General features: G+C 73.5%; 47 protein-coding genes (2 of these 47 running past the window's edge). 34 read left to right on the top strand and 13 right to left on the bottom strand.

Features of this window, described 5'->3' with window-relative positions; genetic code table 11:
* A protein-coding gene (locus F7Q99_RS11025) for a hypothetical protein (protein WP_153461076.1) crosses the window boundary here: on the bottom strand, positions 1–445 show its 5' portion. 86 nt of this gene lie to the left of the window's left edge; only the first 445 of its 531 coding nucleotides appear in the window; the start codon lies at positions 443–445; its stop codon lies off the left edge, out of view.
* 72 nt (positions 446–517) lie between these two features.
* Positions 518–1,828 carry an MFS transporter gene (locus tag F7Q99_RS11020; protein WP_153466055.1) on the bottom strand — a complete coding sequence of 437 codons (1,311 nt, stop codon included), beginning with the start codon at positions 1,826–1,828 and terminating at the stop codon, positions 518–520.
* Between the two features lie 587 nt (positions 1,829–2,415).
* Between F7Q99_RS11020 and F7Q99_RS11015 the strand changes: the two genes are divergently transcribed.
* Positions 2,416–3,297, top strand: a complete 882-nt coding sequence (locus tag F7Q99_RS11015; protein ID WP_153466054.1) for a DUF3027 domain-containing protein — start codon at positions 2,416–2,418, stop codon at positions 3,295–3,297.
* Between the two features lie 222 nt (positions 3,298–3,519).
* Positions 3,520–6,816 (top strand): sacsin N-terminal ATP-binding-like domain-containing protein, encoded by a 3,297-nt coding sequence (locus F7Q99_RS11010; RefSeq protein ID WP_326846526.1) that lies wholly within the window; start codon positions 3,520–3,522, stop codon positions 6,814–6,816.
* A gap of 43 nt (positions 6,817–6,859) precedes the next feature.
* Here F7Q99_RS11010 and F7Q99_RS11005 read toward each other — a convergent pair whose 3' ends face one another.
* Positions 6,860–9,310: an HAD-IC family P-type ATPase gene (locus F7Q99_RS11005; protein ID WP_153461075.1), complete on the bottom strand. Its 2,451-nt coding sequence runs from the start codon at positions 9,308–9,310 to the stop codon at positions 6,860–6,862.
* Positions 9,311–9,374: 64 nt separating this feature from the next.
* The gene (locus tag F7Q99_RS11000) at positions 9,375–9,677 is read right to left on the bottom strand and encodes a DUF2530 domain-containing protein (RefSeq protein ID WP_153461074.1); all 303 of its coding nucleotides are present in this window, start codon (positions 9,675–9,677) and stop codon (positions 9,375–9,377) included.
* Between the two features lie 198 nt (positions 9,678–9,875).
* Between F7Q99_RS11000 and F7Q99_RS10995 the strand changes: the two genes are divergently transcribed.
* The 3 genes from F7Q99_RS10995 (at position 9,876) to F7Q99_RS10985 (ending at position 14,447) form a co-directional block, all read left to right on the top strand.
* Complete coding sequence (locus F7Q99_RS10995) at positions 9,876–11,336, top strand: NCS2 family permease (protein WP_153461073.1); 1,461 nt, start codon at positions 9,876–9,878, stop codon at positions 11,334–11,336.
* Between the two features lie 244 nt (positions 11,337–11,580).
* Entirely contained in the window at positions 11,581–12,504 is a 924-nt protein-coding gene (locus F7Q99_RS10990) for a DUF4231 domain-containing protein (protein ID WP_195911034.1), read from the top strand.
* Positions 12,505–12,734: 230 nt separating this feature from the next.
* Complete coding sequence (locus F7Q99_RS10985; RefSeq protein ID WP_153461071.1) at positions 12,735–14,447, top strand: hydrogenase maturation protein; 1,713 nt, start codon at positions 12,735–12,737, stop codon at positions 14,445–14,447.
* Between the two features lie 51 nt (positions 14,448–14,498).
* Here F7Q99_RS10985 and F7Q99_RS10980 read toward each other — a convergent pair whose 3' ends face one another.
* Together F7Q99_RS10980 and F7Q99_RS10975 are read right to left on the bottom strand one after the other, a co-directional pair.
* The gene (locus F7Q99_RS10980) at positions 14,499–15,302 is read right to left on the bottom strand and encodes an MHYT domain-containing protein (RefSeq protein WP_153461070.1); all 804 of its coding nucleotides are present in this window, start codon (positions 15,300–15,302) and stop codon (positions 14,499–14,501) included.
* Positions 15,303–15,619: 317 nt separating this feature from the next.
* The gene (locus F7Q99_RS10975; RefSeq protein ID WP_153461069.1) at positions 15,620–16,015 is read right to left on the bottom strand and encodes a VOC family protein; all 396 of its coding nucleotides are present in this window, start codon (positions 16,013–16,015) and stop codon (positions 15,620–15,622) included.
* Between the two features lie 138 nt (positions 16,016–16,153).
* Here F7Q99_RS10975 and F7Q99_RS10970 point away from each other — a divergent pair, with 138 nt between their 5' ends.
* Positions 16,154–16,588 carry a MarR family winged helix-turn-helix transcriptional regulator gene (locus F7Q99_RS10970; protein WP_153461068.1) on the top strand — a complete coding sequence of 145 codons (435 nt, stop codon included), beginning with the start codon at positions 16,154–16,156 and terminating at the stop codon, positions 16,586–16,588.
* 387 nt (positions 16,589–16,975) lie between these two features.
* The gene (locus F7Q99_RS10965; protein WP_153466052.1) at positions 16,976–18,310 is read left to right on the top strand and encodes an MFS transporter; all 1,335 of its coding nucleotides are present in this window, start codon (positions 16,976–16,978) and stop codon (positions 18,308–18,310) included.
* Between the two features lie 52 nt (positions 18,311–18,362).
* Here the strand turns inward: F7Q99_RS10965 and F7Q99_RS10960 are convergent, their stop codons facing one another.
* Complete coding sequence (locus F7Q99_RS10960) at positions 18,363–18,899, bottom strand: GNAT family N-acetyltransferase (RefSeq protein WP_230210186.1); 537 nt, start codon at positions 18,897–18,899, stop codon at positions 18,363–18,365.
* A gap of 44 nt (positions 18,900–18,943) precedes the next feature.
* Here F7Q99_RS10960 and thpR point away from each other — a divergent pair, with 44 nt between their 5' ends.
* Entirely contained in the window at positions 18,944–19,540 is a 597-nt protein-coding gene (thpR, locus tag F7Q99_RS10955; RefSeq protein ID WP_153461067.1) for an RNA 2',3'-cyclic phosphodiesterase, read from the top strand.
* Between the two features lie 244 nt (positions 19,541–19,784).
* Here thpR and serC read toward each other — a convergent pair whose 3' ends face one another.
* The gene (gene serC / locus F7Q99_RS10950; RefSeq protein WP_326846525.1) at positions 19,785–20,903 is read right to left on the bottom strand and encodes a phosphoserine transaminase; all 1,119 of its coding nucleotides are present in this window, start codon (positions 20,901–20,903) and stop codon (positions 19,785–19,787) included.
* Positions 20,904–21,058: 155 nt separating this feature from the next.
* The gene (locus F7Q99_RS10945) at positions 21,059–22,159 is read right to left on the bottom strand and encodes a citrate synthase 2 (protein ID WP_153461066.1); all 1,101 of its coding nucleotides are present in this window, start codon (positions 22,157–22,159) and stop codon (positions 21,059–21,061) included.
* Positions 22,160–22,576: 417 nt separating this feature from the next.
* On the opposite strand from F7Q99_RS10945, the gene pdxH reads away from it, so the two are divergent.
* The 9 genes from pdxH (at position 22,577) to F7Q99_RS10900 (ending at position 35,151) form a co-directional block, all read left to right on the top strand.
* Positions 22,577–23,209 carry a pyridoxamine 5'-phosphate oxidase gene (gene pdxH / locus F7Q99_RS10940; RefSeq protein ID WP_153466050.1) on the top strand — a complete coding sequence of 211 codons (633 nt, stop codon included), beginning with the start codon at positions 22,577–22,579 and terminating at the stop codon, positions 23,207–23,209.
* A gap of 143 nt (positions 23,210–23,352) precedes the next feature.
* Entirely contained in the window at positions 23,353–23,556 is a 204-nt protein-coding gene (fxsA, locus tag F7Q99_RS10935) for an FxSxx-COOH cyclophane-containing RiPP peptide (RefSeq protein ID WP_153461065.1), read from the top strand.
* A 128-nt stretch (positions 23,557–23,684) separates the two neighbouring features.
* Positions 23,685–25,076 carry a TIR-like protein FxsC gene (locus F7Q99_RS10930; RefSeq protein ID WP_326847192.1) on the top strand — a complete coding sequence of 464 codons (1,392 nt, stop codon included), beginning with the start codon at positions 23,685–23,687 and terminating at the stop codon, positions 25,074–25,076.
* Positions 25,066–29,079, top strand: a complete 4,014-nt coding sequence (gene fxsT / locus F7Q99_RS10925; RefSeq protein WP_153461063.1) for an FxSxx-COOH system tetratricopeptide repeat protein — start codon at positions 25,066–25,068, stop codon at positions 29,077–29,079. The genes F7Q99_RS10930 and fxsT overlap by 11 nt, the downstream gene beginning before the upstream one ends.
* Positions 29,080–29,123: 44 nt before the next feature.
* Complete coding sequence (locus F7Q99_RS10920) at positions 29,124–30,305, top strand: FxsB family cyclophane-forming radical SAM/SPASM peptide maturase (protein WP_153461062.1); 1,182 nt, start codon at positions 29,124–29,126, stop codon at positions 30,303–30,305.
* 4 nt (positions 30,306–30,309) lie between these two features.
* A complete protein-coding gene (locus F7Q99_RS43110; protein ID WP_153461061.1) occupies positions 30,310–31,392 on the top strand; it encodes an aKG-HExxH-type peptide beta-hydroxylase in 1,083 nt (360 codons plus the stop codon).
* Between the two features lie 282 nt (positions 31,393–31,674).
* Complete coding sequence (locus F7Q99_RS10910) at positions 31,675–31,860, top strand: hypothetical protein (RefSeq protein WP_153461060.1); 186 nt, start codon at positions 31,675–31,677, stop codon at positions 31,858–31,860.
* A 44-nt stretch (positions 31,861–31,904) separates the two neighbouring features.
* Complete coding sequence (locus F7Q99_RS10905; RefSeq protein ID WP_153461059.1) at positions 31,905–34,295, top strand: FxsB family cyclophane-forming radical SAM/SPASM peptide maturase; 2,391 nt, start codon at positions 31,905–31,907, stop codon at positions 34,293–34,295.
* Between the two features lie 142 nt (positions 34,296–34,437).
* Positions 34,438–35,151 (top strand): aminoglycoside N(3)-acetyltransferase, encoded by a 714-nt coding sequence (locus tag F7Q99_RS10900; RefSeq protein WP_326846524.1) that lies wholly within the window; start codon positions 34,438–34,440, stop codon positions 35,149–35,151.
* A gap of 54 nt (positions 35,152–35,205) precedes the next feature.
* On the opposite strand, the gene F7Q99_RS10895 is transcribed toward F7Q99_RS10900, so the two are convergent.
* Positions 35,206–35,949, bottom strand: a complete 744-nt coding sequence (locus F7Q99_RS10895) for a cyclase family protein (RefSeq protein WP_153461057.1) — start codon at positions 35,947–35,949, stop codon at positions 35,206–35,208.
* Positions 35,950–36,002: 53 nt separating this feature from the next.
* On the opposite strand from F7Q99_RS10895, the gene F7Q99_RS10890 reads away from it, so the two are divergent.
* The 6 genes from F7Q99_RS10890 to F7Q99_RS10865 all read left to right on the top strand — a co-directional run bounded on the left by F7Q99_RS10890 (position 36,003) and on the right by F7Q99_RS10865 (position 41,854).
* On the top strand, positions 36,003–36,677 hold the full coding sequence (locus tag F7Q99_RS10890; RefSeq protein WP_153461056.1) for a UbiX family flavin prenyltransferase: 675 nt from the start codon (positions 36,003–36,005) through the stop codon (positions 36,675–36,677).
* A gap of 119 nt (positions 36,678–36,796) precedes the next feature.
* Positions 36,797–37,255: an Lrp/AsnC family transcriptional regulator gene (locus F7Q99_RS10885; RefSeq protein WP_153461055.1), complete on the top strand. Its 459-nt coding sequence runs from the start codon at positions 36,797–36,799 to the stop codon at positions 37,253–37,255.
* 4 nt (positions 37,256–37,259) lie between these two features.
* Positions 37,260–38,222 (top strand): threonine ammonia-lyase, encoded by a 963-nt coding sequence (locus F7Q99_RS10880; protein WP_153461054.1) that lies wholly within the window; start codon positions 37,260–37,262, stop codon positions 38,220–38,222.
* Between the two features lie 51 nt (positions 38,223–38,273).
* Positions 38,274–39,437 (top strand): aminofutalosine synthase MqnE, encoded by a 1,164-nt coding sequence (mqnE, locus tag F7Q99_RS10875; protein ID WP_153461053.1) that lies wholly within the window; start codon positions 38,274–38,276, stop codon positions 39,435–39,437.
* Positions 39,438–39,563: 126 nt separating this feature from the next.
* A complete protein-coding gene (locus tag F7Q99_RS10870) occupies positions 39,564–40,778 on the top strand; it encodes a L,D-transpeptidase family protein (RefSeq protein WP_326846523.1) in 1,215 nt (404 codons plus the stop codon).
* 131 nt (positions 40,779–40,909) lie between these two features.
* A complete protein-coding gene (locus tag F7Q99_RS10865; protein WP_153461052.1) occupies positions 40,910–41,854 on the top strand; it encodes a beta-ketoacyl-ACP synthase III in 945 nt (314 codons plus the stop codon).
* A gap of 189 nt (positions 41,855–42,043) precedes the next feature.
* Here F7Q99_RS10865 and F7Q99_RS10860 read toward each other — a convergent pair whose 3' ends face one another.
* Positions 42,044–42,691 (bottom strand): TetR family transcriptional regulator, encoded by a 648-nt coding sequence (locus tag F7Q99_RS10860; RefSeq protein ID WP_153461051.1) that lies wholly within the window; start codon positions 42,689–42,691, stop codon positions 42,044–42,046.
* Between the two features lie 448 nt (positions 42,692–43,139).
* Between F7Q99_RS10860 and F7Q99_RS10855 the strand changes: the two genes are divergently transcribed.
* Positions 43,140–45,527: an outer membrane protein assembly factor BamB family protein gene (locus tag F7Q99_RS10855; RefSeq protein WP_326846522.1), complete on the top strand. Its 2,388-nt coding sequence runs from the start codon at positions 43,140–43,142 to the stop codon at positions 45,525–45,527.
* A gap of 6 nt (positions 45,528–45,533) precedes the next feature.
* On the opposite strand, the gene galE is transcribed toward F7Q99_RS10855, so the two are convergent.
* Positions 45,534–46,520, bottom strand: coding sequence for a UDP-glucose 4-epimerase GalE (gene galE, locus F7Q99_RS10850; protein WP_153461050.1), 987 nt, complete (start codon positions 46,518–46,520; stop codon positions 45,534–45,536).
* A gap of 210 nt (positions 46,521–46,730) precedes the next feature.
* Here galE and F7Q99_RS10845 point away from each other — a divergent pair, with 210 nt between their 5' ends.
* Entirely contained in the window at positions 46,731–47,843 is a 1,113-nt protein-coding gene (locus F7Q99_RS10845; protein WP_195911216.1) for a S1C family serine protease, read from the top strand.
* A gap of 171 nt (positions 47,844–48,014) precedes the next feature.
* Here the strand turns inward: F7Q99_RS10845 and F7Q99_RS10840 are convergent, their stop codons facing one another.
* Entirely contained in the window at positions 48,015–49,238 is a 1,224-nt protein-coding gene (locus tag F7Q99_RS10840) for a sensor histidine kinase (protein ID WP_153461049.1), read from the bottom strand.
* A 299-nt stretch (positions 49,239–49,537) separates the two neighbouring features.
* Here F7Q99_RS10840 and F7Q99_RS10835 point away from each other — a divergent pair, with 299 nt between their 5' ends.
* The 9 genes in view from F7Q99_RS10835 to F7Q99_RS10795 are tightly spaced (at most 56 nt apart) and all read left to right on the top strand, a layout consistent with a single transcriptional unit that may run on beyond the window.
* Positions 49,538–49,954, top strand: a complete 417-nt coding sequence (locus F7Q99_RS10835; RefSeq protein ID WP_153461048.1) for an NADH-quinone oxidoreductase subunit A — start codon at positions 49,538–49,540, stop codon at positions 49,952–49,954.
* Positions 49,945–50,583 (top strand): NADH-quinone oxidoreductase subunit B, encoded by a 639-nt coding sequence (locus F7Q99_RS10830; protein WP_153461047.1) that lies wholly within the window; start codon positions 49,945–49,947, stop codon positions 50,581–50,583. The genes F7Q99_RS10835 and F7Q99_RS10830 overlap by 10 nt, the downstream gene beginning before the upstream one ends.
* Positions 50,580–51,650, top strand: coding sequence for an NADH-quinone oxidoreductase subunit C (locus F7Q99_RS10825; RefSeq protein WP_326846521.1), 1,071 nt, complete (start codon positions 50,580–50,582; stop codon positions 51,648–51,650). Before F7Q99_RS10830 ends, F7Q99_RS10825 begins: the two co-directional genes overlap by 4 nt.
* Positions 51,647–52,606, top strand: a complete 960-nt coding sequence (nuoH, locus tag F7Q99_RS10820; protein WP_407697765.1) for an NADH-quinone oxidoreductase subunit NuoH — start codon at positions 51,647–51,649, stop codon at positions 52,604–52,606. The genes F7Q99_RS10825 and nuoH overlap by 4 nt, the downstream gene beginning before the upstream one ends.
* Positions 52,603–53,160, top strand: coding sequence for a NuoI/complex I 23 kDa subunit family protein (locus F7Q99_RS10815; RefSeq protein WP_153461046.1), 558 nt, complete (start codon positions 52,603–52,605; stop codon positions 53,158–53,160). Before nuoH ends, F7Q99_RS10815 begins: the two co-directional genes overlap by 4 nt.
* Complete coding sequence (locus tag F7Q99_RS10810) at positions 53,157–53,855, top strand: NADH-quinone oxidoreductase subunit J family protein (RefSeq protein ID WP_153461045.1); 699 nt, start codon at positions 53,157–53,159, stop codon at positions 53,853–53,855. The genes F7Q99_RS10815 and F7Q99_RS10810 overlap by 4 nt, the downstream gene beginning before the upstream one ends.
* Complete coding sequence (gene nuoK, locus F7Q99_RS10805; RefSeq protein ID WP_153461044.1) at positions 53,855–54,226, top strand: NADH-quinone oxidoreductase subunit NuoK; 372 nt, start codon at positions 53,855–53,857, stop codon at positions 54,224–54,226. Before F7Q99_RS10810 ends, nuoK begins: the two co-directional genes overlap by 1 nt.
* Positions 54,223–56,292 carry an NADH-quinone oxidoreductase subunit 5 family protein gene (locus tag F7Q99_RS10800; RefSeq protein ID WP_153461043.1) on the top strand — a complete coding sequence of 690 codons (2,070 nt, stop codon included), beginning with the start codon at positions 54,223–54,225 and terminating at the stop codon, positions 56,290–56,292. Before nuoK ends, F7Q99_RS10800 begins: the two co-directional genes overlap by 4 nt.
* A gap of 56 nt (positions 56,293–56,348) precedes the next feature.
* On the top strand, positions 56,349–57,047 hold the start of the coding sequence (locus tag F7Q99_RS10795) for a complex I subunit 4 family protein (RefSeq protein WP_153461042.1). Its footprint extends 858 nt past the window's final position; 699 of the gene's 1,557 nt are visible here — the first part of the coding sequence; it begins with the start codon at positions 56,349–56,351; the stop codon falls past the right edge of the window.

Genomic DNA, 57,047 nt, shown 5'->3' with positions numbered 1-57,047 from the left:
TCTTGCCGGAGGCGTTCAGCAGCTTGGCGGCCGCCTGGGAGCCAGAGTAGGTCGCGCCCTTGGCGTAGGCGGACAGGCTGTAGCGCCCGCCCTGAGCCTGCGGACCGCCGTTGGTGAAGGCCAGCCAGCCCGTGTCGCCCACGCCCGGGGTGACGCCGACGCCGACGCGGTCGCTCACCACGACGTCGGAGCTCGGCAGCGTGCCGTCCTTGAGGGCCTGGGCGGCCGAGTCCTGGCACTTCTGCTGGTCCTCCTCGGACAGCGGGTTGCCGTCGTTGAAGCAGAACGGGTCCGCCACGATCGAGGAGTTGCCCACCGTGAGGGTGGCGCGGTGGGTGTTGTGCTGGGTCTGGCCCGACGCGAAGGCGACGGACCCGCCGACCGTGGCGGCGCCGACCACGACCACGGCGCCGAGGGCGGCGATGACACGGGTATCGAGGCTCATGCGTCAGAATCTACCGGGCTTCGCCGATCACGCTACGCGGGGGTCGGCCACCGCGTGTTGCCGCACGGCGACTCACGCGACGCGGGGTGCCGTCGGGTGACGGCGCAGGCCCACCCGGAACAGCGAGCGGATCGTCCACAGCAGCGCGAGGCCCACCACCGCGGCGGCCACCGACAGCCCCAGCACGCCGTTCAGCGGCAGCAGGATGCCGACCGCGCCGCCGGCCACCCAGGACAGCTGCATCAGCGTCTCCGAACGGGCGAACGCCGAGGTCCTCACGGCCTCCGGCACGTCCCGCTGGATCAGCGCGTCCAGCGCCAGCTTGCCCAGCGAGGCGGCCAGCCCGGACACCCCGGCGACCACGACGACCGTCACCACGCCGTACCAGAGCGCCGCCGCCGCCGTCGCGCAGGTCGCCAGCAGGAGCATCGCCGTGACCGTCGCCTCCGGGCCGCGGGTGCGCAGCCAGGAGCCGAGAACCGACCCCAGCGCGTTGCCCGTCCCCGCCGCCAGCGCCACCAGACCCAGTGCCAGGGTCGGCCGCAGCCCGCCGATCGGCTCGCTGCGCAGCAGGAAGGCCAGGAACATCACCAGGAAGCCGACCAGCCACTTCATCGCCGACATCGCCCGCAGCGCGAGGATCACCGACGGGCCGACGGTGCGCAGCGAGGCCTTGACGGGCGGCGGCCTGTGGTGGATCAGGTGGGAGCCCTCGCCGTGCACCTCGGCGTGCAGGACGGCCCGCTGCTCGCCCTTCGCCGAGTCCACCGCGTGCGGCAGGTGGAAGGCCATCAGGGTGCCGATCACGAAGACCAGGAACGCTCCGCGCAGCGGCCAGCCCGGCCCGATCAGGTGCAGCAGCCCGCCCACCGCGGCCGCCACACCGGTGGCCAGCAGGCCGGCCAGGGTGACCCGGGAGTTCGCCTTCACCAGCGACAGACGGCTCGGCAGCAGCCGCGGCACCACCACGCTGCGCACCACGCCGTACGCCTTGGACGCCACCAGCACGCCCAGCGCCTCCGGGTAGAGCGCGAGGCCGCCGCCCGAGATCACCCCGGCCATCGTCCAGGCCAGCACCGCGCGGGCCAGCATCGACATCGCCATGGCGGCCCGGCGGCCGTGTGGCAGGCGGTCCAGCAGCGGGCCGATCACGGGCGCCAGGACGGCGAACGGGGCCATCGTGATCAGCAGGTAGAGCGCCACCCGGCCGCGGGCCTCGCCGGTGGGGACGGAGAAGAAGATGGTGGAGGCCAGCGCGATGGTGATCAGCATGTCGCCGAAGGAGTTCAGCGCGTGCAGCTCGATCAGCTTGGCCAGACCGGACTCGCCCGCGCCCTCGGCGGAGGTGGCCTTGCGGATCCGGCGGCCGGTGCCGTGCACCATCCGGCCGGTGCGGGCACCGGCGCGGGAGGCGGTGCGGACCAGGAGGTGACGGCGGGTCTCCGGGAACTCCTCCTCCAGGTCCTCGTCGAGGGCGACGAGGTGGCGGGTGTGGACGTCCTCCGGGTCCGTCGTGGTCGGATCGAAGGCGGCGTGCGCTTCGGAACCGTCCGCCGGCTGCGGTTCGCCCGCAGGGGGGACCGGAGGCTGCTGCCGCGGCACGGCGTCCGCCTCGTCGGGGCTGCCGGCCTGCGAGGCGCGCAGTGCGTGCTGCGACGGGTTCTTGTCCGCCACAAGCCCATCCTGCCCCAGATTCGCTTCCACGACGCGGGATTCACCTCCGCTCGGCGCGGCCGTGGCAGGTCCGCCGAAGCCCCGGACTGTGCCGGGGCGCCGACCGGCGGGTAGCCTGCGCAGGGTCCGCCCGCCGGGCCCCCGGGCGCCGGCAGGCCCGGACGAGCGGCGCGGTCGGTACCCGCGGCGGCCTCCGGTCGCGCAGAATGGACGAGGGACACCGAGCCGCGACGGAACAGGCAACACGCCGTGGGCGACAGAAGAACTGGGAGAGAATCGACGCCGTGAGTGCTGCGATGCGAAGCCGTACCCCCGACCGGCTCTGTGCCGAGGCCGTCGAACTCGCCCGCCAGGCAGTCGAGGAGGCGGTCGGAGCACCGGCCGTCGGGACACACCTGGGCGTCCAGGCGGACGCCGACCGCGTCGTCACCCACAGGTTCGAGTGCCTGGACGCGGCCTACCGCGGCTGGCGCTGGGCGGTCACCGTCGCGCGCGCCCCGCGGGCCAAGAACGTCACGCTCGACGAGATCGTCCTGCTGCCCGGCCCGGACGCCGTCCTCGCCCCGCAGTGGGTGCCGTGGAGCGAGCGGCTGCGCCCCGGCGACATGGGCCCCGGCGACCTGCTGCCCACCGACGCCGACGACCTGCGCCTGGAGCCCGGCTGGAGCGGCGAGGACGAGCCCGCGCCGAACTCCGCGGTGGCGCTGGCCGCCGAGGAGGACGTGGTCGTCAGCGACCCGCACATCCAGCCCGCCCCGGCCCGCGCGCAGATCAACGCCGTCGCCGAGGAGCTGGGCATGGGCCGCAGCCGGGTCCTCTCCCGGCTCGGCCTGCACGCCGCCGCCGAGCGCTGGGAGAAGGCACGCGGCCCGCAGACCCCGATGGCGCAGTCCGCGCCCGCCTCGTGCCTCACCTGCGGCTTCCTGATCCCGATCGGCGGCTCGCTCGGGCAGGCCTTCGGCGTGTGCGGCAACGAGTTCGGCCCGGCCGACGGGCAGATCGTCTCCTTCGCGTACGGCTGCGGCGGGCACTCCGAGGCGGCCGTGATCCCGGCGCCGCCGGCGCCGTCCGAGCTGATCCTGGACGAGCTGGTCGTCGAGCCGCTGCAGCTGCATCCGGACCGCGCCTCCGGCTCGGTCGAGCCGGACGCCCCGGCCGAGGAGCTCGGCCACTCCTGATGCGCCCGTTGCGCCCTGCGCACGGCCCGTCCCGCCGAACCGGTGGGGCGGGCCGCGGCGTTTCCGGGGCCGGGCCGCGGTGGGGCCGGGATGGGCCGGGCCGCGGTGGGGCCGGGCTGCGATGGGTTCGGGGCCGGGGGCCGGGGTCGTGGTCGGGAGCAGTCGGTGGGGCAAGGAAGAATGCCCCGTAGAAGAACAGGGCGGCGGAAGGCGGCAGGTCCAGTGGAACCTCGGATCATCGGCAGCGGCACGGACGAGCACCTCACGGACCCCTTCGGGAGCGCCGCTCTGCGCCGGCGGGTGCTGGACGCCTGGGCCGCCTCCCCGGCCCGGTTCCGGGAGGACGCCAACGCCGAGGAGGAGCTGGCGCTCGGCGGCTACCGCGACCGGCTCGTGGTCGAGTTGGCGCAGAACGCCGCCGACGCCGCCGTCCGCGCCGGCCACGGACCGGGCCGGCTGCGGCTGACCCTCGCCGACGGCGTGCTCGCCGCCGCCAACACCGGCGCCCCGCTCGACGCCGCCGCCGTCGAGTCGCTGTCCACCCTGCGCGCCTCCTCCAAGCGCGGCGAGGCGCCGACCGTCGGCCGGTTCGGGGTCGGCTTCGCCGCCGTTCTCGCCGTCACCGACGAACCCGCCGTGCTCGGCGCGGCCGGCGGGGTGCGCTGGTCGCTCGGCGAGGCCCGCTCGCTCGCCGAGGCGCAGCCCGCGCTGGCCGACGAGCTGCGCCGCCGGGACGGCCATGTGCCGCTGCTGCGGCTGCCGTTCGCGGCCGAGGGCCCGGCCCCCGAGGGCTACGACACGGTGGTCGTGCTGCCGCTGCGGGACGCCGCCGCCGAGGACCTGACCCGCCGCCTGCTGGCCGGCATCGACGACGCACTGCTGCTCACCCTCCCCGGCCTCGCCGAGGTCGTCGTGGAGACCCCGGAGGGCACCCGGACGCTCACCCGCAGCGCCGCCGAGCCGCGCCCCGACGGTGTCACCGAGGTGACCGTCACCGACGACGCCCGCGGCCGGCTGCGGCAGACTGTCTGGCAGACCGCCGGCACCTCCGGCACCCTCGACGCCCAGCTGCTCGCCGACCGGCCCACCGAGGAGCGCGTCCGCCCGTACTGGACGGTGACCTGGGCCGTGCCCGTCGCCGCCGACGGCACCCCGCAGGCGCCCGGCATCGACCCCGTCCTGCACGCGCCCACCCCCAGCGACGAGCCGCTCGGCCTGCCCGCGCTGCTCATCGCCTCCTACCCGCTCGACTCCACGCGCCGGCACGTCGCCCCCGGCCCGCTCGCCGACTTCCTCACCGAGCGCGCCGCCGACAGCTACACCGACCTGCTGCGCGCCCGCGGGGCCGACCTCGGCTCGCTCGGGCTCGTCCCCGGGCCGCTCGGCCAGGGCGCGCTCGACAACGCGCTGCGGGCGGCGATCCTCGGCCGGCTGCCCGGCACGCCGTTCCTGCCGCACCCGGTGTCGGTCGAGGAGGGCACGCCCGCGCTGCGGCCCCGCGACGCGACCCTGCTGGAAGGCGCGGACGGCTCGGTCGTCGAGGCGCTCGCGCCGATCTTCCCCGGGCTGCTGCCGGCCGGGCTGGAGCGCCGCACCGAACTGCGGGTGCTGAACGTGCGCCGGGTGCCGCTCGCCGAGGTGGTCGACCAGCTCGGCGGCCTCGACCGCGAGCCCGCCTGGTGGCGCAACCTCTACGCGGCGCTCGGCGCCGCCGACCCGGAGGCGCTCGGCGCGCTGCCCGTCCCGCTCGCCGACGGCCGGACCGTCACCGGGCCGCGGCGCGTCCTGCTGCCCTCCGACGACGCCGACTGGGCGGCCTTCCCCGGCTACCCCGAGTCGCTGGCGGGCGCGCTCGCCGCGCTCGACCTGCGGCTCGCCCACCCCGAGGCGGCGCACCCTCTGCTGGCCAAGCTCGGCGCCGGCACCGCCACGCCGGCCGGTGTGCTGGACACCCCGGAGGTGCGGGCCGCCGTCGCCCGCTCCTTCGAGCTGGCCGAGGACGACCTGGACGCCGCGCTCGAACTGTCCGACTCCGTCCTGGCGTTGGTCAGGGCCGCCGCCCCGGCCGCCGGCGAGCACCCCTGGCTGGCCCGGCTGGCGCTCGCCGACGACGAGGGCGAGCCCGCCCGCGCCGGTGAACTCGTGCTCCCCGGCAGCCCGTTCGCGGCGATCGCCCGCGAGGAGGACGCCGGCTGGGTCGACGACGAGCTGCTGGAGCGCTGGGGCCCCGAGGTGCTCACCGCGGTCGGCGTGCTGGCCGACTTCGTGCTCGTCCGGGCCGAGGACGTGGTGCTCGACCCGGACGACCTGGAGCGGCTCGACCCCACCGCGCCCGCCGACCGCGCGGCCGGCGGCCACCCCACCGGGCTGCTCGACGAGGCGCCCGACGGCCTCGCCGACTGGGCCGAGGACGCGCTCGAAGCCCTGCACGCCGACGACGTCGCCGGTGTCCCGCCGGTGGCCGCCGAGCTGCTCGCCGTCCGCGACCTCGACCTCGTCGACGACGACGCCTGGCCCGAGGCGCTCGCCGCGCTCGCCCGCCCGCCGTACCGGGACGCCGTGGTCAACCCCGTCCGCACCCTGCTGCCGGACGGCTCCTACGCCGACCTGCCGCCGTACACCGCGTGGTGGCTGCGCGACCACCCGGTGCTGGACGGCCGCGAGCCCGCCGGCCTGCGCGCCGCCGGGGCCGACCCGCTGCTGCGCGGCCTCTACGACGAGGCCCGCACCACGCTGGACGAGCAGTTCCTGCACGCCCTCGGGGTCCGGACGACGCTGGCCGCCCTGCTCGCCGAGCCGCACGGCCCCGACGAGCTGCTGGACCGGCTCGCCGACCCGGAGTCGGAGATCGGCCACCGGCAGCTGCACGGCATCCACAGCGCGCTGGCCCGGATCGACGCCGAGCGGATCGAACCGCTCGACGTGGTACGGGCGCTGCCGCCGCTGGACCCGGCCACCGGGCGCCGCCCGGCGCACACGGTGATCGTCGACGCCACCGAGGCGGTCGTCGCCGACGCCCCCGACCTGGTCCAGCTGCTGCACCCGTACCCGCTGCTGCCGGTCGCCCCGGCGCTCGCCGCGGACCTCGCGGAGCGGCTGCACGTCTCGCTGGCCAGCGAGGTGGCCGGCGGCCGGGTGCTGTCCGAGGGCGTGCTGCACCGGGTCCCGGCCGTGGTGCGGGAGTTGCTGCCCGGCTGCCCGGTGGCCTACGAGGAGCACGAGGAGCTGCTGGTGGTCGGCCCGGACGGCAACGAGGCCGCCGTGGACTGGCGTTGGGACACCGCGGCGGACACGCCGGAGGCGCCGTACGACCCGGACACGGCCGAAGCCGCCGACGAGGACGACGAGTTCGAGGTGCCCCCGGTGCCCGGGCTGCTGCACGCCGCCACCCCGGAAGGGCTGGCGGCCGGGCTGGCCTGGTCGGTCGGCCAGTGGCACCGCCGCTTCGAGGTCCTGGCCGCCCTCAGCGAACCGGACCGCGCCTACGAACTCTCCGCCGCCCGGGACTTCGAGGGCTGAGCGGAACGGGGCCCGTTCCCGGAGCGGGCCCCTGAGGGGGGCGTTACTCGTACCCGCGGCGCTTCATGAAACGCCACGCGATCTCCAGGAGCGCACCGCAGATCAGCGCGATGGCGACGCCCAGCCAGGGGTCGCGCGTGCCGACCAGACGGAGCTGGAAGAAGTCGGACACCGGGGGGATCAGCAGGACCAGCGCGAAGGCGCCGCCCATGGTGCCGATCAGCAGCAGGCGCCACCAGTTGTACGGGCGGGCGACGATCGCGAGCACCCAGAGGGCGATCAGGAACAGCGTCAGGGTGGCCACGCTGGTGTCGGCCTCGAGGTCGGTGGCGTGGTTCGCCCGGGCCAGCGCGTAGGCGGTGAACGTGCCGGCGCCCGCGATGATGCCGCCCGGAATGGCGAGCCGCAGCACGCGCTTCACGAAGCCGGGGCGGGCCCGCTCGTTGTTGGGGGCGAGGGCGAGGAAGAAGGCCGGCACGCCGATGGTGAGCGTGGACAGCACGGTGGAGTGCCGGGGCAGGAACGGGTACGGCGAGTGCGTGAAGATCACCAGCAGCGCCAGGAGGACCGAGTAGACCGTCTTGACCAGGAACAACCCCGCGACGCGCTCGATGTTGCCGATCACCCGGCGGCCCTCGGCGACCACCGAGGGCAGGGTCGCGAACGAGTCGTTCAGCAGCACGATCTGGGCGACCGCCTTGGTCGCGTCGCTGCCGGTGCCCATCGCCACGCCGATGTCCGCGTCCTTGAGCGCGAGCACGTCGTTGACGCCGTCGCCGGTCATCGCCACGGTGTGGCCGCGGGACTGCAGGGCGCCGACCAGCTCGCGCTTCTGCTGCGGGGTGACCCGGCCGAACACGCTGGTCCGCTCCGCGGCCTCGGCGAACGCGTCCGGCTCGGCGGGCAGCGTGCGGGCGTCCATCGGGTGGTCGGCGCCGGGCAGGCCGAGGTGGCCGGCGACCGCTCCGACCGCGACCGCGGCGTCGCCCGAGATGACCTTGGCCCGGACCTGCTGCCCCTCGAAGTACCGCAGGGTGGCCGCGGCGTCCCCGCGCAGCCGCTGCCGGAGCACCACGAGGGCGAGTGGGGTGAGCCCGGCGGCCGGGTCGGGGGAGTCCAGCGGGTCGGGGGTGCGGCCGAGCAGCAGCACCCGCAGGCCCTTGGCGCCCAGCTCGTCCACCTCGGCGAGCGCCGGGTGCCCGGAAGGCAGCAGGACATCGGGCGCGCCGAGCAGCCAGCTGGCCTCGCCGCCCTGCGGCTCCAGCAACTGCACGCCGCTCCACTTGCGGGCCGACGAGAACGGCATCGCCTCGATCACCCGCCAGCCGTTGCCGCCGTCCGTACGGCCGTCCCCGTACGCGGCGATGACGGCCCGCATGGACGGGTTGGGCCGGGCGTCGGCGCCGGCCATCACGCCGAGCGCGTGCTCGATCGTGTCCGGGCCGATCGCGCCGGGCTCGCCGTCGGAGAGGACGCGCAGGTCGACGACGTCCATGCCGCCCTCGGTGAGGGTGCCGGTCTTGTCCAGGCAGACGGTGTCGACGCGGGCCAGCCCCTCGATCGCCGGGAGCTCCTGCACCAGGCACTGCCTGCGGCCGAGCCGGATCACGCCGATCGCGAAGGCCACCGAGGTGAGCAGGACCAGCCCCTCCGGGACCATCGGCACGATGCCGGCCACCATGCGGCGCACGGCCTCGCGCCAGTCCCGGCCCTCGACCGCCAGCTGGCTGATGATCAGGCCGATGGCGGTGGGGATCAGCAGGTAGGTGATGAACCTCAGGATGCTGTTGATGCCGCTGCGCAGCTCGGACCTCACCAGGGTGAACCGGCTGGCCTCCTCGGCCAGCTGCGCCGCGTACGCCTCGCGGCCGACCCTGGTGGCGGTGAACGCGCCGACGCCGGCCACCACGAAGCTGCCGGACATCACCTGGTCGCCGGGCTGCTTGAGGACGGAGTCGGGCTCACCGGTGAGCAGCGACTCGTCGATCTCCAGGCCGTCCGCCTCGGTGACCTCGCCGTCGACGATCACCTTGTCGCCGATGCCGAGCAGCACGGTGTCGTCGAGCACGATCTCGGCGACGGCGATCTGCTGGACGGTGCCGTCCCGGCGGACCTGCGGGCGGGCCTCGCCGATCAGGGCGAGGCTGTCCAGGGTCTTCTTGGCGCGCAGCTCCTGGACGATGCCGATCGCCGTGTTGGCGACGATGACCAGGCCGAACAGGCCGTCCTGGATCGGGCCGACGATCAGGATGATTCCGAACATCACGCCGATGATCGCGTTGAACCGGGTGAAGACGTTGGCCCGGACGATCTCCTTGGCGGATCGGCTGGACCGCACCGGGACGTCGTTGACCTCACCGCGGGAGACCCGCTCGGCCACTTCGGCGCCGGTCAGCCCGCCGCGCCGGCCGGGCAGCAGCCCGAGGGGGTGCGCACCGTCGGGCAGGTCGCCGTCACCGGGCTGCTCTTCCGAGGGGTGGGCAGGCTGCGTCATGGCACCGACTCTACGGGTGCCATATGTCCGATGCTTGCTACAAAAGGACTATTTAGTCCGATATTCAGTCCGACCGGGTGGCCGGGTCCTGGCCGTTGCCGTCCGTAACCCTGTCCGCCGCCTCGGCGGCGCGGCCGCGGGCGATCGCGTCCCGGCGCGCGCGGCAGTACCAGAGGCCGATCAGGCCGAGCAGGCCGCCGGCCAGGCAGATCCACGGCCAGGTGCCGTGGCCGTGGTCGGACAGGGTGCCCTGGAAGGGGAGCAGGACCAGGAAGGCGACGAACCACAGCACCGTGCCGCCCCCGACGATCGCGACGTCGTTGGCCTCCAGCGGAGGGGGCGAGGGGTGCAGCGGGGTCTTGGGCATGGGGCCTAGCGTACGGTGCGGCGGGCGTTCCGCAGGTGCGGCCGGGCGCCCTGGGCCTCAGCGACTCTATGGGGCCCTACGGGGCTCTACGCGCGAAGAGTGCGTGTGTGCGATCGGGAAACCATACTTAAGGATCCGTGCCCGGCCGCCGTCGCCCTGGGTGCTCCCCCTCCTCCGCCCCCCACAGAGGACACACGCATGCCTGTGGTCCAGTCGACCACCGAGTCGCCCGAGCCCGTCGTCACCGCGCCCAAGCCCCCGTCCGGCGCCCTGGACCGCTACTTCCGGATCAGCGAGCGCGGCTCCACCCTGCCGCGCGAGATCCGCGGCGGTGTGGCCACCTTCTTCACCATGGCCTACATCCTGGTGCTCAACCCGATCATCCTGGCCAGCGCCACGGACGTGAGCGGCACCCACCTGGACAGCGCCCAGCTGGTCACCGCCACCGCCCTCACCGCGGGCCTGACCACTCTGCTGATGGGCGTCATCGGCAACGTCCCGATCGGCCTGGCCGCCGGTCTCGGCGTCAACACCATCGTGGCGCTCCAGCTCGCGCCGAGGATGACCTGGCCGGACGCCATGGGCATGGTCGTGCTGGCCGGCTTCGCGATCATGCTGCTGGTCGCCACCGGTCTGCGCGAGCGGGTCATGAACGCCGTCCCGCTGGGCCTGCGCAAGGCCATCGCGATCGGCATCGGCCTGTTCATCAGCCTGGTCGGCCTGGTCGACTCCGGTTTCGTCAGCCGCATCCCGGACGCCGCCCACACCACCGTCCCGGTGCAACTCGGCGGCAGCGGCCACCTGCTCGGCTGGCCGGTGCTGGTCTTCGTGATCGGCCTGCTGCTCACCCTGGTCCTGGTCATCCGCAAGGTGCCCGGCGCGATCCTGATCGGCATCGCGGTCAGCACCGCTGTCGCCGTGGTGATCGACAAGGTGGCCGACGTCCCGGCCCTCAAGTGGGGCCTCACCGTCCCCACGTGGCCCGGCAACCCGGTCGCCGCCCCGGACTTCGGCCTGGTCGGCAAGGTCAGCCTGTTCGGCGGCTTCGAGAAGGTCGGCCTGCTGACCGGTGCGCTGTTCGTCTTCACCGTGCTGATGTCGTGCTTCTTCGACGCGATGGGCACCATTCTCGGCGTCGCGGACGAGGCCCACCTGCTCGACGCGAAGGGCGACCTGCCGGGCATCAACCGGATCCTGATGGTCGACGGCATCGCCACCGCGGCCGGCGGCGCCACCTCCTCGTCCGCCAACACCTGCTTCGTCGAGTCCACCGCCGGCGTCGGCGAGGGCGCCCGCACCGGCTTCGCCTCGATCGTCACCGGCCTGCTCTTCGTGGTGGCGCTCTTCCTCACCCCGCTCGCCACCATGGTCCCCGCCCAGGCCGCCACCCCGGCGCTGGTCACCGTCGGCTTCCTGATCCTGGCCAACTCGATCAAGGAGATCGACTGGGCCGACCACACCATCGCGATCCCGGCCTTCCTGACCATCGTGATGATGCCGTTCACCTACTCGATCACCAACGGCATCGGCTTCGGCTTCATCACCTTCTGCGTCCTGCGCCTGGCCGCCGGCCGCGGCCGCACCGTCCCGGTCCCGCTGTACGCGGTGGCGGCGGTGTTCGCCTTCTACTACCTGATGCCGCCCCTCGGCCTGCTCTGACGCCCGCCCGGCTGCCCCGCGGCCCCGCCCTTCACGCCGTGAAGGGCGGGGCCGTGGCGCATTCCGGGGGTGTCACTGGACGCAGAACTCGTGCCCTCGGGTCGGCCATGATGTGGTCGGCGTCGGGCTCCGTTACGCAAGGGGTGAGGCAGCGGGCCTGTGGAGGATGTCAAAAAGGCGACGGTGTAGGGCAGTTGACGGTGGGCATACTGCCTGGACGGGAGACGGGGAGGGGACTCGACCGATGGTGCAACAGGATCCGCCCGGGGGAGACGAGGCGAAGCTGCTGCCGGATCTGTTCTGGACGGCGGACAAGGCCTCGCTGGACGGGCAGCGCGAGACGCTGCGCTGGTACCGCGGACTGATCGCGATGCTGGTGCTCGCCGCCGTGGTCGGCTCGTTCCCCGGCCCGGACCACCGCGGCGACAGCGACATCACGCCACTCTTCTCGGTGGTGGCGTTCCTGATCGCCGGCTACTTCTGGTCGCGGCTGCGCCGCGGCAACCCGCAGGGCCGCTGGTACGAGGCCCGGGCCGCGGCCGAGTCGGTGAAGACGCTCGCCTGGAAGTACTCCGTTCGCGCCCGGCCCTTCGACGGCGAGGCGGAGTCGGCAGACGTGGACCGCGGCTACCTGCTCCAGGTCGAGGACGTGCTGCGGGCCTTCGAGGACCCGGAGATCGTGCCGCCCGGCACCGTCCCCGAGATCACCCCGGAGATGCGGCGGGTCCGGGCCGACACGATCACCGCCCGCCGGACGCTCTACCTCCGCACCCGGGTCGAGGGCCAGCGCACCTGGTACCGCTCCCGGGCCGACGCCTGCGAGTCGCAGGCGGTGTCCTGGGGGCTCGGCATCGCGGCGCTGATCATCATCGGTGCGGCGGCCGCCATCGCGCAGGCCACCGGCGCACTCCAGGTGCACGTCTTCGGCGCCAGCTCCGCCGCGGCCGCCGCCATCATCGCCTGGACCCAGCTCAAGCAGCTCCGCCCGCTGGCGGCCGCCTACCAGCTGGCCGCGCGCGAGCTGGAGAACGTCGGCAACCAGCTGTCCGACCTCGACCTCCGGACGCCGGACGCGGAGGCCCGCTGGGCCCGGCTGGCCGCCGAGGCCGAGGACGCGGTCTCGCGCGAGCACACCACCTGGCGGGCCCGGCGGGCGTTCCCGCGGTGATGCCGTGAAAGTCCCGGCGGTAGATCGGTAGAGCCGCAATGCGGCAAGGCGGTAAAGGGCTGAACGGGGAGGGCCTGGGGAGATCCGGCGAAGCGCGTGCCATGCCGAGGGCACAGGTGTGCGGGGTGCGTGAGAGTGGAGCGGGGACGCGCCGACCGTAACCGTTACGTGTCCATGTCCTGGTTTCATCGCCTCCGCGCGCGACTCCCCGTCCCTGCCCGGAGGCCCCCTTGCGCATTCTCCTCATCGCCAGTGCGTTCAACAGCCTGACCCAGCGCGTCCACACCGAGCTGCGCGGACGCGGCCACCAGGTGGCCGTCCAACTCGCGCTCGGGGACGAGCAGATGCGGGCCGCCGTGGACCGCACCGATCCCGAGCTGATCGTCTGCCCGATGCTCACCAGGGCCGTGCCGGAGGACATCTGGTCCACCCGGACCGTCCTGATCGTGCACCCCGGCCCGAAGGGCGACCGCGGCCCGTCCTCGCTGGACTGGGCGATCACCGAGGGCGCCGAGCGCTGGGGCGTCACCGTCCTCCAGGCCGTCGCGGAGATGGACGCCGGCGACATCTGGGCGTCCGTCGAGTTCCCGCTGACCGGCTGCGGCAAGAGCGAGCTGTACCGCAACGAGGTCGCCGACGCCGCCGTCGAGGCCGTCCTGCTGGCCGTCCAGCGCTTCGAGGGCGGGCTGTTCACCCCCGAACCGCTCGACTACGACCGGTCCGACGTCCGCGGCCGGCTGCGGACGTTCCTCGGGCAGGACGCCCGCCGGATCGACTGGGCCGCCGACGACACCGCCACCGTGCTGCGCAAGCTTCGCGCCGCCGACTCCCAGCCCGGCGTCCTCGACGAGCTGTACGGGCGCGAGTACTTCCTGCACGGCGGCCACCCCGAGGACGAACTGCGCGGTCCCGTCCCCGGCGCCGTGATCGCCACCCGCGACGGCGCGATCTGCCGGGCCACCGTGGACGGCGCGGTCTGGATCCCGCAGCTGCGCCGGCGCCGCACCCCCGGCGGGCCGGCCACCTTCAAGCTGCCGGCCGCGACGGTCCTCGTCGACGAGCTGTACCGGGTCCGCGAGGTGCCGGTGACGCCGTCCGAGGCCGCCCGCCGCGACACCTGGTCGGAGCTGCGCTACCACGAGGACGGCGACGTCGGCTTCCTCGAATTCGCCTACGCCGGCGGGGCGATGAGCACCGAGCAGTGCCGCCGTCTGCTCGCCGCCTACCGCGAGGCCGCGGACCGGCCGACCTCGGTGCTGGTGCTCGGCGCCGCCCGTGACTTCTTCTCCAACGGCATCCACCTCAACGTCATCGAGGGCGCCGGCTTCCCGGCGCTGGAGTCCTGGGAGAACATCAACGCGATGGACGACGTGGTGGAGGCGATCCTCACCACCACCGACAAGCTGACCGTCTCCGCCCTCGCCGGGAACGCCGCCGCCGGCGGGCTGATGCTGGCGCTCGCCGCCGACGAGGTGTGGTGTCGCGAGTCGGCGGTGCTCAACCCGCACTACCGGCTGATGGGCCTGTACGGCTCCGAGTACTGGACGTACACCCTGCCGCGCCGGGTCGGCGCCGGGCAGGCCGAGCGGCTCACCGCCGAGGCCCTGCCGCTCGGGGCCGAACAGGCGCGCCGGATCGGCCTGGTGGACCACACGTCGAGCGGGAACGCGGCCGAGTTCCGCCGCTGGGTGGCCCGGGAGGCGGCCCGGCGCGCCCGCTCGCCCGAGCTCACCGCGCGGCTGGTGGAGAAGAAGCGCCGCCGGGCCGCCGACGAGGAGGAGCGGCCGCTGGCCGACCACCGGGCGGAGGAACTGCGGCGGATGCACGCCAACTTCTACCGGGCGGGCGAGCCGTACCACGCGCTGCGGCGGGACTTCGTGCACAAGGTCTGCCCGGTGGCCACGCCGGAGCACCTGACCGGGCTGCTCGGCCGGCCCGAGTAGCGGTGCCGGCCGGGCCCCGCGGGTCGGGGCCCGGCCGTACGGCTCCCGGGTTCAGCGCCGGCGCGACCGCGCGCCCATCGGCCCGCGCGGGGCAGCGAGCGGCGCCGCCGGACCGACCATGACGGGCCGGGCGACGCTCCGGCTCGGCGACACCGCGAAGGCGAGCGCGCCGAAGAACACGTAGCAGCCGAGCCCGACCCCGAGCGGGAAGATGAACTCCAGCGCCATCACGCCGCCCGCGGTGCTGTGCGAGAAGTCGAGGTGGACGGAGATCGCCGCCATGCCCGTGTAGTGCATCGCGCAGACGGCCACGCCCATCACCGGCGCCGCCGCCAGGACGGCTAGCGTGCCCTGGATGTTCAGCGCGGCCCAGAGCGCGGCCGTCGCCGCGAACACCGCGATGCCGACCGACAGCGCCACCGTGGTGTGGTCGTAGCCGACGTGGCCGGGCAGGACCATCGCGGCCATGCCGAGGTAGTGCATCGCCGCGACTCCGAGGCCGGTGGTCAGCCCGCCGGCGAGCAGCGACAGGACCGGGCGGCGGCTGTACCCGACGGTGAACAGCCCGACGCCGACCACCACGATCGCGACGACCAGGCTGAGCACGGTCAGTCCCGGCCGGTAGGTGATGTCGGCGCCGCTGACGGAGAACCCGAGCATCGCGATGAAGTGCATCGACCAGATTCCGGCGCCGAGTGAAGTCGCGGCGAAGAGCAGCCAGTTGAACCGGGTCCGGCCCTGTGAGACGAGCGCCCAGCGGGCGCTGCGCAGGGCGACGAAGGCGCCGAGGCAGGCGACGAAGTACGAGACCGCCGGTGTCACCCAGCCGTGGTCGGCATGATGGATCTCACCCAATTGAGCTCCCTGGACGAGGGGATGAGGGCGCCAGGGCTCGGGCGGATGCGGGTGGCCGGAACGGGGCGGCCGGGGGAACGCGCACAGGTGGACCCGGAAAGGGGGCTCCGCCGAGGGGGGACCTGGCGTGCGGCGCCCCTGACAACGGGGACAGTAGCCACTGCCCGGCGGTCGCACAATGTTCGGCGTTTCCGTGAAGTCCCAGGTCAGCGTGGTCCTTTACGCGGCCTGCAAGATGTTGGCACCAACCCCTGACACCGCCTGCGCACGGCCGCCGGGCCCGTTCGTCCGTCAGGCCGGTTCGTCCGTCGGTCCAGTCAGTCCAGGGGAGCGAGTCCGAACGGGTGGCCGGCCGGGTCGATCAGCACCTTGAGCGTTCGCCCGTGCTGGAACGTCGGCTCCGTCGCCCCCAGCGCCAGCGCCTTCGCGGTGGCCTCGTCGAGGTCGTCCACGTAGAAGTCCAGGTGGAAGTGTTTGCTGCCGTCCGGCTCCGTCCACGGCTCCGGCTTGTACCCCGACACCCGCCCGAAGCCCAGCGGGCTGCCACCCTCCGGGTTGTCCAGGATCGCGAAGTGATCGTCAGCGTGCCGCGTCTCCCACCCCAGCAGCTCGCCGTAGAACGCGGCCAGCGCGACCGGGTCGGCGCAGTCGATGGTGACCATGGCCAGCCGGGCGAAGCCGGTGCCGTTCTGGTCGTCGGCGAGGTCGGACATGTCTGGTCGGCCCTTCTGGGAGCTGGTCGGCTCTCTACGACCAGCATCGCACCGGGGCGATCTTCTGGCGCGGCGGTGGCGGGAGGGGCGGACGGAAACCAATTTTCGTTAGCGAGAGTAATGACGTAGGCTAAAGACATGCCCGAGATGTCCGAGCAGGACCTCGCAGCGATCAGTCAGCTGCGGTCGTCCACGATGCGCCTCTCCCGTCGGCTCAAGCACCAACGGGTGGAGGAGTCGCTGAGTCCCACCGAGATGGGGGTGCTGGGCACCCTCGCCCGGTGCGGGAAGGCGACGCCGGGTGAGCTCGCCCGGAAGGAGCACGTGCAGCCGCCTTCGATGACCAGGATCGTCGCGATGCTGGAGGAGAAGGGGCTGGTGCGGCGGGAGCCGCATCCCGAGGACCGCCGGCAGGTGGTCGTCAGCAGCACCGAGCAGGCCGAGGTGATCCTGGCGGAGAGCCGCCGGCGTCGCAACGCCTGGCTCGCCGAACTCGCTCAGGGACTCGACGATGAGGAGTGGGCCGTCCTCCGGGAGGCCGCGCCCGTGCTCTACAAGCTCGCACACCTCTAGGCACACCCGGTCCGGCCGGCCGGAATAAGACCGGAATGAAGAACCGGCCGGAAGAAGAAGGAGTACCGCATCACCGCAGGACCGACCACCGACACCAGAAGCGCGACGGCCGTCGTACGGGCCGTCGCGCCGCGAGGGGAGAACACCGTGACACCGCCGGCCGCAGCCAGCGCCGCCGCCATCCGTACCGACGAACCGACTTCCGACCCCGCCGCGGCGAGCGCCGCGACCGCCGACGCCCAGGCACCCGCCCCGACGGGGCTGCCCGGCAGCGGCGACGACGACCCCGACGAACGCACCGCGGCGGACGACCCCGCCGCTCCCGGCCGAGCCCACCCGTCGCCCGCCACCACCCTTTCGGCGGCGCGCTCCGCGCGGCCCCCCTTGATGGCCGCCTCCCCGACCGGCGCCCGATTCACGCGGCCCGGGGGGATGTTCTCCTCCCTGCGCGTTCGCAACTACCGCTACTACTTCGCCGGCCAGGTGGTGTCCAACACGGGCACCTGGATGCAGCGGATCGCCCAGGACTGGCTGGTCCTCAGCCTCACCGGCAGCCCGCTCGCCGTCGGCATCACCACCGCGATGCAGTTCCTGCCGATGCTGCTGCTGGGCCTGTTCGGCGGGGTGCTCGCCGACCGGATGCCCAAGCGCCGGCTGCTGATCCACACCCAGGGCGCCATGGGCCTGCTCGCCGCGGGCCTGGCCGTGCTGACCATCGGCGGCGTGGTGACGCCGTACTACGTGTACGGGTTCGCTCTGCTGCTCGGTCTCGTCACCGTGGTGGACAACCCGACCCGGCAGGCCTTCGTGTCCGAGATGGTCGGGCCCAAGGACCTCGCCAACGCGGTCAGCCTGAACGCCGCCAACTTCCAGACCGCGCGCCTGGTCGGCCCCGCCGTCGCGGGCCTGCTGATCGCCGCGGTCGGCAGCGGCTGGGCGTTCGCCGTCAACGCGCTGTCCTTCGTCGCCGTGATCGGCGGGTTGCTCGCGATGCGCGAGTCCGAACTGCGCCCGACCGAGCCGATCGCCCGTGAGAAGGGCCAGTTGCGCGAGGGCCTGCGGTACGTGAAGGAGCGGCCCGAACTGCTCTGGCCGATGGTGCTGGCCGGGTTCATCGGCACCTTCGGCTTCAACTTCCCGACCCTGCTCTCCGGTTTCGCCTATGAGACGTTCCGGGTGGGCGCCGGGCAGTACGGCCTGCTGAACACCGCGATGGCGGTCGGTTCGCTGGCCGGCGCGCTGGTCGCGGCCCGCCGGGGCGCGCCCCGGCTGCGCCGGCTGGTGGGGGCGGCGCTCGGCTTCGGCGTGCTGGAGGTGGTGGCCGCGTTCGCGCCCGGCTACTGGACCTTCGCGGTGCTGCTGACGCTGACCGGCGTGTTCGGGCTGAGCTTCAACACCTCGGTCAACTCCGCGCTGCAGCTGGCCACCGACCCCGAGATGCGGGGCCGGGTGATGGGCCTGCTGGTGCTGGTCTTCACCGGCGGCACGCCGATCGGCGCGCCGATCGTGGGCTGGGTGACGGCCTCGTACGGGCCCCGGCTCGGGCTGCTGGCCTGCGGGCTGGTGTCCGCGCTGGCGGCCGGCACGGTCGGCCTGGTGCTGGCCCGCAGCGCGGACCTGCGGGTGCGGTTCGACCTGCACCCGGGGCGCGGCGGCCGGGTGGTGGCCTTTGTGCCGCGCACCGGTGTGACCACCAAGTCCGCTCTGGCCCCAGCCTGCTGACGATGCATCATGTCCCGGGGGTGGTCCGGACGGCCACCCCCGGCGCAGTACCTCAGAGGCGGATCTCCAGGACCTGGCCGGGCCAGACCCCGTTCGGCTGCTCGACCTCGAAGGACACGCTCTCGGTGAACCCGAGCGCGCGGTACTGGCCGACCAGCTTGCGGTCGGCGCCCGCGTAGCAGTCGACCCGCACCAGGGAGATGCCGCGCCGGCGGGCCTCGTCGAGCACGTCGGCGATCAGCGCGGCGCCGATGCCCGAGCCCTTGCGGGACCGGTCGGTGACCAGGTTGCGGACGTACAGCTCGCGCTCGTCCACGGCGGGGATGTGCGGGCCCGGTTCCTCGGCCACGACGCACGAGCCGACGGTGCGGCCCTCGTCGTCCACCGCGAGGCGGATCAGGAACGGATCGCGGCCGTACTTCGCGACGTGGTCGGCCCTGGCCGGGGTGGAGGTGAAGGGCTGGTCGCCCCACTGGCCGGTGCGGCCCTGGCCGGCCAGCCAGGCCACGGCGCCGTCGAGCAGGGCGAGGATGTCGGGGATGTCGTCCGGTCCCCCGGTGCGGATCTTCATGCCGCCTGAATCGATCATGGAGCCGTTCTAGCCCAAACGGCCTCGCGCGGGAAGATAGCCACATGAGGCTCTTTGTGGCGGTGCTCCCGCCGGTCGAGGCGTTGCAGGGGCTCTCCGACGCGGTGGCGCCGGTGCGCGGGCTGCCGGGGGCGGACCGGCTGCGATGGACGACCGTCGAGGGCTGGCACCTCACGCTGGCCTTCCTCGGCCAGGTGCCGGAGGACCGGCTGCCCGAGCTGGAGGCCGGCCTGGCCGACGTAGCGGACGTCCACCCGGCGCACCGGCTGCGGATCGCGGGGGCCGGCCGCTTCGGTGACCGGGTGCTCTGGGCCGGGGTGGAGGGGCAGACCTGGGCCCTGCGCCGGCTCGCCGAGGCGGTGTACGAGGCCACCGCGGACGTCGCCGGCGAGGCGGACCCGTTCCGGTTCCACCCGCACCTGACCCTGGCCCGGGCCGGCTCCTCGCGCGGCCACCGGCGGGCCGTCCAGCGGGTCGCGGCGGGGGAGCTGGAGGGGCTGGCGCTGGCGCTGGCCGAGTACCGGGGGCAGGAGTGGGAGGCCGCCGAGCTGCACCTCATGAAGAGCGAGCTGGACGGCGGCTTCACGCACTACGAGACCGTCCGCGCCTGGCCGCTGGCCCGCTGGGCGTCGTACCCGTAGCGGCCGGCCCGGCCCGGTCCGCCGCGGGCGGGGGCCAACCTCGCCGTCCGGTCGTGGGTGGGCCGGAGGTACGCTCGTTGACCGTGGATCCCAAGACTCGTATGCGTGTCGTGACCGGCGCCCTGGTGCTGCTGCTGGTCGTCGTGCTGATCAGCTCGCTGGTCAACCGGTAGCGAAAGGCCGGAGGGCCACCGCCTGCAGGCGGTGGCCCTCCGTCATGCTCGCAGTCGGTGCGCGCCGTCGCTCAGAGCTTTTCGACGACGTAGTCGATGCAGTGCGTGAGCGCCTCGACGTCCGCCGGGTCGATCGCCGGGAACATCGCGATGCGCAACTGGTTGCGGCCCAGCTTGCGGTACGGCTCGGTGTCCACGATGCCGTTGGCACGCAGTGCCTTGGCGACCGCCGCGGCGTCCACCGCGTCGTCGAAGTCGATCGTGCCGACGACCTGCGAGCGCTCGGCCGGGTTCGCGACGAACGGGGTGGCGAAGGAGGACTTCTCGGCCCACGCGTACAGGTGGCCCGAGGAGGCGGCGGTGCGGGCGACGGCCCAGTCGAGCCCGCCGTTGCCGTTCAGCCACTCCAACTGGTCGGCCAGCAGGAAGAGGGTGGCGATCGAGGGGGTGTTGTACGTCTGGTCCTTCGACGAGTTGTCGATGGCCGTCGGCAGGTCGAAGAACGGCGGGATGTAGCGGCCGGAGCCGGCGATCTCGGCGGCGCGCTCCAGGGCGGCCGGGGAGAACGTGGCGAGCCACAGGCCGCCCTCGGAGGCGAAGGACTTCTGCGGGGCGAAGTAGTAGACGTCGGTCTCGGTGATGTCGACCGGCAGGCCGCCGGCGCCCGAGGTGGCGTCCACCAGCACCAGCGAGCCCTCGTCCGTGCCGGCCGGGCGCCGGATCGGCATCGCGACACCGGTGGAGGTCTCGTTGTGGGTGAGCGCGTAGACGTCCACGCCCGCCTCGGCGACCGGCAGCGGGTGGGTGCCCGGGGCGGTCTTGATCACGCTCGGCTCGGCGAGCCACGGCGCGGCCTTGACCGAGGAGGCGAACTTCGAGGAGAACTCGCCGAAGTCCAGGTGCTGGGACTTCTCCCGCACCAGGCCGAAGGCGGCGATGTCCCAGAAGGCGGTGGAGCCGCCGTTGCCGAGGACCACCTGGTAGCCCTCGGGGAGCGAGAAGAGGCTGCTCACGCCCTCGCGCACGCGCCGGACCACGTTCTTGACCGGGGCCTGGCGGTGCGAGGTGCCGAGCAGGGAGGTCTGGGTGGCGGCGAGGGCACTCAGGGCCTCGGGGCGCACCTTGGACGGTCCGCAGCCGAAACGGCCGTCTGCGGGCTTGATGTCAGCGGGGATCTGGATCTGAGCCACGCGCGCAGCCTACCGGCCGGGGCCCGCCCCGGGGGATGTTCGTCCGCTCGCTGAGATGTGATCTTCGTGGCCCTCGGCAGCCGTTGACCGGGCCCCAACTGCGCGGACAGCGGGCCCGGTCGAGACCGGACCCGCTGCTCAGCGGTGGTGCGGGGTCAGTGGGAGATGGCGTCCCAGCCCTCGATCTCCTCGGGCCGGCGCGGGCCCGGGCCGATGTAGCGCGCGGCGGGGCGCACGAGCCGGCCCGTGCGCTTCTGCTCCAGGATGTGCGCCGACCATCCGGCCGTACGCGCGCAGGTGAACATCGAGGTGAACATGTGCGCCGGCACCTCGGCGAAGTCCAGCATGATGGCGGCCCAGAACTCGACGTTGGTGGCCAGCACGCGGTCCGGGCGGCGGTTGTGCAGCTCCTCCAGCGCGGCCTTCTCCAGCGCCTCGGCGACCTCGTAGCGCGGCGCGCCGAGCTCCTTGGCGGTGCGGCGCAGCACGCGGGCGCGCGGGTCCTCGGCGCGGTAGACGCGATGGCCGAAGCCCATCAGGCGCTCGCCCTTGTCCAGCGCGTTCTTGACCCACTTGGTGGCGTCGCCGGTGCGCTCGATCTCCTCGATCATGCCGAGCACGCGGGACGGCGCGCCGCCGTGCAGCGGGCCGGACATCGCGCCGACCGCGCCGGACAGCGCCGCCGCGACGTCCGCGCCGGTGGAGGCGATGACGCGGGCGGTGAAGGTGGAGGCGTTCATGCCGTGCTCGGCGGCCGAGGTCCAGTAGGCGTCGATGGCCTTGACGTGCTTCGGGTCCGGCTCGCCGCGCCAGCGGATCATGAACCGCTCGACGACCGTCTCGGCCTTGTCGATCTCGCTCTGCGGGACCATCGGCAGGCCCTGGCCGCGGGCCGACTGGGCGACGTAGGAGAGTGCCATCACGGCGGCGCGGGCGAGGTCGTCGCGGGCCTGCTCGGCGTCGATGTCCAGCAGCGGCTTCAGGCCCCAGACGGGGGCGAGCATGGCGAGCGCGGACTGGACGTCGACCCGGATGTCGCCGGAGTGCACCGGAATCGGGAACGGCTCGGCGGCCGGCAGGCCGGGGTTGAACTTGCCGTCCACCAGCAGGCCCCAGACGTGCCCGAAGGAGACGTGGCCGACCAGGTCGTCGATGTCGACACCGCGGTAGCGCAGGGCGCCGCCCTCCCGGTCGGGCTCGGCGATCTCGCTTTCGAACGCGACGACTCCCTCAAGCCCGGGTACGAAGTCGGACATACGACGGCTCCTTCAGTTCTGCGATCGGCGCTCCGCCGTGGTGGGGCGGCACGCCAGTGACCGATGGTGTTTGGCACTCGGTGCCAGAGTGTCAGGCACGGGGTGCATTGCGCCATACACCACCGTGGTGATGTTTCCCGCGGGCCCGCTTGACTTTTCCGCCGAGGGTCGGTCGCGCCCGGAAAATCTCCGGAACCGAACGCCCGGTTCCGGACAATTCACCGTACGACGGGCGGCCGAGCGGTGGCGAGTCACCCTATCTCCCACCGAAGGTTTGTCCGGAGGTAGCGGTGCCTGTTGCTTGTCGTACGGGATGATGTTGGGGTGCAGACCCCGGAACGCGCCCAGTCGACGCCCCTGACCCCCGCCACCCGGATCCTGGCCGACGAGGCCCGGCCGGGCCCGGACCTCACCGTGATGCGCAAGCACTACACCCACGAGGGCCTGGTCGAGGAGCAGCTCGCGCCCGAGCCGATCGGCCAGTTCACCCGCTGGTTCCACGAGGCGGACGACGCCGGCGTGGTCGAGCCCAACGCCATGGTGCTCTCCACCGCCGACGCCGAGGGGCGGCCCAGCTCGCGCACCGTCCTGCTCAAGGGCTACGACGCCCGCGGCTTCGTGTTCTTCACCAACTACGGCTCCCGCAAGGGCTCCGAGCTCGCCGCCAACCCGCACGCCGCGCTGCTCTTCCCATGGATCGCGCTGGCGCGCCAGGTCATCGTCCAGGGCCCGGTCGAGAAGGTCGGCCGGGACGAGACCGCCGCCTACTTCCGCACCCGCCCGCACGGCTCCCAGCTCGGCGCCTGGGCCAGCGAGCAGTCCAGCCCGGTCAGCGGCCGGGAGGTCCTCGAACAGCGCTACGCCGAGCTCGAACGCCGCTACCCCGAGGGCGAGGGCGTGCCCGTCCCGCCGTTCTGGGGCGGCTACCGGGTGGTGCCGGAGAGCGTCGAGTTCTGGCAGGGCCGGGAGAACCGCCTGCACGACCGCCTGCGCTACCTCGCCGACCCCGCCGCCCCCGCCGGCTGGCGGGTCGAACGGCTCTGCCCGTGAGCCGCCCGGCCCAGTCGTGGCGCGGCGCCCACGCCGAACTGACGGCCCGTCACGGTCATGTAGTACGCTGCCGGTCGCGGAGACCTGGGTCGACTCTTTCCGGCCAGCAACCCGCTGTGCCGGCACGATCGAGTGAGGGACTGATGGGCGTCACCGGTGCGGAAACCGCCGCGGGACTCGGCTCTGACCTGGTCGACGTCGCCGCCCTGCCGCTCGACGAGCTCGACGCCCTGCCCGACACCGTCCTCGGCGACCTGCTGCGCCGGGTCGTCGCGGACGCCCTGACACCCGGTGCAGAGCCGCTCGCCGCCTTCCAGTCCGCGCTGGAGCGCCGGCCCGCCCGCTGACCGCCGGTTAAACCCCCCGGGCCCACCGAATTCGCCAACTTCCCAGCGAAACTGGTGGAGTTCACGACATGCTGGGTATGAAACCAGCGCCGTCCGCGGCACCGTCCCGCTCGGGGGGAACAGTGTTGGTGCAGCCCTACTTCTTCTTCAGCTACGCGCGTCGGGACTTCGAGGCCGAGGACGCCTTCGTCGACCAGTTCTTCAACGACCTGAGGGACGTCCTCTGCCGGATCGTCGAACCGGCCGTCCGCGCCGACGAACTCGCCTACCGCGACACCGAGCAGCTGCGCCTCGGCGACGAGTGGGCCGCGCAGCTCGCCCGGATGCTGGGCCGCAGCCGGACCATGGTCGCGCTCTACTCGCCCGCCTACTTCGACAGCCTCTACTGCGGCAAGGAGTGGACCGCCTTCCGCGGCCGGATCCGGCGCCACCACGAGGACACCGGAGAGCTGGTCCCGGCCCTGATCCCGGTGCTCTGGGAGCCCGTCGAACCGGGCCGGCTGGCCGACGAGGTCACCAAGATCCAGTGGGCCCAGCCGGACATGGGCGACGCCTACGCGCGCCTGGGCCTGCGCGCCCTGCTGCGCACCGGCCCGCAGAGCGAGGCCTACCGGCAGGTCGTCAAGGTGGTCGCCGAACGCATTCGGGACGCGGCCCTGCGCAGGCTCGGCGAGCTGCCCGAGTTCGACCTCGGCGCGGTGCGCGGCTACTTCCCGGTCGCGCCGGCGGTCCAGCCCGCGCCCACCGCGGGGATGGTCCGGCTGTTCATCGCGGCCGGCAAGGCCTCCGACGCCGCCGCCGAGGGCGGCTTCCACGCCGGCGGCTGGTACGGGGCCAGGCCCTGGCACTGGGCGCCCTACCACCCGCCCACGCAGCCGTCCCTGGCGGTGCGCGCCCAGCAGGTGATCACCGCCGCCGGGCACACCACCACCCTGGAGGAGATCGACGCCGGCCTCGGCGAGAAGCTCGACCAGGCCCGCGAGGACAACCAGGTCAGCGTCCTGCTGGTGGACCCGTGGATGGCCGGCAGCGACCGCTACCGCTCCGCGCTGCGCGGGTACGACGACCAGAACCACCCGGTCACCGGCGTCATGCTCCCCTCCGGCAGCGGCGACCCGGCCGCCGGGCCGGAGCGCGACGCGCTGTGGCACGGCGTGCGCGGGGTGTTCCGGCGCAACTGGCTGCGCCGGAGCGACCCGGAGCACCTCTTCCGGGTCCAGGTGAACCGGGACAACTTCGACTCCGACCTCACCATCATGGTGACGGTCGCCCAGAACAAGCTCATGGACGACAACTTCGACTGGGGGGACGATGACGGCGGTGCCGCGTTCGGATTCGGCCCCGACGGCACGAACGGCCCGGTGATGCCCGGGCTGGCCATCCCGGCGGGGCCGCCCGGTCCGCGCCGGAGCACGCCTGCGCGCCCCGAACCGCGCCCCGGCCCGGGCGAGCTGCCCGGCCCGCGCCCGAGCCGGGACGACGCAGCGCCGCTGAGGGGAGACCAGGACGATGATCACTGAGCCCGGCGCAGGGCTGGAGCGCGGCGGACCCGGATCGGTCGTTACGTTCTACTCGTTCAAGGGCGGTACCGGCCGGACCATGGCCCTCGCCAACGTCGGCTGGATCCTCGCCAGCCGCGGCCTGCGCGTCCTGGTCGTCGACTGGGACCTGGAGGCGCCCGGCCTCCACCGCTACTACCACCCGCTGCTGGTCGACCCCGAACTCCACTCCACCGACGGCCTGATCGACCTGCTGCGCTCCTACGTCAAGCAGGCGCTGCCCTCCGCCGCCGGACCGACCGGCCTGCCTCCGGCGGCCTGGCTGGACGAGCCCGGCCGGCTGGACGGCTACATCTGCGGCCTCGCCCTCGACCTGCCGCCCGGCGGCCGGCTCGACTTCCTGCCCGCCGGCCGGCAGAACGCCGCCTACGCCGCCGCCGTCACCAGCTTCAACTGGCGCAGCTTCTACCACGGGCGGGACATCCGCGGCGGCGAGTTCCTGCGCGAGCTGCGCGAACGCTGGGCCCGCTCGTACGACTACGTGCTCATCGACAGCCGCACCGGCGTCAGCGACACCTCCGGCATCTGCACCGTCCTGATGCCCGACAGCGTCGTCGACTGCTTCACCTTCAGCGCCCAGAACATCCGCGGCGGCGTCGACGCCGCCCGCGCCATCGCCGAGGCCGAGGAACGCGCCATCCGCGTCCTGCCGGTGCCGATGCGCGTCGAGGACGCCGAACAGGAACGCCTCGAAGCCGGCCGCGACTACGCCCGGGAGGCCTTCGCGCCCTACCTCGGCCGCTGGCTCTCCGCCGATCGCCGGGCCGGCTACTGGGCCGACGTCGAGGTGCCGTACAAGCCGTTCTACGCCTACGAGGAGGTGCCCGCCACCGTCGCCGACCGGCCGCAGGAGGCGCGCAGCCTGCTCAACGCCTTCGAACGGCTCGCCGGATGGATCACCGACGGCCGGGTCCGCACCCTGCGCCCGCTCAGCGCCGAGGCCCGCCGCCGGCTCTACGGTGCCTACCTGCGCTCCGCCCGCGCGGTGCCCCGCCAGGTCTTCGTCAGCTACGCGCCCGAGGACCGGATGTGGGCCGAGTGGGCCGCCGGCACCCTCACCCGCTTCGGTTACCAGGCCTCCCTGCACAACGCCGCCGAGCCGTACACCGGCAGCCGGCCGCCGGAGGTCACCGGGCCGCTGGACGGCCAGGGCCGGCTGCTCGCCCTGCTCTCGCCCGAGTACACCGCGCTGCCCCGCGCCGCCGAGGTCTGGGAGCTGCTCAACGGGCGCGAACTCGCCTCCGGCTCACCGGCGCTGGTCGCCCTGCGGCTGCAGGACTCGGACGAGCCGGTGCCGCGCCCGTTCGTCGGCCAGGCCGCGCCCGACCTGGTCCGCTCCTCGGCGGTGGCCGCCGAGTCCCAGCTGTACGGCGAGCTCGGACCGCCGCCCGGCAGCACCCGTCAGTCCGACTCCGACAGCGGCGAGTTCGTCGCCCCGGCGCGCTTCCCCGGCACCGCCCCGCAGGTCCAGGAGGCGCCCTCGCGCAACGCCTCCTTCATCGGCCGCGGCAAGCTGCTCGAACTCCTCCGCAATCGCTTCACCGGCGGCCCCGCCGCGGTGCTCAGCCAGGTCCTCTACGGCTTCGGCGGCGCCGGCAAGTCGCAGATCGCCGCCGAGTACGCGCACCGCTTCAAGGCCGCCTACGACGTGGTGTGGTGGGTCCCCGCCGAGGAGCCCGCCAACATCCCGCAGAAGCTCGCCGAACTCGCCCCCCGGCTCGGCGTGCCCACCAGCGACGACGTCGCGCACACCGCCGCCGCCGTCCTCGACGCGCTGCGCCGCGGCCAGCCGTACCGCCGCTGGCTGCTGGTCTTCGACAACGCCGGCACCCCGGAGGAGCTCGCCCCCTGGCAACCGGCCGGCTCCTCCGGCGGGCACGTCCTGATCACCTCCCGCAACCAGGGCTGGGCCCGGCACGCCGGCCTGGTCGAGGTCGACGTCTTCCTCCGCGAGGAGAGCATCCGGCTGCTGCGGCGCTTCAACGCTGGCCTCTCCCTGGAGGACGCCGACCAGGTCGCCCACCGCCTCGGCGACCTGCCGCTCGCCGTCGGCCAGGCCGCTGTCTGGCTCCAGGAGACGTCGATGCCGATCGCCACCTACCTCGAACTGCTCGACGAAGAGCTCACCGAGATGCTGGAGCGCACCCGGCTGCGCACCGCCGACTACCCGCACTCCGCCGCCGCGACCTGGCGCATCTCCGTCGAGGAGCTGCGCCGGATGAACGCCCCGGCCGCCCAGATCCTGGAGATCTGCGCGTTCTTCGGCCCCGACGCCATCCCGATGCGGCTGCTCTACAGCCGGGCCGTCACCCGCGCCCTGCGGCTGCCCCCGCGCGCGCCCCGCGACAAGCTCGCGATCGGCGAGTTCCTGCGCGCCATCAACCGGTTCGGGCTCGCCCGCACCGATCAGGGCAGCGAGACCATCACCGTGCACCGGCTCGTCCAGGCCGTGCTCCGCGACCAGGTCGAGGAGGAGCGGCGGGCCGAACTGCGCGGCGTCGTGCACGCCGCGCTCGCCACCGCCAACCCCGGCGACCCGGACGTCCCCGCCAACTGGGCCGAGTACGCCGAACTCCTGCCCCACCTCTGGCCGTCCGGCGCCGTCGACAGCGCCGACGAGGACGTCCGGCAGTGGATCATCGACTCGGTCCGCTACCAGTGGAAGCGCAGCCTGCACGAGTCCGGCCGGGAACTCGCCGAGCGGACGCTGGAGCACTGGAGCCAGGAGGGCTACGGCGGGCCGGACTTCGACGTCGAGAACGACGCCCAGACGCTCATGCTGCGCACCCAGCTGAGCAACATCCGCCGCTCCCAGGGCGCCCTTCAGGAGGCGTACGAGATGGACCGGGACATCCTGGAGCGGTTCACCGCCACCCTCGGCCCGGAGCACTCGCACACCCTCGCCGTCGCCAACAGCCTCGGCGCCGACCTGCGCTTCCTCGGCCGCTACGACGAGGCCCGGGCGCTGGACCGGCGCACCCTGGACGCGGCCAGGCGCACCCTCGGCCCCGACCACCCGCGCACCCTGATGATCACCAACAACCTGGCCGTCTCCGACTACCTCGCCGGCGACCGCCGGGCCGCCCTCGAACGGCACCGCAGCAACTACCTCCAGCAGCGCGACGCCCTCGGCGCACACAGCCTGTACGCGCTGTCGTCCGCGTCGAACTACGCGCGCGACCTGCGCGAGACCGGGCGGCTGCGCGAGGCCCTGGACCTGCTGGAGGAGACCGTCCGGATCTACCAGCAGACCATCGGCGACGGCCACACCGACACCCTGCGCGCCCGCAAGAACCTCGCCGTCGCGCTGCGCCGGGCCGGCCGCTACAACGAGGCCCTGGAGATCGACGAGGACATCTACCAGCGCTACCTGGACATCAACGGCGCCGAGCACCCCGACACCCTGGCCGCCGCCACCAACCTGGCCAGCGACCTCAACGCCCTCGGCGACACCGGGCGGGCCATCCCGCTCGCCGAGCGCGCCCTCGCCCGCTACCGCGACTACCTCGGCGAGAACCACCCCGTGACCCTGGCCGGCGCCAACAACCTCTCCGTCTACCTGCGGCTGGCCGGCCGCATCACGGAGGCCCGCGAGCTGTCCGGGCGGACGCTGACGCAGTTCCGCGCCGTCCTCGGCGCCCACCACCTCTACATCCCGATCGCGATGATGAACCACGCCAACGACCTGGCCCTGGCCGGGGAGACGGCGGCGGCGCTCGCCCTGGAGCTGGAGGCGGCGCCGCTGATGGCCGAGACCCTGGGCCCCGACCACTACGACTCCATCGGCATCAACTCCAACCTCGCGCTGTCACTCGCCACGGCCGGGGAGACCGAGCGGGCCGCCGAACTGCGGGCGGACTGCATCCGGCGGGCCCGGATCACCCTGGGGGAGGAGCATCCGACCACGGTCGCGGTGAAGGCGGGACAGCGGCTGGACTCGGACGTGGAGCCGCCGCACGTGTGACGATCGCCGCTCCGGACGGCGCCGGGCTCGCTAGGCTCGCGGGCATGGTGCCGTTCCGGCAGTTCCTGCTGAAGATCCACAGCCGGTGCAACCTGGCCTGCGACTACTGCTACATGTACGAGGCGGCGGACCGGAGTTGGCGCGACCGGCCGCGCCGGATGGAGCTGCCGACGGTGCGCCGGACCGCCCGGCGGATCGCCGAGCACGCGGCCGGGCACGGGCTCGACGAGGTCGCCGTCGTGCTGCACGGTGGCGAGCCGCTGCTCGTCGGCGCGGCCCATCTGGACGCACTGCTGGGCGAGTTGGCGTCGGCCGGACCGCGGATCCGGTTCAGCCTGCAGACCAACGGGCTGCGGCTGCTGGACGAACCCGCGCTGCTCGACGTGCTGCACCGGCACCGGGTCGCCGTCGGCGTGTCGCTGGACGGCACCCGGGCCGACCACGACCGGCACCGGCTGCTGCCCTCCGGTGCGGGCAGCTGGGCCCGGACGGCCGAGGCGGTGCGGCTGCTCGGCTCGGCCGAGCACCGCGAGCTGTTCGCCGGGCTGCTCTGCGTCGTCGGCCTGGCGGCGGACCCGGTGGCCACCTACGAGGCGCTGCTGGAGTTCGCCCCGCCACGGCTCGACCTGCTGCTGCCGCACGCGACCTGGGAGGCCCAACCGGCGGGCGTGCGGCGGGCGTTGCCGTGTTCGCCTCCCTCCGGTGCGGAGCCCGCGCCGTACGGGGAGTGGCTGGTCGCCGCCTTCGACCGCTGGTACGACGCCCCCCGGCGGGAGACCGGGGTCCGGCTGTTCGAGGAGCTGGCCGTGCTGCTGCTCGGCGGCCGGGCGGCCAGCGAGGCGGTCGGGCTGGCGCCCGTCGACCTGGTGGTGGTCGAGGCGGACGGCACGATCGAGCAGGCGGACAGCCTCAAGGTGGCGTTCGACGGTGCCGCGGGGACCGGCCTGGACGTGTGGCGGAACGGCTTCGACGAGGCCGCCGCGCACCCCGCGTTCCGGGCCCGTCAGCGCGGCCTCGGCGGCCTCGGGCCGGTGTGCGCGGCCTGCCCGCTGGCCCGGGTCTGCGGCGGGGGCCTGTACGCGCACCGGTACGCCACGGGGGGCGGGAGCGGGGGTTTCGCTCACCCGTCCGTGTACTGCGCGGATCTGGACCGCCTGATTCGCCACATCGCGGGGAAACTGCGGGCGGACATGGCCGGGTTGGCCGGCGTCGGACGAGGAGGATGAACCGGTGGCGGGTACGGGCGAGGCGGTGGCGGCCGGGGTGCCAGGCGCGCGAGGGGCGGACGGTCTGCCCCGGCACGGGGTGGACCGGGCGACGTTCCGGGCGATCGCGGGCGCGCGTGGCGGGCCCGGGGCCGTCCGGCTGCTGCGCGCCGGGCAGTTGAGCAAGCGGGCGCTGCTGCTGCTGGCCCTGCGGCGGGCGGCGCCGGACGACGAGGGCTACCGCGAGGCGTACGCCGAGGTCCGGGCGCTGCAACGCGCGGACCGGGCGCGGTGGGAAGAGGTGCTGCTGCGGCCGGAGTTGGATGCCTGGGCGGCCGACTGTCTGCGCGGGCTGTCCGCCGCCGAGGCCGTTCCGCTGGGCGGGCTGGGCGAGTTCGTCCGGGCGGCGGTCGCTCCGACGGTTTCGTTGGAGTGTGACGGGCTGCGCTGGGTGCCGGTGATCGACCACGCCGGGCCGCGCCGGGTGGACTACGGGCGGCCGCCGGCCGGGCCGCTTCCCGATACCGAACTCTCGGCGTGGAAAGAGCAGTTGGCGCAGGCCTGGCGGATCCTGGTGCGCCGCCACCGGCGGCACGCGGAGGCGGTCGCGGCCTGCGTCACCGCGATCGTCCCGCTCCGGCCGGCCCCGGGCGGGGAGGCGGTCAGTGCCGCCGCCCGGCGGGCGTACGGCGCGGTGGCGGCCTCGCTGCCGGACGATCCGGTGCTGCTGGCGCTGGCGCTGGTACACGAGTTCCTGCACGTCCAACTCGGCGCCCTGCTCGACCTCGTACCCCTGCACGAGCCCAACGGCGCGGCCGTCTACCACGCCCCCTGGCGGCCCGACCTGCGCCCGGCCGGCGCGCTGCTTCAGGGGACGTACGCGCACCTCGGAGTCGCGGACTTCTGGTGCACCGAGGCGGCTGCGGGGGAGGGGGATCGGGCCCGTGCGGAACGAGAGTTCGCGTGCTGGCGGGCGCACACCCTGGCGGCGGCCGGAACGCTGCTGGGAAGTGGTGAACTCACCGTTGACGGGATGGAGTTCACGCTGGAACTGGAACGGTCCGTCCGCGGACTCGACGGGCCCGGCCCGGACTCGGAACGCATCTGAGGGCGCTTTGCGGGCCCGGACTCGGCACCCGGGCCCGAGCCCGCCGTTCGATTCGAACAGGTGCCCCCGGCATCGCACTTCGACGCGCGCTACGGCGAAGTGCGCGACCGCCGAACGGGTGAATTCTGAGGGGCCCAGGCGCCGCCACAAGGGGTCGACAAGCCATGGAGACCAACTTGAGATCCCAAGGTGCCGCGCTGCGGCCTCGCGGGCACTACATTGGTCGCAATCGGGTGGCTTACCCACCCTCGGCAGGCCCTAATCGCGCCTAAGGAAACGAATATGACACCGGTAACCAGCACCAGGCCGGCGGGCAACCTGACTGACACTCAGGAAGCGCCGGAGCGCCCCTCCCTCGCCGATCTGGCCGCGCTGGGCGCGGAGGAGCTCGCCGCCCGGCTGCAGCGCGCACTCCCCGGCGCGGATTCCGGCCTCGTGCCGGTCGCGGCCTTCAACTCCTCCATCTGACCGGCGGAGAATCCCGGCCGCCCCAGTCCGACCGAGCCAGATCCATGACGACGCGAATTCCGCCACCCTTGACGCAATTCGTGGTCAAGATGCACAGCCGGTGCGATCTCGCCTGCGACCACTGCTACGTCTACGAGCACGCGGACAGCAGCTGGCGCGCCCGACCGAAGGTCATCGGTGACGAGATCGTGGCCAAGGCCGCCGAACGCATCGGCGAGCACGCGGCCGCCCACCGGCTGCCCGCCGTCCGGGTCGTCCTGCACGGGGGAGAACCCCTGCTCGCCGGCCCGGACCGGTTGCGCCGCGCCGCCGAGGCGTTCAGGGCCGCCCTCCCGCCCGGCTGCGCCCTCGACCTGCGCATCCACACTAACGGCGTGCTGCTGAGCCGCGCCTTCTGTTCGTTGTTCGCGGAACTGGACGTCAAGGTCGGCATCTCGCTCGACGGCGACCGGGCCGCCAACGACCGCCACCGACGCTTCGCCGACGGGCGCAGCAGTCACCCGCAGGTCCTGCGGGCGGTCGCGCTGCTGAGCGAGCCCGCGTACCGGCACCTTTTCGCCGGGCTGCTGTGCACCATCGACGTCGAGAACGACCCGGTCGCGGTGTACCGCGCCCTGGCCGAACTCCGGCCCCCGGCCGTCGACTTCCTGCTCCCGCACGCCACCTGGGACGAGCCGCCGAAACGCCCCGCCGGGCAGGGGCCCGTGCCGTACGCCGACTGGCTGCTCACCGTCCACAGGCTGTGGGAATCGGACGGGCGGCCGTTCGCCGTCCGGACGTTCGAGTCCGTTCACCGGACACTGCGGGGATTCTCCAGCCTCACCGAATCGCTAGGCCTGGAGCCCTCCGACCTCGCGGTGCTGGAGACGGACGGGACGTTCGAGCAGGCCGACAGCCTGAAGACCGCGTACGACGGGGCGCCCGCCACCGGGCTGAACGTCTTCGCGCACAGCCTCGACGACCTCGCCCGGCACCCCGGCATCGCCGCCCGCCAGTCCGGCCTGGCCGGGCTCGGTGCGGTGTGCCGCACCTGCCCCGTCGTGCGCTCCTGTGGAGGCGGGCTGTACGCCCACCGCTATCGGAGCGACGATGGGGGAGGCGGCTTCGACAACCCCTCCGTCTACTGCGGGGACCTCATGACGCTCATCAACGGCATTGCGGGGAAGGGCGGTTCGAGCGGCGCCGGCGTGCCCGCGCAGGGCACCGAACCGCTGCTGCCAGCCGCGCTCACCTCGTCGCAACTCGACGAACTCGCCCGGGGATACGGGAGCGCGGACACCGTCCGCGCGCTCGCCCGCTCCCAACTCGCCCTCACCCGGGCGATGCTGGCCGCCGCCTGGGACGCCTCCGGGCAGGGGCGGGCCGAGGCGTGGTCGCTGCTGACGTCGCTCGACGCCTCCGCGCCCGCCGCCGTCGACACCGTCCTCGCCCACCCGTACGCGCGCGCGTGGGCCGCCCGGCGGCTCGCTGGGGACCTCGGCACCGGGCTCGGGCCGCTCGCCGCCCTCGCGGCGGCCGCGGCGGTGCGGGCCGGGCGGGGGGACGCCGCCGCGGTGCCGGTGCGCGGCGGGTGGCTGCACCTGCCGACGCTCGGGCGGATCGCCGTCCCCGACGGGGAGGCGGTCGTCACGGGCACGGCCGAGGGCTTCACCGTGCGGGCGGCCGACGGTTCGGTGTTCACGGCGCTGGACGAGCCGCTGTGGCGGATCCGGCTGGCCGGCGGGTGGACGGTGTCCCTGGAGGACACCGACCCGCTGCGCGACAGCCACGACCACCCGGTCTCCGACCGTCTGCCGGACAGCGAACTGCTCAACTGGACGGGCGCTTTGCGCGAAGCCTGGGAGCTGCTCGGGCGAGACCTGCCCCCGTACGCGGAAGGCATCCGGGCCGGCCTCACGACGGTGACCCCGTTGCGGCCGGGCCCGGCGGGCCGGGACGTCAGTTCGGCCGCCCGGCAGGCGTTCGGCGCGGTCGGCATCGCCCGGCCGGCCACGGCGCCGACGCTCGCGCTGCTGCTCGCACACGAGTTCCAGCACGTGAAGCTCGGCGCGGTGCTCGACCTGCTCGACCTGTACGACCGCGGCGACGACAGGCTCTACCTCGCCCCCTGGCGGCCCGACCCCCGGCCGCTCGAAGGGCTGCTCCAGGGCACGTACGCCCACCTCGCCGTCACCGAGTACTGGGGCACGCGCGTGCTCGCGTACGACGGTCTGGCGGGCGGGCCCGCCGACCGGGCACGGCGGGAGTTCGCGCTCTGGCGGCGGTACACCGCCGAGGCCGTCGAGCGGCTGGCCGGATCCGGCTCGCTGACCGCTCCCGGCCTGCGCTTCGCCGACGGCATGCGCACCACCGTGGCCCCCTGGCTCGCCGTACCCCTGCCGCCCGCCGCCGAGCAGGCGGCCGACCGGGCGCGGCGGGAACGCGCCACGGCCTGACGCCAATCGCCCCGCCCCGGGACTCCCTCACCCGGGGCCTCGACCCCGGGGAACCGTCATCCTCACCGAATCCCGCGCCGGCAGCGTCGCCGCCGCCTCCCTGGTCCGTGACTTCACCGAACTCGGCGTCCGCCCGGGCACGGTGCTGCACGTCCAGGCGTCCCTGCGTGCCCTCGGCCCGGTGCCGGGCGGTGCCGCCACCGTGGTGGAGGCGCTGCTCGAAGCCCTGGGCGAGCGGGGCACGCTGGTCGCCTACACCGCGACTCCCGAGAACTCCGCCACCTCGCGCATCCACCGAGCCGCCACCGCCGGTCTCTCCCCGGCGGAGGTGGACGACTACCACGCCCGGATGCCGAGGTTCGACCCGGCCGCCACACCGTGCTCGCCGACGATGGGCGTCCTCTCGGAGGCTATTCGCACCCACCCCGACGCCCTGCGCAGCCGGCACCCGCAGACCTCCTGGGCCGCCGTCGGCCCGCAGGCCCGCACGATCACCGAACACCACCCGCTGACGTCCCACCTGGGCCCCGAGTCCCCCCTCGGCCGCCTCTACGACCTCGACGCCCGGGTCCTGATGCTCGGCGTCCCGATGGACCGCTTCACCGCCTTCCACCTCGCCGACCAGCGCATGCCCGACGTCCCGCAACGCGAGTACCGCTGCGTGGGCACCGACGGCTGGATCACCTTCAAGGCCCCCGACCTGGACGACCTCCACTTCGGCGGCCTCGGCGCGGAGGTCCTCGCCTCCGCCGACGGCGTCACGACGGCTCATATCGGCACAGCCGAGTGCCGCCTCGTGCCCGTACGGGAGGCCGTCGACCTCGCCGAACGCATCCTTCGCCGCACCCGCGCCTGACGCCCATCTGCACGGGAGGTCGACCGAGCCGACTTCCCGCGCAGAGTTCCGGGATCAGCCCAGCCGGGCGACCGCCCTGACCGGTGCGCCGTCCGCCGCGACCAGCCGCAGCGGGAACAGCGACACCTCCACCGGCCGCCCGGCCTCCTGGGCGTCCAGCAGGGCCCGCAGGTCGGTCAGGTTCTCCGCGATCACGCCGCCACCGGGAGCGCCCAGCAGCACCCGGTGCGCGGCCAGGGTCGGCTCGTCGGCGACCGGCTGGTCGTGCTCGTCGGTGAGGTCGGCGAGCAGCGCGGCCACCGCCGGATCGCCGGGCCCCGGGTCGGGGGTGGGGTCGACGCTCAGCGCGTCCACGCCGACCGTCCGCACCCCGGCGGCGACGATCGCCTCCGCCGCGTCGGCGGTCAGGCTCGGGTGGGCCAGGTAGGCATCGGTGCCCCAGTGCCGGGCCCAGCCGGTCGCGAGCAGCAGGACCACCCCTTCGCCGGCCCGCTCCAGCGCGGGCGCGAGCAGCTCCGGCGTGACGGCCGCCCGCGGCTCCAGCCCGCGCAGGTCGGCGACCACCGCCGGGCCGGTGAACCGCTCCAGCGGCAGCCCGTCGAGCGTCGGCCAGGTGACGTCGACGTGGTAGGGCGCGTCCACGTGTGTCCCGGACTGCGAGCCGAGGTGCAGGGCCAGCACGTTCACCCCGGCCGTGGCGGTGGTGAGCGCGGGCTCCAGCACGACGGCCGGATCGCCGGGGTAGACCGGCATCGCGGTGGTCACCTGATGGGTGAGGTCTACGAGGGTCGCTGCCATGCCCCCATCCTCCCAGGGGGTGCCGGCGCGTGGAGCCGGGATAGAAATGCCCCATGGGAACAGACAAGCGTCAGCCGTGGGTCGTTGGGGTCTCGGGCGCGTCGGGGACGCCGTACGCCGCCTCCGTGATCCGGGCGCTGCTCGCCGCCGGGGAGTCCGTGGACCTGATCGTCAGCCGCGCCGCCCGGCTCACCATCCTCGACGAGACCGGCATCTCCTTCCGGGACGCCCACTGGCGCGCCGACCTGGCAGCCTGGCTGGGCACCGACGACGGCCTGGACGACGTCCGCTACTGGCCCGCCGGGGACTTCGCGGCCGGTCCGTCCAGCGGCTCGTACCCCGCCAAGGGCATGCTGGTGGTCCCCGCGACCACCGGCGCGGTGGCCGGGATCGCCCTCGGCCTGAGCAAGGACCTGCTCCAGCGGGTGGCCAGCGTCACCCTGAAGGAGCGCCGCCCGCTCGTCGTGTGCGTGCGGGAGACGCCACTCAACGGGGTGACGTTGAAGCATCTGGTGGAACTCGACGCGCAGGGCGCCGTCGTACTCCCCGCCTCGCCCGGTTTCTACGCCGGAGGCTCCACCGTGCGCGAACTCGTCGATTTCGTGGCCGGCCGGGTGCTGGACGCGGTCGGCGTGCCGCATTCCCTGTACCTGCGCTGGGAGGGCGAGTTGGGCGCGGCGGCCCGCCGGACCGGCGACGGCGCGGCGGCGTCGGCTGAGGGGGAGTGAGAAGGTCGGAGGCGGGAGAGTATGTTCTCTGCGATATCCGGGTTGGTCCCTGCACGGCGCCTTTGAATCCGGATAATGATCTGTGGGTCTGGTGAGGTTCGGAAGGACGCGGACGGTATATGGACACGGTGGACAGACAGCTCATCCAGGCGCTCCGGGAGAACGGCCGTGCGTCCTACGCCGAGCTGGGCCGGCTGGTCGGACTCTCCGGCCCGAGCGTCACGGACCGGATCAACCGCCTTGAGCAGGCCGGTGTCATCACCGGCTACCGCGCGACGGTCAACCCGGCCTCGCTCGGCTTCGGCGTCACGGCCCTGATCGGCCTTCAGCTGACCGACGCGGCCGACCACGAGGACGTCGCGTTCCGGCTGAAGGACCTCAGCGAGGTCGAGGACTGCTGGTTCATCGCGGGTGACGACTCGTACATGCTCAAGGTCCGGGTGGCCGACGTGGCGGGCCTGGAATCGGTGGTCAAGCGGATCTCGGGCACGAAGGGTGTGGCCCGCACCCGTACCACCGTCGTACTCTCCACGAAGTGGGAGAACCGGGTGAGCGAGCTTCCTCCCGAAGGAGAGTGACGGCATGGCACTGGTCGGTCTGGAGGAGCTGCGCGCGGCCCGGCAGCGGATCGCGGGAGTGGCCGTACGCACCCCGCTGGTCCCCGCCCCATGGGCGGCCGAGGGCGAGCGTCGGCTCTGGCTGAAGCCGGAGAACCTCCAGCCGACCGGGGCCTTCAAGACCCGCGGCGCCTACAACCGGCTGGCCGCGCTCAGCGCGGACGAGCGGGCCCGCGGGGTGGTCGCCCAGTCGAGCGGCAACCACGCGCAGGCGGTGGCCTACGCGGCCGGGCTGCTCGGCATCAAGGCCGTGATCGTGATGCCGGACACCTCGCCCGCGGTGAAGGTGGAGTCGACCCGCGCGTTCGGCGCCGAGGTGATCCTGGTGCCGCCCGGGGAGCGGGACACGCTGCCCGCCGAGCTGGCCGAGCGGCACGGTTACGTCTGGGTGCCGCCGTACGACGACCCGTTCATCGTCGCGGGCCAGGGCACGGTCGGCCTGGAGATCGCCGAGGACGCCCCGGCCGCGCTGGACACCGTCCTGGTGCCGGTCAGCGGCGGCGGACTGATCGGCGGGACGGCGGCCGCGCTCAAGCTCACCCGCCCGGACATCCGCGTGATCGGCGTCGAGCCGGAGCTGGCCGCCGACGCCCAGGCCAGCCTGCGAGCCGGCCGCCGGCTCGCCTGGCCGGTCGCCGACACCTACCGCACCATCGCGGACGGCCTGCGCACCCCGTCCGTCGGCGAGCTGCCGTTCGAGCACATCACCGCCTACGTGGACGACATCGTCACCGTCACCGAGGACGAGATCCGCGCCACCGTCGCCCTGTTGGCCCGCCGCGGCCGGCTCGTCGCCGAGCCGTCCGGCGCGGTCGCCCCCGCGGCCTACTTCCACCGCGCCGCCGAGACCGGCGGCCGGGCGGTCGCAGCCGTCGTGAGCGGCGGGAACATCGAACCGGCACTGCTCGCGGAGCTGCTCTCGGCATAGGCGTACGCTCGTTCCGGCAAGGAAACGAAGTCGGAGGAGGCGGGGCACCGCATGGACGCAGGGCTCAAGCGCGAGCTGGAGGCGAAGGTCCACTCGGGTGAGCGGCTGACCCGCGAGGACGGGATCGCGCTCTACGAGAGCGACGACCTGGCCTGGCTGGGCGGCCTGGCCCACCACGTGCGGACCCGGAAGAACGGCGACGTCGTCCACTTCAACGTCAACCGCCACCTCAACATGACCAACGTGTGCAGCGCCTCCTGCGCCTACTGCTCGTTCCAGCGCAAGCCGGGCGAGAAGGACGCCTACACGATGCGTATCGAGGAGGCCGTCCGCCTCGCCAAGGCGATGGAGGTCGAGTCCCTCACCGAGCTGCACATCGTCAACGGCCTGCACCCGACCCTGCCGTGGCGTTACTACCCGCGCTCGCTGCGGGAGCTGAAGGCGGCCCTGCCGAACGTCTCGCTGAAGGCCTTCACCGCCACCGAGATCCACTGGTTCGAGAAGATCAGCGGCCTGTCCGCCGACGAGATCCTCGACGAACTGATCGACGCCGGCCTGGAGTCGCTGACCGGCGGCGGCGCGGAGATCTTCGACTGGGAGGTCCGCCAGCACATCGTCGACCACGACACCCACTGGGAGGACTGGTCACGGATCCACCGCCTCGCCCACAGCAAGGGCCTCAAGACGCCCTGCACCATGCTGTACGGCCACATCGAGGAGCCCCGCCACCGGGTGGACCACGTGCTGCGGCTGCGCGAGCTCCAGGACGAGACCGGCGGCTTCCAGGTCTTCATCCCGCTGCGCTACCAGCACGACTTCCACGACTCCAAGGACGGCGTCGTGCGCAACCGGCTGATGGAGCGCACCGAGATGGCCACCGGCGCCGAGGCGCTGAAGACGTTCGCGGTCTCCCGGCTGCTCTTCGACAACGTCCCGCACGTCAAGGTCTTCTGGGTGATGCACGGCGTCACCACCGCGCAGCTGGCGCTCAGCCACGGCGCGGACGACATGGACGGCTCGGTCGTCGAGTACAAGATCACCCACGACGCGGACAACTTCGGCACCCCGAACAAGCTCGGCCGCGACGACCTGCTCGGCCTGATCCGCGACGCCGGCTTCCGCCCCGTCGAGCGCAACACCCGCTACGAGGTGATCCGCGAGTACGAGGGCCCGGACCCGATGCGCCGTGAGGCCCCGCAGGCGATGCGCCTCTGACCCTCCCCCACCTGCCGTTTCCCGCCTCCCGGGCCGCACCGCCGGCCCGGGGGGCGGTCGTCTTCACGGCTCCCGCACAACGACCCGGGTTTACCAACGGGTACGGCATTTGGCAGGATCATCGGTATGTCCGGTTCTCATAGCGTCACCACGTACCCGTCGTACGAGCCGATGCCGGAGCCGGTGTACGGGGTGCCGCAGCAGTCGTACGAGGCATATGACGAGTCGTACGGGACGTATGAGCCGTACCAGCAGCCGGTCCAGCAGGACCACTACGGCGACTACCAGGCGTACCAGTCGTACGAGCAGTATCCACAGGCCGATGACGGGTACTCCGATGCGTACGACGAGTCGTACCAGTCGTACGAGCCCGAGCCGGAGCCCGCCTTCGAACCGGAGCCCGCCTTCGATCCGACGGCCGAGCTCGAACCCCGCCCCGCCGCCGCGGCCCCGGAGGGTGCCAGGACGGCTGCCCGCGGTCGCCGCCGCAAGGCCAAGCAGAAACGTCACGGCAAGGCGGTGATGGCCGGCACCGCGCTCCTCGTCGCGGCCGCCGCCGGCTGGTACACCGTCGGCCAGGACACCGCCAAGCCCGGCGTCACCGCCGCCGACGGCCCCGGCCCGGAGGGCGTCAGCAAGCCCGACCAGCCCGCCCCGGACGCCGCCCGGCCCGCCGCCGCCCAGGCCGCCGCCGACCGGCAGTCCGACACCGCCGCCGCCGGCCGCGGCGAGTCCCGCCCCGACGGCTCGCTGGCCGCGATACCCGGCCTCGGCGCCGCCTTCACCGCCAAGATCCCGGCCGAGACCAGCCAGGTGGTGCTCGCCTCGGGCCAGGGCAAGGACACCGACAAGAACACCGTCACCGTCTGGACCAGGACCCCCGAGGGCCGCTGGCTGGCCGGCGAGACCTGGCAGGGCCACAACGGCAAGAACGGCTGGACCACCGACCACCACGAGGGCGACCTGCGCAGCCCGATCGGCGTCTTCACCCTCACCGACGCCGGCGGCCGCATCGCCGACCCCGGCAGCAAGCTCCCCTACGACCGGGACCCGAGCTTCGTCGTCTCCGGGACGGGCTTCTTCGGCGACCAGCTGGCCGGCTCCTTCGACTACGTCGTCGCGATCAACTACAACCGCGTGCCGGGCAACTCCCCGCTCGACCCGCGGCGCCCGAACGGCTCCTCCAAGGGCGGCGGCATCTGGCTCCACGTCGACCACGACGGCCCCACCCACGGCTGCGTGTCCATCCCCGAGGACAAGATGGCGCAGCTGATCCGCACCCTGAACCCGGCGGCCCACCCGGTGATCGTCATGGGCGACGCGGCCTCGCTGGCCGCTTGACCTCGGCGGACGCGCGAGGCGCACGACCCAGGCGCCGCAACGCCCCTTGTGGGCCTCCTACAGTTCGAGGGGGCGGATCCTGTAGCCGGTCGCGCCCCGCTGACCAGCGAGTAACCCGGTTGCATGGCACTATGAGCGGTTCGCGCATTGTGGCACTAGGCCACTACCAGCCCCCGAAGGTCCTCTCCAACGACGACCTGGCGGCGCTCGTCGACACCACCGACGAGTGGATCCGCAGCCGGGTGGGGATCAGGACCCGGCACATCGCCGAGGGTGAGACCCTCGTCGACCTCGCCACCGAGGCGGCGCAGAAGGCGCTGGCCCGCAGCGGCCGGACGGCCGACGAGATCGACCTGGTCGTCGTCGCCACCTGCACCGCGATCGAGCGCAGCCCCAACACGGCCGCCGCCGTGGCCGCCCGACTGGGCGTCCGCGCGCCCGCCGCGTACGACATCAACACGGTCTGCTCCGGCTTCTCGTACGCGCTGGCCACCGCGGACCACGCGATCCGGGCCGGGGCGGCGCGGCGCGCGTTGGTGATCGGCGCCGAGCGGATGTCCGACACCCTCGACTGGACCGACCGCTCGACCTGCGTGATCTTCGGCGACGGCGCCGGTGCCGCGGTCGTGGAGGCCCAGGAGGAGGGCGCCGAGCCCGGCATCGGCCCGGTGGTCTGGGGCTCCGAGCCGGAGCGGGGCGACGCCGTGGTGATCACGGGCTGGGATCCGGTGATCAGCCAGCAGGGCCAGTCGGTGTTCCGCTGGGCCACCACCCAGCTCGCCCCGCTGGCCCGGCAGGCCTGCGAGCGGGCCGGGATCGACCCGTCCGAGCTGAAGGGCTTCGTGCCGCACCAGGCCAACCTGCGGATCATCGACGCGATCGCGAAGAAGCTGGGTGCCCCCGACGCGGTGGTCGCCCGGGACGTGGTGGAGTCCGGCAACACCTCGGCCGCGTCCATCCCGCTGGCCTTCTCCAAGCTGGTCGAGCGCGGCGAGCTGTCGCCCGGCGATCCGGTGCTGCTGTTCGGCTTCGGCGGCGGCCTGGCCTACGCCGGCCAGGTGGTGCGCTGCCCGTAGGAGGCGGGAACGCGAACATGCCGGTGGGCGGGCACCCCGTGTGAGGGGCGCCCGCCCACCGGCATGTCTGGCTCCGGTGCGCGTGCGGTACGTCGGCGGACCTCCCCCGAGGACACGGCCGCCGTCCGTCGTTCCCCGGACAGGAGGCCGGGGCTGCGCGCGGAGCGGATGGTCGGATGAGCGGGTGGTCTACTTGGGCGCCTTCTTGCCGGTGACGCCCAGGTACACCAAGGGAGCGAGATTGGGCTTGAGGTCCTTGACCTTGACGCCCCAGGAGGTGAAGGCCTTCTGGTGCTCGGCCGCCGAGGCGAGCAGCGAGACCAGGGCCCCGGCGACGGCGTTCGGGTCGAGTGTCTTGTCGGCCTGCCCCTTCGCCTGGAGTTCCTTGACGGCATCCGCGAGCGGCTTGGCGACCGCGTTGAGGACGGTCATGCGGATCTTGAAGAACCGCTTGTCCCCTTCGGCGGCACCGAGCGTGACCACTCGGAGAATGGCGTCGTTCTTGCGCCAGAAGGCGAGGAATCCGTCGACCAGTTCTTCCGAAGTGGTCGGTCCGGACTTCCCTGCCCAGGACTTTCCGGTCACCAGCTCTTTGAGGGTGTCGGCGTCCTTGGCCATTTCCTCGGCGATTTCGAGGACTGCGCCCTCGACATCCGGGAAGTACTGGTAGAAGGTCGCGGGGGAGGTACCCGCCATACGGGCGACGTCGATGACCTTGACGTCCCGATAGGGCGACGTGCTGAGCATCTCGCGGAGGCAGTCGAGCAGCTTCTGCCGCGTCTCCTGTCCGCGTCGCCCGGCGACGCGACCGTCGACGGTGCGAACTTGTCCTGTCATGCCGTCAGCTTACCGTGGCACGATCTTGGCGCGATTCGGTGATGCGACTATTACTCCGCCCGGGGGGGTTGGTATAGGGCCGCGAAGCACTTCGGACGGATATTCACGGCGCTCTGGCGGCTTCGTTGTCGCCCCCCCGTGTGCTTTCGATCTCACAGCGTGACGTCGAGTCCGCTGAGGGGTGATCGGGTGACCGAGCGTGACGGATTCGGAAGGTGTGTGATCGGCCGCCCGTGAGAGCGGTGGACGGCCCGGGCGCAAGCCGGACCCGGAGCTGGCGTCAGAATCCGGCCGTTCCGCCGCCACTGACCTGGCAGCGTCCGCCCGGAGCCCGCCCGGACCCTCTGCCCGGGCTCCGGCCAGGTGAGGTTGGAGATGGGCCGGGCCGCCATGGAGAATCGGGTCCGGCACCCCGCGGCGGGTGCGGAAACGGGGAGGTGGCAGCGGAGTGGACCAGCTGACGGCGCACGATCCGAGGCGGATCGGGCCCTTCGAGGTGCTGGGGCGACTCGGCGCGGGCGGGATGGGCCTGGTCTACCTGGCCCGCTCCGCCTCCGGCCGGCGGGTGGCCATCAAGACCGTCCGGGGGGAGCTGGCCGAGGACGAGCTGTTCCGGGTCCGTTTCGCCCGGGAGATCGCGGCGGCCAAGACGGTCGGCGGCTTCTACACCGCGGCCGTCGTGGACGCCGACGCCGACGCCAGGGTGCCCTGGCTGGCCACGGCGTACATCCCGGCGCCGTCCCTGGAGGACCTGGTCGAGGAGTGCGGCCCGCTGCCGGTGGACGCCACGCGCTGGCTGGTCGCCGGCATCGCCGAGGCGCTGCAGTCCATCCACGCCGCCGGGCTGATCCACCGGGACCTGAAGCCCTCCAACGTCCTGGTGGTCGAGGACGGCCCGAAGGTGATCGACTTCGGCATCGCGGCCGGCGTGTCGAGCACTCGGCTCACCATGACTAACGTCGCCGTCGGCACCCCCGCCTACATGTCGCCCGAGCAGGCCCGGGACAGCCGGACCGTGCGCGGCGCCAGCGACGTCTTCTCGCTCGGCTCGCTGATGGTGTTCTGCGCCACCGGGCACCCGCCGTACCGCGGCTCCAACCCGGTCGAGACGGTGTTCCAGCTGCTGCGCGAGCAGCCCGACTACTCCGGGATGCCGCCCGAGCTGATGGACCTGGTCCGCGCCTGCATGCGGCCCTCGCCCGAGCACCGGCCCACCCCGGCGCAGATCCAGGCCGAGCTGGCTCCGCACCTGTTCTCCCGGGACGACGCCTCCGGCGAGGCCGGGGACTGGCTCCCGGCCAACGCGCTGGAGCTGATCGAGCGCAAGCGCGGCCGGCGCACGACAGCCCCGCCGCCCCCACCGGCCCGGCCCGAGCCGCAGGCCGCACCCGCCCGGCCCGAGCCGCCGCAGTCGCACCAGCAGGTGCCGGCCCAGCGCCCCGGCCCGGCGGACCCGCGCACCCAGCATCCGGGCGGGCAGCCCCCGCCCCCGTTCGGGCCGGTGCACGCGGTCCGTCCCGGTACGGCCTCCGAGGCCGAGATCGCCACCGAGAAGATCCGCTCCCCCAACAAGCACCGTGCGCCGACCAACGCCGGCGCCGAGGTACGGCTGCCCGGCGCCTCGGTGCGGATAGGCCCGGGGCCGCGGGCCGAGCACGAGCAGCCCGTCCCGGGGGCCGCGCCGGCCGCGACCGACTGGGTCCGGCGGACGGCGCCGCAGCCGGCCCCGGCGCAGCCCCCGGCGCCGCGCTGGCGGCCCTGGCGGTTCCGGATGTCCAACGACGTCTGGGGCACCCCGGTGGTCGCCGACGGCACGCTGTTCGTCTCCAGCTTCGAGGTGCACGCGCTGGACATCGCCTCCGGCCAGCGCCGCTACAAGACCCGGGACGTGGCCTGGGCGCTCGCCGTGGACGCCGGCCGGGTGCACGCCGCAGACGGCCCGCACCTGTACACCGTCGACGTCGCGGACGGCACCGAGCGCTGGCGCACCTCGCTGGACGGCTGGGTCTACTCGCTGTCCGCCGCCGACGGCGTGCTCTGCTGCGGCGTCCGGGGCGGCGGCGTCCAGCTGCGCTCGGCCGCCACCGGCGCCGAGCTGTGGCGCGCCGACGACGCCCAGCAGGACTACGAGAACCCGCAGTCCGGCCCGGTCCTGGTGGCCGGCGCCGCGTACTACTACGGCGCCGGGCGGCTGCGCAGCGTGGACCCGCGCGGCGCGGGCCTGCGCTGGTCCTTCCCGGTCGGCGAGGACGTCCCCTCGCACCCGGTCGAGCGCGGCGGCGTGCTGTACGTGACGGCCGGCACCCGGGTGTACGCGCTGGACGCGGCCACCGGCGTGGAGCGCTGGCGCTTCGAGGCCCCGGTGGTGCTGTTCACCCCGCCCGCGCTGGACGCCGACGCGGTCTACGTGGCCGACTACCTGGGCACGGTGTACGCGCTGGACGCGGCCACCGGGCGGGACCGCTGGCGCGGTGTCACCGGCAGCCGGCAGGGCGCCGAGCCGGTGGTCGTCGGCGACGGCATGGTGCTGGTCGGCAGCGGCGAGGTGCTGTACGCCTTCGAGGCGTCTTCTGGCCGGGAGCGCTGGCGCTACACCGCGCGCGGCGAGATCGTCGGCTCACCGGCGGTCGCGGACGGCCTGGTCCACCTGGGCAGCCGGGACCACTCGCTGCACACCGTGGACCTGGCGACCGGTCAGCTGCGCTGGGAGCTCGGCACCAAGGGCGAGCTCACCGGCTCCCCGGTGGCGGTCGGCGGGCGGGTCTTCGTCGGTTCCAAGGACCGCTGCGTCTACGCGCTGGACGCCTTCTACGGCACGGCGGTGCCCGCCCAGTAGGACGGGTCAGGCCCGGCGGGCCTCCGGGTGGCGCAGGCACCAGCCCTCCCACGCGGAGGCGACCATCTCGGCGACGTCGTGGCGGGCGTGCCAGCCCAGCTCGCGGTGGATCAGGTCGGCCGAGGCCACCACCCGGGCCGGGTCGCCGGCGCGGCGCGGGGTCACCTCGGCGGTGGTGTCGCGGCCGGTGACCTCGCCGATCAGCGCCAGCATCTCGCGGACGCTGACGCCCTCGCCGCGGCCGATGTTGAGCACCAGCGCGGTCTCGCCCGGCGGGTCCTCGGCGAGCCGCCGGGCCGCCGCGACGTGGGCGGACGCGACGTCGGCGACGTGGATGAAGTCGCGGACGCAGGTGCCGTCCGGGGTCGGGTAGTCGGCGCCGAAGATCCGCGGCGCCCGGCCGGCCGTGAGCCGCTCGAAGACCATCGGGACCAGGTTGTGGACCCCGGTGTCGGCCAGCTCGGGCGCGCCGGCGCCGGCCACGTTGAAGTACCGCAGCGACGCGGTCGAGATGCCGTGCGCCCGCCCGGCCGCCGCGACCAGCCACTCGCCGGCCAGCTTGGTCTCGCCGTACGGGTTCATCGGCGCGCACGGGGTGGTCTCGGTGACCAGGTCGACGTCCGGCATGCCGTAGACGGCGGCGGAGGACGAGAACAGGAAGCGCCGGACCCCTTCGTCGGCGGCGGCCTCCAGCACGGTCTGCAGGCCGATCATGTTCTCGCGGTAGTACAGGAACGGCTGCTCGACCGACTCGCCGACCTGCTTCTTGGCGGCGAAGTGCAGTATGCCCGTCACCGCGTGCTCGCGGATGGCGGCGGCCACCACGGCCCGGTCCAGCGTGGATCCCCTGACCAGGGCGACGCCGGCCGGCAGCCGGCTCGGGTGGCCGGAGCTGAGGTCGTCCAGGACGGCCACGCGTTCGCCGGCGTCGAGCAGCTGACGGACCACGTGCCCGCCGATGTATCCGGCACCACCAGTGATCAACCAGGTCATGGCCCGATCCTAGGCCGTTCCGCACGGGTCCGGGCGGTCAGGCGAGTCGAGCCGCCGATTCGGACAAACTCGGTGAAATGCTGACAAAGACTTCTGCGCTCTCAGCCTTGTGACGAATCGGAGGCAGCCACGGTGAGCCGAACGAAGGAACACGACAGCCCCCTCCCCGCCGGTCCGCGGCCGACCGGGCCGAAGGCCGTCCACGGACGGCTGCACGCCCCGGGCCCGGTCGCCGCGCTGACCGCCCTGGCGCTGGCCGCTCTCGCCCCGGCCGGGTGCAGCAGCAGCAGCCCGTCCTCGTCCTCCTCGCCCTCCTCCCCGGGCTCCCCGGCGGCCTCCTCCGGCACGTCCAAGCCCTCCTCCCCGGCCTCCCAGCCGGGCGGCGGGAACCAGCTCCAGGACGCCTACCAGAAGGTGATCGCCGACGTGCTGCCCTCCGTGGTGCAGATCACCACCGGCGAGAGCCTCGGCTCAGGGATCGTCTACGACGACAAGGGCGACATCGTCACCAACGCCCACGTCGTCGGCACCGCGACCAACTTCATCGTCACGCTGGCCAACAGCGCCAAGCCGCTGGACGCCACGCTGGTCGCCAGCTACCCCGACTCCGACCTCGCGGTGATCAGGCTCGGCAGCCCGCCGGGCGGCCTCAGACCCGCCAGCTTCGGCGACTCGGGCAAGGTCAAGCTCGGCCAGATCACGCTCGCCATGGGCAGCCCGCTCGGGCTCGCCGGCAGCGTCACCCAGGGCATCGTCTCGGCCATCGGGCGGACCGTCACCGAGCCCAGGACCGCCGGTTCGCCGGGCGCCACCATCGGCAACATGGTGCAGACCTCGGCCGCGATCAACCCGGGCAACAGCGGCGGCGCGCTGGTCAACCTGGACAGCCAGGTGATCGGCATCAACACCCTCGCGGCGACCGAGCCGATGTCCAACGGCGCCGCCGCACCCGGCATCGGCTTCGCCATCCCGGCGTCCACCATCACCAACATCGCCGACCAGCTGATCAAGCAGGGCAAGGTCACCAACTCCGGCCGGGCCGCGCTCGGCATCACCGCCCGGACCGCCTTCGACCAGCAGTTCCAGCCGACCGGTGCGGTCATCGTGGCGGTCAGCCCCGGCGGACCGGCCGCCTCGGCGGGGCTCCAGCCCGGGGACGTCATCACCAGGATCGGCGACATCCCGGTCGACACGCTGAACGCCCTCACCACCGCGCTCGCCTCGCTCACCCCGGGGACCAAGGTCACCGTCACCTACACGCGGGACGGCAAGTCCCAGACCGCCGACGTCACCCTCGGCACGCTGGAGACGACGACGCCCTGACCCCGGTACGGCGCGCCGGAGCGCACACACCGCGCAAGGGTCCCGCGTCCGGCCGCCGTACCGGACCGGCGCCGGGGCTTCGTCACCTCCTCGACGAAGCCCCGGCGCCGTGCTGCGTGCAGTCGTGCCGTCTGCGGTCGTGCTGCGCGAGGCCGTGCCGCGTGCAGGTGCTCAGTGGCGGGCGGCGCGAGTGCGCCAGGGCAGCTCGACGGCGACGGTCGTCGGGCCGCCCGCCGGGCTCTCCACCACGAACATCCCGTCCACCGCCTGCACCCGCTCGGCCAGTCCGGCCAGGCCGCTGCCCGGGCAGGCGGCCGCGCCGCCCTTGCCGTCGTCCTGGACCAGCAGCATCAGCTGGTCGTCGGAGCGCCAGACCTCCACCGAGGCCGTCCGGGCGCCGGCGTGCTTGGAGACGTTGGTCAGCAGCTCGCTGACCGTGAAGTAGGCGATGCCCTCGACCGCCGAGTCCGGGCGCTCGGCCGTGCCGTCCGGCCCGCGCAGGTCGACGTTCACCCTGACCCCGCCGGGGACGGTGCAGCGCGCGGCCACCGAGGAGAGGGCCGCGTCGAGGCCGCGGTCGGTGAGCACCGCCGGGTGGATGCCGCGGGCCAGGTCGCGCAGCTCCCGCAGAGCCAGCTTCACCTCGCCGTGCGCGCTGTCGACCATCGCGGCGGCGGCGGCCATGTCCTCGGGGGTCTCCACCTCGCGGATCCGCTCCTTGGCCATGCCGAGGTCCATCGCCAGGGCGACCAACCGGGCCTGGGCACCGTCGTGCAGGTCGCGCTCGATCCGGCGCAGGTCGGCGGCGGCGGTGTCGACCACGGTGCCGCGGTCCTCCTCCAGCTCGCGGACGCGCTCGGACAGGGCGCCCGGGTGGAGCAGCACCTCGACCAGCATCCGGTCCACCGTGGCCAGGAACCGGACCACCCACGGCAGCGCCGGCCAGAGCGCCACGGTGCAGAGCAGGGTGACGACGAAGCTCAGCACGCCCCACGGCAGCAGCAGCACGTTGTAGAGCGCCGAACGCCAGCTCAGCGCATCGGTGAGATGGGCGATCGCGTACCCCGCGAAGCCGGGCCGGCGCCGGCGCACCGGCTCCGGCTCGCGCACCTTGGAGCCGTACGCGGAGCGGGCCCGGCCGCGGGCGATCGCCCCGAGCCGGCGGCAGCCGGCCAGCCCGGCGGCCAGCAGCGGCAGACCGACCACGGTGATCGCCAGCGAGACGCCCACCGAGACCATCGTGATGGTGTAGACGAACCGTGCGATGCCGAGCGGCAGGTTGAGCAGCAGGTGCCCGGCCTGCCGCCACATCCGGGCGCCGTACAGCGGGGCGCGCTCCGTCCGTGCGTCCTGCTCCTTGCCGGCGGCCACGGCATGCCGTTGCCCAGGCTTCATCTGGATCCACCGTCCCTCGGGGTCGAGCTGGGGACCCAAGCTTCCCGAACCAGGAGCGGCCGGCGCCATGGGGGTGATACATCTCCCCGGGCGGGGGTTATCCCCACCCCGCCCGAGCAGCGGCGGCGGCGCGGGCGCGTCCCCCGGATGTCCACGTGGTGTCTTGCGGAGCGAGCAGGGTTCGGGGGAGGCCGAGCCGTCCCCTTAGACTCACGCATTGGCCATTGGTTATGACCGTGTAAAGAAACGCCGTACAACTGCCTTGAGGGGCGGTTCACGGCCGATGTGGAGGCGAAGGCATGGAGGGGCAGCAGGCGGCTGCCGTCGCGGCCGACCCGGCGGTCGGCAGCGGCTACTTCGACGCGTACGCCGCGATGGGCCTGCTCGCCGTCATCGGCGTGCTCTTCGTCGCCGTGGCGTTCACCGCCAACCGGCTGCTGCGCCCGGTGGTGTACTCGCCGGAGAAGCTCCTGACCTACGAGTGCGGCGTGGACCCGGTGGGGGAGGACTGGGCGCACACCCAGATCCGCTACTACGTGTACGCCTTCCTGTACGTGATCTTCGCGGTCGACGCGATCTACCTGTTCCCGTGGGCGACGGTCTTCGCCACCGCCGGGTACGGCGCCGCGACGCTGATCGAGATGTTCCTCTTCATCGGCTTCCTCGCGGTCGGGCTGCTCTACGCCTGGAAGAAGGGCGTTCTGGAATGGACGTGACGCACAACCACTCGCACGCCGTCCCCGGCGGACCGGTTCCGCTGGGACTCCCGGACCCGGCGCGCCCCGGCGCCGTCGAACGGCGCGGCATCGGCCCGCTGGCCCGGCTCGCGCCGGACCCGGTCAAGGTCGTGCTCAACTGGGGCCGGCGGTACAGCCTCTGGTGCTTCAACTTCGGGCTGGCCTGCTGCGCGATCGAGTTCATCGCCGCGTCCATGGCCAAGCACGACTTCATCCGGATGGGTGTCATTCCGTTCGCCCCCGGCCCTCGGCAGGCCGATCTGATGATCGTCTCGGGGACGGTGACCGACAAGATGGCGCCCGCCGTCAAGCGCCTCTACGAGCAGATGCCCGAGCCGAAGTACGTCATCTCCTTCGGCGCCTGCTCCAACTCCGGCGGCCCCTACTGGGACTCCTACTCGGTGACCAAGGGCGTGGACCAGATCATCCCGGTCGACGTCTACGTGCCCGGCTGCCCGCCCCGGCCGGAGGCGCTGCTCCAGGGCATCCTCAAGCTCCAGGAGAAGATCGCCGCCGAGTCGCTGCCCGGCCGCTACACCGCGCCCGCCGCGGCGCTGCGCCGCCCGCTGGTGGCCGCGCCGCGTTCCTCGGAAGGGGGAGCCTCGTGACCACGGCCGAGCAGTACGCGGCGTCGGTCGGGGAGTGGGCGACCGGCGCCGAGGCGTACGGGCTGATCACCGTCGACGTGCCCGCCGAGCACTGGATCGAGGCGCTCACCAACGCCCGTGACGTGCTGGGCCTCGGCTTCTTCGACTGGCTGAGCGCCGTCGACGAGCTGGCCGAGGGCTTCTCCGTGATCGCGCACCTGGCCTCCGCCGAGGGGCACTCGGTGCGCCACCTGGCGCTGCGCACCCGCGTGCCGCGGGACAAGGCCGCGCTGCCGACCGCCGTGCCGGTGTACGCCGGCGCCGCGTGGCACGAGCGCGAGACCCACGAGATGTTCGGCATCGACTTCCCCGGGCACCCCTACCTGGCCACCCTGCTGCTGCCCGACGGCTTCGAGGGGCACCCGCTGCGCAAGGAGTTCGTCCTCGCGGCCCGGGTCGCCAAGGCCTGGCCGGGCGCCAAGGAGCCGGGCGAGTCGGACCACGGCGACGGGCCGGCCCGTCGCAAGATGCAGCCGGCCGGCGTGCCGGACCCGAACGAGTGGGGGCCGCTCAAGGGCACCCTGCCGCCGGTCGCCGAACGGCCCGCGCGCGGTGCGCGGGCGGCGGGCGCGGCGGCGCGGACGCCACGGGCGGCCGCTGCCGCCGGAGCCGAGGGCGCGCCCGTGCGGGCGGACCGTCCGCGGCGGACGCGGTCGGTCTCCGAGGGGTCGGCCAGCCAGGCGGCGGAGCCGGCCGCGGACGCGGGCGGTGACACGCCCCCGGTGCGGGCGGACCGTCCTCGGCGGACCCGGTCGGTCTCCGAGGGGTCGGCCAGCCAGGCCGCCGAGCCGGCTGCTGCTGAGCCGGTAGCTTCCGAGCCGGCTGTTGCCGAGCCCGGTGCGCCGAAGGCCGTGCGCCCGGCGCCCGCGCGGACCCAGTCCTCCGACGCGCCCTGGCACAACCCGGTGCCGGCGCACGACGAGCCCGCGAAGCCCGTCGAGGAGCCTGCCGAGGAGCCGGCCGAGAAGAAGGACCGGAAGGACGACACGTCGGCCGCCCCGGCCGACCAGGACGGAGACGGCGCGTGAACCTGCTCGACACGGTGCTGCGCTGCGTCGCCACGCTCGTCGTCTTCCTCGTCTTCCCGCTGGTCATCGGGCAGACCGAGCACAAGGTCATGGCGCACATGCAGGGCCGGCTCGGCCCGATGTACGCCGGCGGCTTCCACGGCTGGGCGCAGCTCGTCGCCGACGGCGTGAAGTTCGCCCAGAAGGAGGACATCGTCCCCGCCGGGGCGGACCGCCGGATCTTCCAGCTGGCGCCCGCCGTGTCGCTGCTGCCGTACCTTTTCGTGCTGCTGGCGATCCCGATCGGACCGGACGGCTTCGTCGGCCAGGCGATCGACGCCGGCCTGTTCTTCGTGCTGGCCGTGATGGGCGTCGGCGTGATCGGCAAGCTGATGGCCGGCTGGGCGTCGGCGAACAAGTTCTCGCTGCTCGGCGGTCTGCGCACGGCCGCCCAGCTGATGTCGTACGAGCTGCCGATGGTGCTGGCCGCGGCCTCGGTGGCGATGGCCGCCGGGACGCTGTCGCTGCCCGGGATCGTGGACGCCTGGCAGTGGTACTGGCTGCCGTGGCAGATCATCGGCGCCTTCGTGTTCTTCACGGCCGGTCTGGCCGAGCTTCAGCGCCCGCCGTTCGACATGCCAATCGCCGACTCGGAGATCATCTTCGGCGCGTACACCGAGTACACCGGCCTGCGCTTCGCGTTCTTCCTGCTCTCCGAGTACGTGGGCATCCTGGTGGTGTCCGGGCTGACCGTCGTGCTCTTCCTCGGCGGCTGGCACGGCCCGCTGCCGGACCAGCTCGGCTGGCTCTGGACGATCCTGAAGACCCTCGCGCTGTCCTTCGTCGTGATCTGGCTGCGGGTGACCTACCCGCGGCTGCGCGAGGACCAGCTGATGCGCTTCGCGTGGACGGTGCTGATTCCGCTCGCCCTCGTCCAGCTGGCCCTCACCGGCATCATCAAGGTGGCGATCTCATGAGTTTCCCCGGTACCGGTCTGGCCAAGGGCCTGGCCGTGACCCTGCGGACGATGACGAAGAAGAGCGTCACCGCGCAGTACCCCGACGTGCAGCCGGTGCTGCCGCCGCGCTCGCGCGGCGTGATCGCGCTGCTGGAGGAGAACTGCACGGTGTGCATGCTCTGCGCGCGCGAGTGCCCGGACTGGTGCATCTACATCGACTCCCACAAGGAGACGCTGCCGGCCGCCGACCCGAACGCGCGCGCCCGCACGCGCAACGTGCTGGACCGCTTCGCGATCGACTTCTCGCTCTGCATGTACTGCGGGATCTGCATCGAGGTCTGCCCGTTCGACGCACTGTTCTGGTCGCCGGAGTTCGAGTACGCGGAGACCGACATCCTGGAGCTGACCCATGAGCGGGAGCGGCTCCGCGAGTGGATGTGGACCGTCCCCGCGCCGCCGGCGCTGGACCCGGCGGCCGAGGAGCCGAAGGAGATCGCCGCCGCGCGCAAGGCGGCGGACAAGCTGGCGGCCGCCACTGCGGCCGCTGCCGAGCAGAAGGGTGGGGCCGAATGAGTGGCGCCGCCCTGCTCGCGGCGACCGGCTCGCTGGAGCCGGCCGCCCGTTCGTTCCTGTCCCCGACCGGGGTGGAGATCGTCTTCCTGCTGGTCGGCATCGGCGTGCTCGGCTCGGCCGTCGTCGCCGTGACCACCCGGCAGCTGGTGCACGCCGCGCTCTGGCTGGTGGTCGCGCTCGGCGGGCTGGCGATCGAGTTCCTGCTGCTCACCGCCGAGTTCATCGCCTGGGTGCAGGTGCTGATCTACCTCGGCTCGGTGGTCGTCCTGGTCCTGTTCGGGCTGATGCTCACCAAGGCGCCGATCGGGCGCTCGCCGGACGCCGACTCCGGGAACCGCTGGGTCGCCCTCGTGGTGGCGCTGGCCTCCGCCGGGACGCTGGTGACGCTGGTCGTCGACGCCTTCCGGACCTCCTGGATCGGCCTCGGCTCGGGCGGCGGTTCGGCCGCCGTCACCGGGGCCAGCCTGTTCCGCACCTGGGTGCTGCCCTTCGAGGCGCTGTCCGTGCTGCTGCTGGCGGCGCTGGTCGGCGCGATCGTGCTGTCGCGCGGGTCGAAGCGGCGGGTGCCGGCGCCGCGGGCCGGCAAGCTGCGGGCCGGACGGCCGGTCGGCTCGAACGGGACCGTCGCCGCGACCGCGCCCCGACCGGCCGCACCTGCCGCTCCGGCTCCGTCGACCTCTGAGCAGGAGGGCTGATGCACCTCGCCTACCCCGCCGTCCTCGCCGCGCTGCTGTTCAGCGTCGGCGTGTACGGCGTGCTCGCCCGGCGCAACGCCATCCTCGTGCTGATGTCCGTCGAGCTGATGCTCAACGCCGTCAACCTGAACCTCGTCGCCTTCGACGCCTGGCTGCGGGACTCGCTGCACGCCGGCCAGGCGCTCACCCTGTTCACCATCACCATCGCCGCCGCCGAGATCGGCCTCGGGCTGGCCATCGTCCTGCTGCTGTTCCGGGCCCGGGGCACCGCGGACATCGACCGGGCCACCGCGCTCGGCGACCCGGCCGAGCCGCTGACCGAGGAGGCGCCGCCGGGAGCCGAGGCGCTGAAGGGCCAGGCCGCCGCATGAACCTCGCCCTGCCCGTTCTCGTCCCCGCGCTGCCCGCACTCGGCGCGGCCGCGACCCTGGCCACCGGCAAGAAGGCGCCCGGACTCGCCCGTCCGCTGGCGATCGTGCCGGTCGCCGTCTCGGCGGTGCTCGCCCTGGTGGTCGCGCTCCAGCTCGGCACCGGCCAGGCGCTCGACGCCGCCACCCGGCTCACCCCGACCGGCGGCCCGGACATCGCCCTGGCCATCCACCTGGACGGCTACAGCTCGCTGATCTCCGTGCTGGTCGGCCTGGTCGCCACCTGCGTCCAGGTCTACTCGACCGCGTACCTGAAGGAGGACCCGCGCTACCCCTCGTACGCGGCGCTGGTCTCGCTCTTCACCGCGGCGATGTTCCTGGTCGTCTACTCGGGCGACCTGATCGTGCTGCTGGTCGGCTGGGAAGTCATGGGCATCTGCTCGTACTTCCTGATCGGCCACCACTGGGAGACCGCGGACGCCCGCTCGGCCTCGCTGAAGGCGTTCCTGGTCACCAAGCTCGGCGACGTGCCGTTCCTGTTCGGGATCTTCCTGCTCGGCGCCGACGCCGGCAGCTTCCGGATCCCGGACGTGCTGGCCGCCGCCACCGACGGGAAGCTCGGCCACCCGACGCTGATCGCGCTGCTGCTGCTCGCCGGGGTGGCCGGCAAGAGCGCGCAGTTCCCGCTGCACACCTGGCTCCCGGACGCGATGGCCGGTCCGACGCCGGTGTCCGCGCTGATCCACGCGGCCACCATGGTCGCGGCCGGCATCTACCTGGTCGCCCGGCTGCTGCCGGTGTTCCTGCTGTCGGGCGCGGCGCTGGTGGTGCTCGCGGTGATGGCCGCCGTGACGATGATCGGTTCGGCGCTCTGCGCGCTCGCCCAGGACGACCTCAAGCGGGTGCTCGCCTACTCGACCGTCGGCCAGCTCGGCTACATGGCCGGTGCGCTGGCCAGCGGCGACCGCGAGGCCTCTGTCTTCCACCTGGTCAGCCACGGCGCCTTCAAGGCCCTGCTGTTCCTGGCCGCCGGCGTGGTGATCCACGCGGCGCACACCAACTCGATCTCCGCGATGTCCCGGATCCCGGGGCTGCGCAAGCGCGTGCCGGACGCCTACTGGACGACGGGCATCGCGCTGGTCGCCCTGGTGGGGCTGCCGCCGTTCTCCGGCTTCTTCAGCAAGGAGGCGGTGCTCGCCGCCGCCGAGCACGCCGCCAACGGCGAGGCGATGACCAACGGCCTCGGCCCCGCCTCGGCCGTTCCCGAGGCGGCCGGCTGGATCGTGCTGATCTCGGCCGCACTGACCGCGCTGCTCACCGCCGCCTACGCCACCCGGCTCTTCCTGGTCGCCTTCCACAGCCCGGCCGGGGCCGCGGCGCCGGCGAAGACCCCGGTGGCCCCGGCAGTCCTGGGGGCCTCGGCAGCCTCGGCGGCCGACCACGAGGCCGACGCGCCGTACTCGCCCGAGCTGGACGAGGCCGACCCGGCCACCGCCGAGCCGCCCGCGATGCGCTGGCCGCTCTGGGTGCTGGCGATCCCGACCATGGGCTTCGGTGTCGCCGGGCTGCGCTCCGACTGGCTGCCCGCGCTGCTGGACGGCGGCTCGCTTCGGCCGTCCGGCGTCACCGCCGTCACCGGCACCGGGCTCGCCGTGGCCGGCGTGCTGCTGGCGTACGGAGCCTGGCGCTCCGCCAGCGCGCGGCTCGGCGCCGGCCACCCGGCCCCGGCCTTCGCCGACCGGGCACCGGAGCAGGCCGGAGCCCCGGCCGTCGAGGTGATCACCGCCGACCCCGGGCGCACCCTGCTCGGCCCGCTGTTCGGCCCGGCCCGACACGGCTTCGGCGTCGACCAGCTCTACAGCGCGCTGTTCGTCCGCCCGGTGGCAGCCGCCGCCCAGCTGGTCCGCTTCCTCGACCGCGAGGTCGTCGAGACCTACGTCCGCGGCAGCGGGGCCGGCGCCAACCTGCTCGGCCGGGCCGTCCGGCTCGCGCAGACCGGCAACGCGCAGACCTACCTCAGCGCGCTGCTCGCCGGCGTCGTCCTGCTGGCCGTCCTGGTGGCGGTGTAGCGGATGCTGCTGTCCACCACCTCCTTCCCCCCGACCGTCGCACGTAGGAGCCCACGATGAACGCGGTCCTCATCGCCCTCCTGGTGCTGCCGCTGCTCGGCGCCGCTCTCACCCTGGCGCCGGTGTTCGGCCAGGACGCGGGCACCGCCCACCGACGGGCGCTGCGGCTGAACTCCGTCGTCACCGGCGCGGTGTTCCTGCTCGGCGTCGCGCTGGCGGCCGGGTTCGACCACGACCGGCCCGCCCGGATGCAGGCCACCACCGACGTGGCCTGGATCCCGGCCATCCACGTGCGCTTCCACCTCGGTGTGGACGGCGTCTCGCTGCCGCTGATCGTGCTCACCGCGCTGCTCACCTTCCTCTGCGCGCTGTACTCGGAGAAGCGCCTGCCGGACGGCGAGGGCACGCCGTCCGCGAAGTCCTTCGTCGGGCTGTTCCTCCTCCTCGAAGTCGGCATGCTCGCCACCTTCGCGGTGCTGGACCTCGTGCTCTTCTTCCTGGCCTTCGAGATCGTGCTGATCCCGATGTACTTCCTGATCGCCCGGTGGGGGAGCGGCGCGAAGGTGCCGGCCGCCAACCGGTTCATCCTGTACACGCTGCTCGGCTCGGCGGTGATGCTGCTCGGCTTCCTGCTGATCGGCAGCAAGGCGGGCACCTTCGACATGCAGGCCCTGGCCACCGCGCACGGCAGCGGCCTGAGCCACACCACCCAGGTCGTCGCCGCGCTGGCGATCATGATCGGGCTCGCGGTCAAG

This window comes from Streptomyces kaniharaensis (assembly GCF_009569385.1).
Classification (GTDB): domain Bacteria; phylum Actinomycetota; class Actinomycetes; order Streptomycetales; family Streptomycetaceae; genus Kitasatospora; species Kitasatospora kaniharaensis.
Note: the sequence above shows the minus strand (reverse complement) of the source record. Positions and strands in the feature narration are given on the sequence as shown.

Bases quoted from the DNA above. Each gene is read 5' to 3' on its own strand.
- F7Q99_RS11020 (WP_153466055.1), bottom strand. From the start codon at position 1,828: ATGGTGCACGGCACCGGCCGCCGGATCCGCAAGGCCACCTCCGCCGAG.
- F7Q99_RS11015 (WP_153466054.1), top strand. From the start codon at position 2,416: ATGCGAAGCCGTACCCCCGACCGGCTCTGTGCCGAGGCCGTCGAACTC.
- F7Q99_RS11005 (WP_153461075.1), bottom strand. From the start codon at position 9,310: ATGACGCAGCCTGCCCACCCCTCGGAAGAGCAGCCCGGTGACGGCGAC.
- F7Q99_RS11000 (WP_153461074.1), bottom strand. From the start codon at position 9,677: ATGCCCAAGACCCCGCTGCACCCCTCGCCCCCTCCGCTGGAGGCCAAC.
- F7Q99_RS10995 (WP_153461073.1), top strand. From the start codon at position 9,876: ATGCCTGTGGTCCAGTCGACCACCGAGTCGCCCGAGCCCGTCGTCACC.
- F7Q99_RS10990 (WP_195911034.1), top strand. From the start codon at position 11,581: ATGGTGCAACAGGATCCGCCCGGGGGAGACGAGGCGAAGCTGCTGCCG.
- F7Q99_RS10975 (WP_153461069.1), bottom strand. From the start codon at position 16,015: ATGTCCGACCTCGCCGACGACCAGAACGGCACCGGCTTCGCCCGGCTG.
- F7Q99_RS10970 (WP_153461068.1), top strand. From the start codon at position 16,154: ATGCCCGAGATGTCCGAGCAGGACCTCGCAGCGATCAGTCAGCTGCGG.
- F7Q99_RS10965 (WP_153466052.1), top strand. From the start codon at position 16,976: ATGGCCGCCTCCCCGACCGGCGCCCGATTCACGCGGCCCGGGGGGATG.
- F7Q99_RS10960 (WP_230210186.1), bottom strand. From the start codon at position 18,899: ATGATCGATTCAGGCGGCATGAAGATCCGCACCGGGGGACCGGACGAC.
- thpR (WP_153461067.1), top strand. From the start codon at position 18,944: ATGAGGCTCTTTGTGGCGGTGCTCCCGCCGGTCGAGGCGTTGCAGGGG.
- F7Q99_RS10945 (WP_153461066.1), bottom strand. From the start codon at position 22,159: ATGTCCGACTTCGTACCCGGGCTTGAGGGAGTCGTCGCGTTCGAAAGC.
- pdxH (WP_153466050.1), top strand. From the start codon at position 22,577: ATGCGCAAGCACTACACCCACGAGGGCCTGGTCGAGGAGCAGCTCGCG.
- fxsA (WP_153461065.1), top strand. From the start codon at position 23,353: ATGGGCGTCACCGGTGCGGAAACCGCCGCGGGACTCGGCTCTGACCTG.
- fxsT (WP_153461063.1), top strand. From the start codon at position 25,066: ATGATCACTGAGCCCGGCGCAGGGCTGGAGCGCGGCGGACCCGGATCG.
- F7Q99_RS10920 (WP_153461062.1), top strand. From the start codon at position 29,124: ATGGTGCCGTTCCGGCAGTTCCTGCTGAAGATCCACAGCCGGTGCAAC.
- F7Q99_RS10910 (WP_153461060.1), top strand. From the start codon at position 31,675: ATGACACCGGTAACCAGCACCAGGCCGGCGGGCAACCTGACTGACACT.
- F7Q99_RS10905 (WP_153461059.1), top strand. From the start codon at position 31,905: ATGACGACGCGAATTCCGCCACCCTTGACGCAATTCGTGGTCAAGATG.
- F7Q99_RS10895 (WP_153461057.1), bottom strand. From the start codon at position 35,949: ATGGCAGCGACCCTCGTAGACCTCACCCATCAGGTGACCACCGCGATG.
- F7Q99_RS10890 (WP_153461056.1), top strand. From the start codon at position 36,003: ATGGGAACAGACAAGCGTCAGCCGTGGGTCGTTGGGGTCTCGGGCGCG.
- F7Q99_RS10885 (WP_153461055.1), top strand. From the start codon at position 36,797: ATGGACACGGTGGACAGACAGCTCATCCAGGCGCTCCGGGAGAACGGC.
- F7Q99_RS10880 (WP_153461054.1), top strand. From the start codon at position 37,260: ATGGCACTGGTCGGTCTGGAGGAGCTGCGCGCGGCCCGGCAGCGGATC.
- mqnE (WP_153461053.1), top strand. From the start codon at position 38,274: ATGGACGCAGGGCTCAAGCGCGAGCTGGAGGCGAAGGTCCACTCGGGT.
- F7Q99_RS10870 (WP_326846523.1), top strand. From the start codon at position 39,564: ATGTCCGGTTCTCATAGCGTCACCACGTACCCGTCGTACGAGCCGATG.
- F7Q99_RS10865 (WP_153461052.1), top strand. From the start codon at position 40,910: ATGAGCGGTTCGCGCATTGTGGCACTAGGCCACTACCAGCCCCCGAAG.
- F7Q99_RS10860 (WP_153461051.1), bottom strand. From the start codon at position 42,691: ATGACAGGACAAGTTCGCACCGTCGACGGTCGCGTCGCCGGGCGACGC.
- galE (WP_153461050.1), bottom strand. From the start codon at position 46,520: ATGACCTGGTTGATCACTGGTGGTGCCGGATACATCGGCGGGCACGTG.
- F7Q99_RS10840 (WP_153461049.1), bottom strand. From the start codon at position 49,238: ATGAAGCCTGGGCAACGGCATGCCGTGGCCGCCGGCAAGGAGCAGGAC.
- F7Q99_RS10835 (WP_153461048.1), top strand. From the start codon at position 49,538: ATGGAGGGGCAGCAGGCGGCTGCCGTCGCGGCCGACCCGGCGGTCGGC.
- F7Q99_RS10830 (WP_153461047.1), top strand. From the start codon at position 49,945: ATGGACGTGACGCACAACCACTCGCACGCCGTCCCCGGCGGACCGGTT.
- F7Q99_RS10815 (WP_153461046.1), top strand. From the start codon at position 52,603: ATGAGTTTCCCCGGTACCGGTCTGGCCAAGGGCCTGGCCGTGACCCTG.
- F7Q99_RS10810 (WP_153461045.1), top strand. From the start codon at position 53,157: ATGAGTGGCGCCGCCCTGCTCGCGGCGACCGGCTCGCTGGAGCCGGCC.
- nuoK (WP_153461044.1), top strand. From the start codon at position 53,855: ATGCACCTCGCCTACCCCGCCGTCCTCGCCGCGCTGCTGTTCAGCGTC.
- F7Q99_RS10800 (WP_153461043.1), top strand. From the start codon at position 54,223: ATGAACCTCGCCCTGCCCGTTCTCGTCCCCGCGCTGCCCGCACTCGGC.